This window comes from Streptomyces morookaense, from assembly GCF_013030945.1.
Taxonomy (GTDB): Bacteria; Actinomycetota; Actinomycetes; order Streptomycetales; family Streptomycetaceae; genus Streptomyces; species Streptomyces morookaensis.
The window spans coordinates 56,357-101,654 of sequence record NZ_JABBXF010000049.1 but is presented as its reverse complement, the minus strand read 5'-3'; the positions used below and the strand labels follow the sequence as shown (position 1 = coordinate 101,654).

Below are 45,298 nucleotides of genomic sequence, written 5' to 3'. Positions count from 1 at the left end.
CGAGGCGTAGGCGGCGCGCATGGCACGTTCCTGGCCCGCCGTGTCGGGGGCGACGAGTCCGCCGGCGCGGCCGTCGTTGCCGAGGCCGATGCCGCGCACGACGGCGAGCACCCGCCGGCCCTGTTCCAGGGCGTCGGTCAGCCGCATGAGTGCGAACAGGGCGGCTCCTTCGGCCGGGACGAGGCCGTCGGCCTCCCGGTGGAATGGCCTGCTGCGGCCGGTCGGGCTGAGGACGCCCAGCATCGCGAAGCCGCCGTGGATGAGCAGGGCGTCGGAGCCGTTCGCCGCACCCGCCAGCATCAGGTCCGCCGTCCCGTCGTGGAGCCGGTCGCAGGCAAGCTTGACCGCGTACAGCGAGGTGGCACAGGCGGCGTCCAGGGCGTGGGCGCCGCCCTCCAGCCCCAGCGCACGGGCGGCGAGCAGGGCCGGCAGCCCTGAGGAGAAGCGGTTGAAGGCGTGCGGGCGGGGCGGAAGCGAAGCCGACATGGCGTCGCGCACCGGTGGCTCCTGGGACGACAGCCACACGTGCTCGGCGTACCGGACGGCTGCGGTGGAGGGGTAGGAGAGATTCCCCAGCACCAGGCCCGAACGGGTGGGGGCGACGGCGGGGACGCCGGCCTCGGACAGGGCCTGGCGTCCGGCGTGCAGGACCCACTGGAAGAGGGGGTCCAGTCGCAGGATCACCTCGGGGCCCAGGCCGAATCCGGTGGCGTCGAAGGTGTCCGCGAAGTCGTGGACGAACCCGCCGATGCCGAAACCGGCGGCGGCGCTGTCCGGTGGCACACCCCAACGTTCCTGTGAGGCCTGCCGGATGCTGATCCGGCGGGCGAGGAGGTTGCGCCAGAACACGTCCGGGCTCAGTGCGTCCGGCAGGACGCACCCGCGTCCCACGACGGCGATGGGTTCGAAGGACATCTACGCCTCGCCTTCCTGTCCCCCGCCGGCCGCCGGCAGGTCGGGCCGCCGGACCAGTTCCACGTCGAGCAGATCGGCGAAGGGGCTGCCGTCCGCTCCGGTCAGCCGCAGGTGGCACCGGGCGCGGGCGCCCTGCGCCGCCACCGGCAGGACGCGACAGGTCACGGGGCCCGGGGCCGGGCCCCGGCAGTGGGGGACGAAGGTGCCGACGGCCATCGGGAGTGCGGCGTGTCCGAGGGCCTCCCGTGCCCAGAGCATGGCGAGTTGCAGGGCTCCGTCGAGTACGGCCGGGTCGGTCTGCCGTACCTCCTCGGGCCAGCCCAGCGCGGTGACGCCGGTGAGGATGCCCTGGACGCCGGACGGGCCCGCCGCCTCGACGGCGGTCACCGCGCGCATCATCGGGCCGTGGAAGAGGAGCTGACCGTCGTAGGGGTCGCCCCTTTCCCAGGGCGGGAGGTCGTCGTCCGCTGCCGCGAGGTGCGCTGTCGTCTCCCGCCCGGCGTCGCCGTTGCGGGCGCGCCCGGTGCAGTGCGGGTGTCCGGCCGTACCGCGCAGTTCCACGCAGAGCGTGCCCGCGTCGGCAGGGTCGGGCCTGCCCGTGATGACGAACTCCGCCGCGTCCCCGCCGGATTCGCCCCAGATGGCGGGCGTCACCACCCGCAGGTCGCACAGGGTCACGGCCTCGGCGCCGGAGTTCCAGTCGCGGACCGCTGCGAGGAACCACTCCAGGGTCTGGGCGAGGGGCAGGACCGCCCTGCCGCCGATGATGTGGTCGGCCAACTGGGGATGGGTGGCCCGGGAGACGCGCGCCAGGGCGGGCTGCGGGTGCCGGAGTCCGGTCGGGGGCAGTGCGCCCGAAGCGCTGCCTTCGGCCGGTACCGCCAAGAGGAGCACGCCGCTGGGCCCGTCGGCACGGGTCACCTCCTCGGCGAAGGCCCGGGCGCCCGCCTCGGCCGTCAGCAACGGCACGCCGGCCGCCGCGAAGTGCCCGGCCAGGGAGGGAGTGACCATGCCGCCTTGCCATGGGCCCCAGACCAGGGCCCGGACCCGGCACTCCGGGCGGGCCGCCGCCTCGACGGCGGCGACGTGGGTGAGGGTCTCGTTGGCCATGGCGTAGTCGCTCTGTCCGGGGTTGCCGAAGCGGCCCGCCACCGAGGAGAACAGCACGACGGTCCGCACAGGGTCGTCGGCCGTCGCCTCCAGGAGATTCCGCAGCCCCGTGGTCTTGGTGCGAAAGACCCGGTCGAACTGTTCGTCCGTCTTCTCCCCGATCCGCTTGTCGGCCAGCGCTCCGGCGCCGTGGACGATGCCGGTCACCGGCCCCCACTCGGCCCGGACGGCGTCCAGGGCGGTGCGCACGGCGGCCGGGTCGCGGACGTCGGCCCGCAGGTAGCGCACAGGTGCGCCGGCGCGCTCGATCGTGGCGAGCGTTGCCCGGATCTCGCGGACGGCCAGGATGTGGCGGGCCTGCCGGCCGAGGGCGGGCGGCGGGTCCGCGGACCGCTCGGCGAGGACCCGGACGAGAGCGGCCTCGTCCGCGTCGGTCGGCAGACCCTGGGGCTCGTCGTCCAGTTCGGTACGGCCCAGCAGCGCCAGGCGCGGCCGGCGGACCCGGGCCAGCTCGCCGAGGGCGGCGGCGGTGATGCCCCGCGCGCCGCCCGTGGCGACGAGGACGTCGCCGGGCCCCGGGGTGTCGGACGCGTCGCCTGTCGGAGCGGCCGGAACGGCCAGTGTCGTCACCCGGCCGCCGTCGGCGGGCAGTCCCGTCTCCAACAGGGGCCCTCCGCGCAGCAGTTCGCCGGCCAGCGCGTCGGCGACATCCTCGGGGGAACGGCCCGCGCGGGCGCAGTCGATGGCCTTGACCACCGCCTCGGGCCACTCCCCCGCGAGCGTACGGACCAGGGCCACCAGACCGCCCAGCCAGGCCCGTTCCCCGTGGTCGCCCCGGACGCCGAAGTCGCCGCCGGTGTCCTGCACCGTGACGAACACTCCCCCCTCCCGCGCGAACCGTGGGGCCACGATGCGGGCCGCCCGGAACGCGGCGCGCTGGACCTCGAGCATGGCCTCGGCTTCCGGATCCCCGGTCAGGCCGCCCAGCAGCAGCACCGCCCGGCTCTCCGGTGTCGGCTCCGCGACCGCTTCGGCGGGGACCCCCTGTTCGGCCAGGCGCCCGGCCACGAGCCCGGCGAGGCCGGAACCCCCGTCGATGACGTGGAGGACGTGCTGCCCGAGGCCGGGCATCGCCAGACCACCGGGCGGTGCCGGCACGGAGCGCACCGCGTAGCGCCCCAGGACAGCAGGTGCCGGTGCGGGACCGGGCGGGAGTTCCGGCGCCGGTGTGCCGACGGACGTCACCGGTCCGCCCGTCGCCTGCCGCATCCTGTCGACGACCTGCCGGATCGTGCGCAGGGACACCAGCTCCACCGGGTCGTCCTGGATCTCGGGCAGCTCACCCATCCGCTGCCGCAGGACGGAGAGGATCTCCACGCGTTTGATGGAGTCGATGCCCAGGTCGGCCTCCAGCTCCATGTCCGGATCGAGCATCTCGGGCGGGTATCCCGTGCGTTCGGCCACCACGGCCAGCAGCGTCTCCTCCAGTCGTGCGGGGTCGAACGCCGCTGTGTCCGCCGCTTCCCCCGCTGCGGGTCCGGCTTCGACGGCCGGTGACCTGGCAGGAGGCGGCACGACCGCCGGTGCGTCGGGCTCCTGAGCGGTCGTGCCGTCCGGAGCGGGAACAGTCGTTCCGGTGGTCGCTGCACGCCCGGCGTGCCACTCCGCAGGCGGAGCCACGGGCAACCCGGCCAGCGCTGCGAAGGACGTCTCGGACATGCGCAGAAAGGCCGTGTGCGCCTCGCTCATGGACCGCAGGAAGACGGCGTGGGCATCGGCCGTCCGGCCCTGGGCCTCCTCGATCAGGGCGGCCCGGGCATCGTCCTCCTCGGCCGGCACGAGGGGTGCCGCCGGGAGCGGTCCGGCGACCCGGGGCGGCATGGCCGGTGCCGGGATGCCGGGCAGCGCCGGGGCCGGGGGCATGGTGGCTGTGCCGGGCACGGTGGACGCGGAGGGCACGACGGGCGAAGGCCGTACGGGAGCAGCCGGCGCCGTCCCGGACGGCGGTGCCGGTGGGGCGGGGGCGGTTGCCCGGTCCTCTTTCTGTGGTGGATAGCGTCGTCCGTGGTTGCCTCCGTCGATCGGCACGGTCATCGTGGGCACGCTTTCCCCACCGGTGGGGAACGGCACGGCGTAGTGCTTCCAATACGGCGCGAAGTCCAGGGGCACGCCGTGGACGGCGAGCCGGGCCAGAGCGTCCTGGAAGGCGGTCACGCCGTGGGTCCCGCGCCGGTCGAGGGGTACGGCCAGGTGGGGCCGGTCGCCGAGGATCCCGTTCACGAGCACCGTGAGGGTCGTGCCCGGTCCCGCTTCGACGAACGTCCGTACCCCGGCCCGGTACATGGCCTCGATCTGGTCCGCGAAGCGCACGGGCGCGGTCAGATGGTCGACGAGGCGGGCGCGGATCTCGCCGGCCGCAGCCGGGTGGGGAGCGGCGTCGGTGTTGGAGAAGGCCTCCCGTTCCGGGGATGACACCGCGGCTGCCTCCAGGGCCTCGGCGTAGGGGGCGCGAGCGGCCGCGATCAGTGGGCTGTGGAAGGCGATGGGGACGGCGAGCGGCACGGTGCCGGTGCCGGCGGACCGCAGCCGCGCGGTCACCGCGGCGATCGCCTCGGGCGTGCCGGAGAGCACCGTCTGCTCCGGGCCGTTGTGATTGGCGACCCACACGTCCGGCACGCCGGCCGCGGTCAGCGCCTCCTGGACCTCGGTGAGGCCGGCGAGGACCACCAGCATCGCTCCGGGCACCGCCGCCGCGGCGTCGCGCATCGCCTCGCCCCGGGCGCGGGAGAGACGCATGAGGGTCGCGGCGTCGTACGCGCCCGCCGCGTGCAGGGCGATGAGCTCGCCGAGGCTGTGGCCGGCGACGCAGTCCGGCTTCAGGCCGAACTCGGCCAGCAGGGCGAGCAGGGCGAGGCTGTGCGCGGCGAGGGCGGGCTGCGCCCACTCGGTGGCCGTGAGCAGTTCCTGCTGCGCGCCCTGTTCGTCGTCCGGCCGGGGCGGGGGGAAGACCACACGGTGCAGGGGCATGTCCTGCGGGCCCGTGCCGCCGACCGCGTCCCAGACGGCGAGCGCCCCGGGGTGGTGGGCCGCCAGGTCGCCCCCCATGCCCACGTATTGGGCGCCCTGGCCGGGGAACAGCCAGGCCGTGCGGCCCGGCTCGCGCTGCCCGGCGCCCCAGTGCAGGGCGAACGGCCGGGGCGGGGTCCTGCCCGCGGCCATGGCCGTGCCGGCCTCGTCGAGCCGCTCGACGAGGGTGCCGATGCCGTCGGCCAGCACGGCGAGCCGCCGGGCGGCGCCGGGCCGGAAGCCCTCCTGACTGCGGCGGGCCAGGCCGGCGAGGCCGTGCGCCGGCCGCGTCGCGGCCTTCTCCGCGGCCCGCCGGAATCCGGCGACGCACTCGCGCAGTTCCTCGGTGGAGTCGCCGCAGAGCAGCAGGAGTTCGGTCGGCGCGGTGCGCAGGCGCGGCCGGGTGCCGCCGGCGGAGCGGTCCGGGGGCCGGTGTTCCGACAGCGTGGCGTGGAAGTTGCTGCCGCCGAAGCCGAAGCTGGAGACGGACGCGCGCCGGGGGGTCCCGTCCGTCCGGATCCACGGGCGGGTGCGGGTGTTGAGGTAGAACGGGCTGGTCTCCATCCGCAGGCCGGGATGCGGGCGCTCGGCGTTGATGGTCGGCGGCAGCACCTTGTGGTGCAGGGCGAGGACCGCCTTCAGCAGGCCGACCGCGCCCGCCGCGCTCTTGGTGTGGCCGATCTGGGACTTCACCGACCCCAGGGCGCACCATTGCGGGTCGGTACGGCCCGACGCTGCGAAGACCTCGCGCAGAGCGGCGAATTCGACCTGGTCGCCCGCCTTGGTACCGGTGCCGTGGGCCTCGACGAGTTCCACCGTGCCGGGTTCGTAGCCCGCTTCCGCGTAGGCCCGGCGCAGGGCGAGGGCCTGGCCCTGCGCCCTGGGCGCGTAGATGGCCGAGCCGCGCCCGTCGGACGAGCTGCCCAGGCCCTGGATGACGGCGTACACCCCGTCCCCGTCGCGTTCGGCGTCGGCCAGCCGTTTGAGCGCGAACATCACCACGGCCTCGCCGAGCATGGTGCCGTCGGCGTTCTCCGCGAAGGGCCGGCACTCCTGTGTCGGGGAGAGCGCCGGGGTGGTGGTGAAGCAGTAGAACATGCCGATGTCGTTCGTGACGTCGACGCCTCCGCTGATGGCCAGGTCGGCCCGGCCCAGGGAGAGTTCGTCCAGGGCGGTGGACAGGGCGGCGAACGATCCGGCGCACGCCGCGTCGGTGGTGTGGTTGGTGCCGTGCAGGTCGAAGCGGGCTGCGATGCGCCCGGCGACGACGTTGCTGAGCAGCCCGGGAAAGGTGTCCTCGGTCGGTTCGGGGTAGTGCGCGGCGATGCGGTCGCAGATCGCCCGGGCCTCTGCCTCGGGCAGGCCGTGCTCCCGCAGGGCCTTGAGCCATACCGGCCGTTGTGTCGGGGCGTTGGCTTCGGTGAGCAGTCCCAGCGCGGCCGTGCCGAGCACCACGCAGACGCGGTCGCCGGGTGGCCGGGCGGCGCCGCCTTCCTCGGCGTCCCGCAGAACGCCGTCGGCGACCAGCAGGGCGAGCAGTTGCGCGGTGTCCGTCGACGCCAGGCTCTGCGGCGGGATGCCGTAGGCCATGGGGTCGAAGTCGACGGTGGGCAGGAAGGCGCCTCGCCGTGTGTAGATTCTGCCGTGCGTGCCGGGGACGGGGTGGTAGTAGTCGTCGATCAGCCACCGGGTGGGCGGGACGTCCCGCATCGCGTTCCGGCGTCCGAGGATCAGCCGCCAGCTCTGCTCGATGTCGTGGGCGTCCGGCAGCAGGGCGGCGAGGCCGACGACGGCGACGGGTACCCGGCGCGGGAGCGGATCGTCCGGCATGGTGTGTCCTTGTGTCGCAGGAAGGTTCGGCGGGGCGGTTCGGCGGGACGTGGACGGGTTGTCGATCGGGCGCCTGCCGGTCCGGCGCTGCGGGGGTGGGCTAGGCGAGCCGCCGGGGCCGGAAGGCGAAGGCGGTGGCGGGCACGGCGACGCCGTGGCTGCGCAGTTGGTGGGCCCGTGTGACGACGGCGGCACCCTCCAGGAGGTTCAGAGCGATCTGGACCACGTCTCGGCGAGACGGCTCGGCGAGGAAGCTGTCCGCCGCCCAGCGGTTGAAGGCGCCCATGGCGGGGCCGCACCAGATCTGGTAGTCCGCCCGGCGCTCGGTGTGCCCCGCCACCGCCCAGCGGCTCGACATCCCCAGGTACCAGCGGAAGACCAGCGCCATCCGGTGCCGGGGGTCCCGCTCGGCTCGCCGGACCTGGGCCGGATCCCGCTGCTGCCAGAAGCGCAGGGTTTCGGCCCAGACCGTGCCGAACGACGTTTGCAGGACCTCCTGTTCGACGCGGTCCCGCTGCCGGGGCGGGATGTCCTCCCAGCTCTCGTGGTCGCGGTAGAGCTCGTAGAGCCGGGTGGCCCGGGCGGCGAAGAGCGTTCCTCTGCGCAGCACTTGGAGCTTCACGCCGAGCTCGAACATGTCGGCCGCCGGCGCCATGGTCACGTCGGTCATGTCGGCCCGGGCCAGCATCTCCTTCGCGTCGTCCGAGAGGCCCGCTTCGCAGGTGGCCTGGTTGACGGAACCGGTGAGGACGTACGCGGCGCCCAGGGCGAAGGCGCCGGCCACGGCCGTGGGCGTGCCCAGGCCGCCCGCCGCCCCTATCCTGATGCCGCGGTCGTAGCCGTGGGCGGCGGTGAGTTCGTCCCGCAGGGCCAGCATGGCCGGCAGCAGGACCGTGAGCGGCCTGTTGTCGGTGTGCCCGCCGCTGTCCGCCTCGACGGTGACGTCCTCCGCGACCGGCACCCGGGCGGCCAGTTCGGCCTCGGACCCGGTCAGCTGCCCCCGGTCCACGAGAGCGCGCAGCAGCGCACCGGGGGCGGGAGCCATGAAGAGTCCCGCGACCTCCGGCCGGGACACCTTGGCGAACAGCCGTGTGCCGCGCAGAATGCGCCCCTGTGCCCCTCGGCGCAGTCCGTGGGCGGCGATCCTGATCACCGCTGGGGTGAGCGACATGAACGCGGAGGCGGAGACGGCGGGCACGCGGTGGCGCAGGACGATCCCGGCGATCCGGTCCTCCAACGCGGGCTCCCCCGGGGAATGGATGAGGTTGACGCCCCAGTTCGGTCTCCCCCCGAGGCCGACGGCCAGCTCGGCCGTCGCCCGTTCGACGCGCTCCGGATCCAGCCCGGCGGCGCCGAAGAAACCGAGCATGCCCGCCCGGGCCATGGCGGAGACCATGGCCACGGTCGCGATGCCGCCCGCCATCTCCCCGGCGACATAGGGGAAGCGGGCGCCGTGCGCCTCGCCGAAGGAACGGTCCCCGAGCCACTCCGGGTACAGCGGCGGCAGGGTGCCCACCAGGGGCAGTCCCCGTCGGCCGGGGACCGTCAGGGACATGGAGCCGCCGAGGGCGACGCCGATGCCCGTGCCGTCGGGGGCGGCCACGAGGTGAAGGGTTTCCCTGATACTGGCCGCCGCGCTCTGGATATCCGCCGGGGCGAAGCCGGCCGGACGGTCGTCCGGGTACCACAGGACGGGCGGGGCGGCGGCCGGTCTGTCGTGTCGTTGTCCCGACGGGGAACGAGCCATGTGTCGCACTCCTTCCGGGCGCGCGTGCGGCATCAGGTGCGTGAAGAGGGCCGGCTCCCTGACGCCCTCCCGTCGGCTGGGCGACGGGCGACGGGCGACGGACGGGACGATATTTCTAGTTAAATCCTGGACGTTCGCTGAATCCATCACTCGGAGGGGTGACTGCCCTGAGCCGCAGCGAAGTGTGGTCGGCGGTGCGGGGCAGAAGCCGTCCGGGGCCGAGCCGGTGCGCCGACGTCACCAGCCAGTCGCGGTCGAGCAGTTCGGCGAGCAACGTGGCACTGGTGAGCAGGACGATGTCCCTGCCGGGGCAGCCGGCGGGCCCCCGGCTGAACGGCGCGATCGACCACTCCGCCTCGGCCCGCCCGTCGAGCCACACCTCGGGCTCGAAGCGGTCGGCGTAGGAGAGACGCCGGGCGTCGCGGTGGAAGTACGAGCAGGGGATGATCACCGCCGTGCCCGCAGGCAGCACCCAGCCGCCCGGCCAGTGCGTCTCGGCGGTGGTGTCGCGCACGATGGCCACGGTCGTGGGCCACAATCGCTGGGACTCCAGCACGCAGGCCCGCAGGTATGCGTCGTCGGCGCGGGCCCGGGCCGCCTGTTCCGGGTGACAGGCGAGGAGGCCGAGCGTGAGGTAGGCGGCGATGGGGGCGGCATCGAAGGCGAAGAACCAGTGCTGTACCTGGGCCACCGGCTTGACGTCGGCCGTGGCGGCAGTGGCGCGCACCGCGCGGGCCAGGCCGCCCGGCTCGGCCAGGTCGATGTAGCGCTGGGCGCGGGCAAACAACTCCGCTCGCAGGCGGTGGCGTTTGCGGTGCAGCATGAACCAGTTGCCGTCGCCGCGGAGCTTGTCCCGCAGCTCGGTTAAGCGCTCGTCGTCACGGGCGGCGTCACCGAAGACGATCCTGCGCACGATGCGCTGATAGGCGGCGTGGAACCGCTTCCAGGTGAGCTCGTGCCCGGGAGTCAGGGGCCCTGCTTCCTCCCGGACCGCTGCACGGCAGGCCTCGTGGAACCACGGCTCGGCCGCGTGATGCTCCAGCACGGTCTCGTTGAACCGGCGCCGCTCCGCCCTGGCGGCACCCTGGGTGATCAGCACACCGTCCGGCTCGAAGTGGGACAGGGCGGCTGTCTTCTCGCGGTTGGCGGTCGTGAACGAGATGCCGGTCTCGTCCAGCACGCGGCGGGCGTCGTCGGCCGAGAGGAGGACAAGCCCCTTTCTGCCGGGAAAGGTCACGAGCACGGGCCCCGGACCGCGACGTTCGCGCAAGTCGTCCAGGACCCGGCAGCCCCAGGCGTTGGTGTCCAGCGCGGCCGCCAGCCCGACCACGAGGGGCCGGCGGATCACCACCCCTTGGGCGAGGGTGGGGAGCAGTCCGAGGACGGACAACCGTACGGCATCCAGCCAGCTGGCCCGGGTGGGTCCTGAGGTCACGGCGGCGCCTCCTCCCGTCCGGCGAAATCCGGTCAGCTCTTGCTGAAGGCTGCCCCGCACGCCCACCCTTATCCGCGGGCGGTACGAGATCAGCCGTTCGGGGGGCGCACGCACGCTGCTGGCCCCGACCGCACGAGCGCTGCCGGTTCACACGAGGCAGTCAGTCGTCCGGGAATCCGCCGGCGCCGCCGGCGGGGGTGTTCGGGTCCGGGTCCAGGAGGCGACCAGCAGGTCGCCGGAGGCGTCGATGAGCCGGAATGGCGAGTTCGAAGTCCAGAGGCTCGTGTCCGGTCTTCACCTCACCGACCGGAAGCCCGGGCTGGGCGTGCGCCATGGCCGTGACGTTGTTCAGCGGCTCCGTCATGTCGACTACAAGCGGCCCCGGGAGGCCGGGTTGCGCGGTTGTATGAGGGGTGGTGACGGGGCGAAGTGGGCTCTGTCAGCGATCACGGGGAGCCGTCACGGTCGGTCGCTGAAGCAGGATCATCTTCCTGAGCAGATCGAACTCCGCTCGACCGAATAGTTGCCTCTTGATCTTCTTGATTCTGTTCACGGCGCCCTCCGTGATGCCCGAGCTCCAGCGGAGCGTGAGTCCGGCGGTCACGGCGTCGAGGTCGTTTGCGAGGCCGCGGGCGAAGCCCGCCAGGCCGGGCAGGTCTGCCGTGATGGCCTCGTCGATCCAGGCGGGCAGGAGCAGGCCAGTCTGCTGGGTGGGCATGTCGCCGAAGTCGCGGACGAGTTGGTGTGTAGTGGCCAGCTCGGGACAGTGCTCCAGGACCGCCTTGAGCTGCTGGTGCTCGTCCTCGGTCAGCGAGGACGGCCGTCGGGTGAGCCAGCCTGTGACCTGCCGGATACTCGGCGGCGCCGGGGGCGGCTGCGGGGTTTGGCGTGGGTGAGGAAGGCGCTGGACGGCCCAGGCGCGCAGCGTGGAGCAGCTGCCGTGCCACCCTCGTTCGGCCAGTTCACGATGGAGGGCGACCAGCGAGACGCGGGCCCGGATCTCGGCAACGCGCCGGCTCAGGTAAGCGTGGTGGACGTCCAGGCTGCTGCCGCGGCGGTGGCGTCCCGGGGAGACTTGGTGCCAGTGCTCGGCGCGGGCGTATCGCTGCACGGTGTGACGGCCCCAGTCACGACGTCCCCGTCACACACAATCTTCACCAACCGGGGCCGCCTGAAGTCAATATGCCGGGGCCACTGAACAACGTCACGGCCATCCAAGTCCGAGGTATCCCGGATCCGTTCGGGCCTGGACAGTGAACTGGACGCGTTCCGCAAGCGCCCGCTGGACCACACCGTCTTCCCCTACGTCTTCCTCGACGCCATCTACTGCAAGGCCAGGGTGGACCATCGGATCGCCTGCCAGGCGGTGGTGATCGCCACGGGCATCTCGGCCACCGGACAACGCGAGATCCTCGGCGTCGCCGTCGGCGACAGCGAGTCCAAGGCGTACTGGACAGGGTTTCTGCGCCCGCTGCGTGAGCGCGGCCTGGACCGTGTGCAGCTCGTGGTCTCCGACGCCTACACCGGCATGGTGGCCGCCGTCCGCTTCAGAAGTGACACCACTACAGGGGACGTGACCCCGCGCGCAGCAGCAACCGATCGCAGCGCCAAGGCTCTGCCGCAGTAAATGCCGGATCTACCGCGGCAGAGCCTCTACAGATGACCACCTCACCCCTGCGGGGGTATCCGCGAGTCTGTGGGTCGGCTCCATCGCCGGCACCCGACTTTCGCCAGCTTGGTGGTCTTGGGTGGGGTCCATGCGCCGGCTGCTTGCCAGGTGTGGGTGACCGCTTGGATGTCCGTGTCGCTGGGCCGCCCTGGTCCGTGAGTACGGGAACCGCCGTGCGCAACGCCGTCCACGAGCGCGAGAAGTGATCCACGGCGGCAAGGCAGCAGCGCCCCGGTACCACCGGCGACCGCTCCTCAGGCCGGTGCTGCGAGGAGGAGCGCCATGTCCCAACCGCTGGCCGGCGGGCGGCCGGTTGCGTAAGTGTGCAGAGCCAGGGCGTTGCCCGCTGCGCCGAGGAGAAAGCCGGGTTCGTCCTGGCGGCCGTGGGGGAGGCCGAGGTCGGTGCGGAAGCCGAAAGGGGCGGCAGGGTCGTACTGGTCCAGGAGGCGTTCGGCGAGAGTGGTGGCCAGGGTGGATAGTTCGGGGTCCGGGCTGCCCGGGGTGCCGGTGCGCAGGACGATCTGGAGGAGTCCGGACCAGCCGTGGCACAGGTGGGGTTCCGTCACGCGTGCGAGGTCGTTGGTGTTGCGGAAGGCGTCGAGGAGTACGGCCCGGGCGCGGTCGGCCCAGTCGTCGCGGCCGAGGGCCCGGGCTGCCCGGTGGAGGGCGGCGGCGACGCTGGCGCTGCCGTAGCACCAGCCCAGCAGGGTTGCCGGGGCGGTGGGGGCCGCCCGCCCCGTGGCGTCGATCTCGAGCAGGCGGGGCCAGGCAGGGCGGCCCTGGCCGTCGTCCCTGAGCTGGGTGAGGCACCATTCGGCCAGCCCCTCCACGGCCCGGTTCAGTCCTGAGTGCTGCACACCGTGGAGAAGTGCGGTGGACATCAGGGCCAGCGGGCCGGCCACGCCGTGGGCGAGGCCCAGGCTCACATAGCCGTGCGGGGATGCGGGCGTTCTCCGGCCCACGGTCCAGGCGGGGACGGGGATGCCGTCGACGTCGCGGGTGCCGTCGAAGTGCTGCAGGGTGTCGAGGACGGAGCGGAGGACGGTGTCGTCGGCAGCGCCGGATTTGGATATGGATTCGACGAGGAGGTACGTGCCCACCCCGGTGAGCCCGTAGAGCAGGTCGTAGTCGAGCATCTGGAGACCGCCTGCACCGCGCAGGCGGTCGCGGACGGTCGCGCTCAGCCGCAGGGCCGTCGGATCCACGGCTGCGCGGACCTTGTCACGCAGGACGGCGTGTTCGGTGCCGCCTCCACCGGTGGCCACGGCGTCGCAGGCGAAACCAAGGCCTGCGAGTCCGCTGAACAGGCCCACCCGGGCCGCCGAACCCTTCATGCCGCGGGCGCAGGCGGCCAGGTGGGCGTCGGCCGCCTGCCTCAGCCGTCCGTCGTCGTGCGACAGTTCCGCAAAGAGCAGAGCCACTCCCGCGTGGCCGCCGGCGAGGAGAGTGCCCATCAGGCCCGGAGGGACGGGGGTGGTGTGTTCGGCGACGTAGCGGGGGTCGGCCAGGCGCTCGGCCACGTCCTGGACGACACTGCGGGCGCGGGTGCGTGTCTGGCTCGTCTGATCGGAGTTCACAGGTCCACCTTGCCGGGAGAGGGAATGGACGCCTGTCGGACGGAAGTTGATGCCCTGCCATGCTGATGGCGAAGGTGTCTCCGATGGAGGGGCCGGCAGTCAACTATCGGCCGTAGCAGGTAGCTCACCGGGTTGATGTGCTCGTTGCAGGAGCGCGGCAGGCCGCCTCCGCCGGGATCCGGCCGACATGCCGGGGTCCGGGCGCTTCACTTTCTGCAACTCACATGAAAGGCAGGCTCGTTATGAGCACCGAGGACCTGATGTCCGGCTTCTCCTTCCACGTGGACGCCGAGGAATTCGCGGCGGACGCCTGGGCAGCACAGGACATGGCCAGCGGTAACCCGCTGACCACCACCTTCTGCTGCTCCGTGCAGTGCGGCTGACGCCTCGCGCGTAGAAGCCGAGCGATTCCCCTTGTGGGCCCTCCGGTTGCGGTGGGCCCACAACCCTTGCGGCCCCGGGAGGAACCCCGTGCACACTTCCGTCCTTGATCCGGCTCCCGACGGCGCTCCGCAGGCCGACGCGCTGCTGGTCCGACTCGGCCTCGGGGAGTTCGTCCCCGGAAGCATCCGGGCCCGTCCGGGGCGGAACGCGAGCTGGTCCGGGCCCACCCGGTCCGGCAGGCATGTCTTCGTCAAACAGCTCCAGGGGCCTGCCGAGGACAGCCTGCAACGCTTCCGCCGGGCCCTCGCCTTCGAGGACACCGTCTCACAGGCCCGGGAACCGCAGCTGTGCTCGCCGCCCCTGCTCGGGCACAGCGAGCCCGGACGGTTTCTGGTCCATGCCTGCCTGGACGCGCGCTCCGGCGCCGAACTGCTGGCCGACCATGCCTGGGACGAGGCCCTTTCGCAGGCGCTCGGCCGGACCGTGGCAGCCGTGCACATGCTGCCTCCGCGGCCGGACACCGCCGAGGAGACCCCGCCACCGCTGCTGCCCCCGCTCCACCTCCTCGACGCACTGCCCGAGCAGGGATATCTCATGGCCACTCAGGGTGAGCTGGAGCTGTGGAGACTGCTCCAGCGTGACACCGAACTCATCGACAGCCTGCACCGGTTGCGAGAGAGCGAGCAGCAGGCGCCCGGGCGCCCGTCCCACTGCGATCTGCGGCTCGACCAGGTGCTCGTGCACGGCGGAACGCCCGCCCTGGTGGACTGGGAGGAGTTCCGCTGCGCCGACCCGGCGCGGGACATCGGCAGTGTCGTCGGAGAGCTGCTGTGGACCGCCGTGACCCGTATCCCCGCTGCACATGACGACACGTCATCCGCATCCGGGCCCGTCTCCCCGCACGACATCGCGGCCGCGGGCACCCGTGAGTGGCAGCGGCTGCGGCCGCTCGCCACAGCCTTCTGGCACGGATACCGGGACGCGGACAAGAGCCGCCGCCCGGAACCGGACCCCCTCCTCGCCGCACGCGCCTGCGGGTTCGCCGGCTGGCACCTGCTCGACCGTGTCCTGGCCCATGCCGGCGAACAGGCCCGCCTTCCGGCCACCGGACTGGCCGCCGTCGGCATCGGCCGCCGCATCCTGACCGCACCGCACCACACCACCGCCGTCCTCGGCCTCACGGAAACCTCATGACATCACCGGCAGCAGCCCCTCTCCTGCCCGGCGAACTGGCCGACGCCCTGGCCGACGTCCGCCTCGACCTCCCCACGCTGCGCGCACGGGTCGGACAGGAGGACGTGAGCGCACAGAGCCCCGAAGACCTGCGGAGCAAGCTGGCCTCCGCCCTCTACCGCACCCTGCACACCGGTGCTCCACCGAGGGACGAGAACCCCGGCCTCCGTACTCGGCGCGACCCGGACCTCGAACTCCGATTCCGTGCCGGCATGCCGCACCGGCGCACGGTCAGCCCCGTACGCCTCCTGGAGCGTCGGCCGGCGGACGGGACCGTGCTGGTGGAGCTCGACGGAATCCGCGTCCGACTGCCGGAGGAGCGCCTGATGGCCGCAGGCCCGCGCGATCTGGCCGCGCACGATGCAGCACGGCCTGCCCTGTCCCCCGGCTTCTTCTTCGCACACGGCTCGCAGGGGCGAGGAGCGCCGCAGGAACCGGTCCTCCGGCTGTACGTCCATCTGCGGCACCCCGACGCCGCTGTCGCCACGTGGACGGCCGCCCTGCGGGTTCTGGAACGGCAGGCCCTGCCCTACCAGGCGAAGGTGCTCTCCGCCCCGCAGCACTATCCCCGGCGCGACGCCCTCGTCCTGTACCTCACGGCCGCCCACCGCACCGTCGCCGACGAGGTGGCGACCGCCGTCTCCGACGTCGAAGGGCTCGGCACGAGCACCTCCCTCCTCGCCCAACGGCTCGCACCCGGCGTCGCCGTCGCCTGGGAGCCGGCCGATGATCGCCCCGGCATGCAGCGCCTCAGCTTCGGTCAGCACCGTGCCCACGCCATCGCCGAAGGACTCCTCGCCCACGCCCGCCACCCACTGACACCGCGGCAGACGGCGATTGCACAGGCCATGCGGGCCGCGTCGGTCGACCCTGCGGCTCCGCACCGGAACCTCCCGTCTTCTTAGTGCTCGATTCCTCAAAGGCGGTACTCAAAACGTCGTCGGAGCCGGCGCGTTGGCGGTGCGGGGCGGCCCCGGATCCAGGGTTTGGCGCGTGCGTTGAGCTGGGCGGTTGCGACTTTGGTGGCGTGGTCGATCTCGTCGGGGTCGGCGAAGGACTGGCCGGCCAGGGCGGTCTTGCGGAAGGAGGCGCCACCAGCCTTCCTGGAGGTTGAGCCAGCACGCGCCGACCGGGATGAACACGTGGTGGATCCGCGGATGGTCCTCCAGCCAATCGCGGGTGGCCTTGCTGTTGTGGGAGGACAGGTTGTCGGTGACGACCATGATGTCCCCGGTGGGGTTGGCCTCTTCCAGGAGCCGGAGGAACTGCTGGTAGTTGGCGCTGTTCCGGGAGCCGGCGGTCATAGCGATCTCGTGGCCGTCGGCGGGTCGGAGGCCGCCGTAGACTCAGGTCTTCTCCGGCCGGCGGGCGTAGTCCAGCTCGGCCTTGATGCGGTGGCCGTCCGGTGACCAGCCCGGGGCGGGCGGGAACGTGTGCGGGATCACCGGGCCGAGCTCGTCCGCGCAGATCACCGTGGCGCCCTCCGGCGGGTCCGTGTGCAGGCCGACAATCCGCGTCCTTTTGGGGAGAACTCCGGATCACGGCTGGTGATCCAGGACCGGGTACGGCGCCAGCGCACGCCCTCGGCCAGCAGGATCCTGCGGACCTGCGACCTTTGGATGTCGATGCCCTGACGCCGGGCAGCCTCGGTGAGAGTGTCCCGAGTCCACTCGCCGGGGGCCGACTCCTCCTCGGCTGCCAGGTCACCCCACGGCTCCCGGACCAGGCGGCCCGGTGGATCGCAGCGGACCAGCTCGATGATGCGTGAGCGTTCGTCCTCGGTGACCCGCCGCTTGCGGCCGCATCCCGGACGGTGCCCAAGCCCGTCCATTCCCTGGGCGTTGAACCGGTGCAGCCACTTGCGCACCGTCTTCTGGTGGCACCCCAGCCGGTCGCCCCCGAGAAGCCCGAACCAGCACCCCCACACCCCTGCAACTACCCCGCCAAAGCGGAATCGAGCACTAGGGCGTGTCCGATGGGCCTCCCGATCCTACGAATGACCGGGATGGGACCCGTCCAAGAAGGTAAGGAACGCTATGGGATTCGCCGAAGGTCAGAAGGTGCGCTGTTGGCCGGGGACGAGTCGCCAGTGGCCGGGGTACTTGGCGTCGCAGTCCTCGCAGCGGGCCCGGTAGAGGACGGCGGCGGCTGCTGCGGTTACCCGTTCGTCGTGTTCGCGCAGCATCCGCATGACGGTCGCGGGCGAGGGGCGCTGTCCCTTCTTCGTGCTGGTGGTGATGACGAACCGCTTGGCGATGCCGCGCAGGCTCATCTCCTGGCTGCGCAGGCGAACACCTATGAAACGTTGGTCTTGTCGTTCCTTGCTCGCTGTCTCCGCACAGGTGGCGGGCGAGGTGGTTCGTCGTGATCATGTGGTGTTCTGGACGCGGCCGAACGTGGTCATGCCGAGCATGCCGGGGCCTCCTTCGTAGGCAGTGAGCCCGCCATCCACGGTCAGAGTCTGTCCTGTGACGAAGCGTGAGGCATCGGAGGCCAGGTAGATCGCGGTGCCGACGAGGTCGTCGACTTCGCCCCAGCGTTGGGCGGGCACCGCCTGGGTCAGGATGCCGGAGAGCTCTGTGTTGCCGGAGACCTGGGCTGTCATCTTCGTCCTGGTCCAGCCGGGGCACACGGCGTTGACCCGGACTCCCCCCTGGGCCCATTCTGCGGCCAGGGAACGCGACAGTGAGATGAGCGCTGCCTTGGTTGCGGCGTAGTGGGACAGCGACGGTACTCCTCGGACCCCGGCGACGGAGGACATGTTGATGACCGAGCCCCTGCCGCGTTCCAGCAGGTGGGGGCCGACCAGTCGGCAAAAACGTACGGTGGAGAGGAAGTTGGTCTCCAGGATGGTGTTCCAGTCGTCCTCGGGAAGGTCGAGGAAGGGGCCGAAGCTGGGGATGACGCCGGCGGCGTTGACCAGGATATCGATGTGGCCGAGTCCGGTGAGAGCATCCTGCACGCAGGCGGTGATCTGGTCGAGGTTGGTCGCGTCGCAGGTCAGCGCAAGCGCGCGGTGCCCTTGAGCGGCGATGTCCTCGGCCAGGGCGTCAAGGGCCGTGGTGTTGCGGGCAGTGATCGCCACGTCGGCCCCGGCCTCTGCCAGCGCCAGGGCGATGGCGCGGCCGATTCCTCGGGAGGCTCCGGTCACCAGGGCGTGGGTGCCGTCGAGCCGGAAGGTGGGATGGGTATGCATGGTGGTTCTCCAGTTCTGGCCTGGGCGGGCTCGGCCTCGCTGCTTCGTCAGGTACCGGACCTGCCTGCAGGGTCGGCGTTGTCATCGTGTTCGAGGAGTTGCTGCGATGTGTTCACGGGTGCTGTTGCTCGTGGATGTCGAGGTCGATGTGGGTCGTGGTAATGGTCTTGCCATCGATCTGTGCAGTTCCGCGGCGGCCAGGGAGTCCAGGCCGATCTCGGCGAGCGTGGCATCCCCCTTCGCGCTGGCCGGTGAGATCTCGAACTTGTCGGTGAGCAGAGGCACGAGGTACTCGTGGGCGGTCGTCATAGCGGCGTGCTCCTTGTGCCGGGCACCGTTCCGTCGGGCGGCGCGGGGATGTTCTGGCGGGCGGGCGGATGTTGCGGGGGCAGGTGCACGGGGAGTGCGTCCGGCCAGCTGAGAGCGACTGATCCCCAGGTCAGCCCGCCGCCGAAGGCCATGAGGATGGTGCGCGCGCCGGGCCGGACGAGGCGGCGTGCCGTAGTGTCGGCCATCGCCAGCGGAATGGAGGCCGCCGCGGTGTTGCCGACCTCGGCGATGTTCCCGAACCGGTAGTTGGTCTCGACGCCGAGGCGGTCGCTCACCGCGTCAAGGATGCGCTGGTTGGCCTGGTGGCCGATGAAGGCCCGGATCGACTGGTTGGACCAGCCGGCCCGGGCCAGCACTGTGCGCACGGATGTGGCCATCCGCCGCACCGCCTGCCCATAGACTTCACGGCCTCGCATCCGGAAGTACCGCTGTTCGCATGACAGTGCACCACCGGTGCGGGGGCAGCGAGAACCTCCCGCAGCGATCTCGATCAGACCGCTGCCCGCACCGTCGCTGCCCAAGTCGAGTGCATGGATCGCCCCCGGCTCGGTGCTGTCTCCCTCATGCAGCAGGACCGCCCCGGCGCCATCGCCGAAGATCACGGCGGTGTCCCGGTCGAGCTGGTTGACGATCGACGTGTAGGTCTCGGCACCGATCACCAGCGGTCGGCTGCAGGCCCCGGAGGCCACAAGAGCCCGGGCCAAGGCCAGGGCGTAGCCGAACCCCGAGCACACCGCCGACACATCCAGCACCGGCACCCCCTCCAGCCCGAGACGGTGCGCCACTTGTGGCGCGGTCGCCGGACACGGCTGGTCCGGTGTCGTCGCCAGCAGTACAAAGTCAGCGCTCGACCCGGCCGACGACAGTGCGGCCCGGCCCGCGGCCACCGCCAGATCTCCCGTACTCGTACCCGGCTCGACCATCCGCCGCCGCACGATCCCCGTACGCGACCGGATCCATGCGTCGGAAGTGTCCAGGGAGGCAGCCAGATCCTCATTCGAGACCACACGCTCGGGCAGACTCGCCCCAAGGCCTGAAATCACCGCTGCTATCGAAACCATTCGGCTCTCCCCACCCACACGCCGCAAGGAGTGGGCCCCGGCAAGGCACCGGGACACGCCTGTCCACCGACCCACCCACAGCAGAGGCCGGATCACAGCTCATGGGCCAAAGCACAGCGTGTACGCGCCTGCCGCCGCCCGAGAACCAGTGTCTGCCAGACGGCACATCGAACTAATAACTCAACCCGGCACATCTACGGGCGACAAGGCCACACGAACGGCGCACGAAGTGCAGCGGAAGCACCGACTCCAGCAGCGGCGTGCACAAAAGAGCCCCCCTCCCGGCATTTCGCGCCAGGCTGATTGCTCTAAAATCCGACCCCGTTGCCGATTCCCGCCTTGCCACATAAAGACCAGCCAACGCCCGCTAGTGTGATGCTCCCGAAAACGAGGGCTTAACAACACCTACTGATCTTTAAAGGCTGATGTCGTGGCGGTCAGGTCGTGTTTCGGGTCAGTCCGGTGCCGGTGAGGCAGCCATCGATGAGGTCGCTGCGGTACTGGATAGCGCGTAAGCCTGTCCGGAGGGTCCGGGCGAGGTGGTCGGGGTTGGTGAAGGCGGTGTTGGCCAGTGGGCCGCGCCGCAGGAGGGACCAGATGCCCTCGACCGGGTTGAGGTCGGGTGCGTAGGGCGGCAGCTGGTAGACATGAAGCCAGTCCCGTTCGGCAGTGAACTTCCGTATGCCTACGGGCAGATGGGTGTTGAGGTTGTCCCAGATCAGGACGATCGGTCCGCCGAGCTGCTGGTGGGCGGCGGTCAGCAGGTCGCGGTAGTCGGTCCAGGCGAAGCTCTTGCGCCGGCGCCGGTCACCGTCGTCGTAGCGGGCCCGGTAGATCAGCCGGCTGCGATGGCCGGGCCGGTAACAGGCGAGGGCTGCAATGGAGATGCGTCTACGGGACCTGCCCCGGACACGGATGACCGGGGTGATCCCGCGCCGGGACCAGGTGCGGGCTTTCGGCGGCGTCATCGAGATCCCGGCTTCGTCTTCGAACACCAGCCAGGCCCCGAGCGCCGCCGCGGTCATTCCGCCTGCGGCCAGGTCCCCTTCACCCAGCCCGCAACCGCATCCTCGTCATGTTCCACCGCCCGCCGCGCAGGCATCCGGCAGCTCCACCCGTGCCGTCTGAGCAGGTAGTACACGCCCTGGACGGTGTAGCTCTTGTGGAAGCGGCGCCCGATCACCGACCTGATCCGCTCCAGTGTCCACTTCTGGTCCGGCCACCCATGCGCGGCCGGACCCCTGGCCAGCTCCTGCTCCAGGACGGCGAACAACTCGTCGCTCAGACGCGGCAGAGCCGCCGGACCCTTCGACCGCAGTGCACGGGGACCGCCGTCGGCCCATGCCTTGCGCCACCGCTGAACCGAACGCTCGCTGATCCGCAGCTCTTTCGCAATCTCCGCGCTGGACCGCCCCTGCCCAAACAGATCGGCCGCCCGCATCCGCAGACCTTCCCGGAATGCTCTCCGTTCGGCGGTCAGGCCGCCACCTTGGGCATACCTCACGGGGACGGCGTACCGCAGGGATCAAGGTCCGTCAGCCCCTCCGACACCACTCTTTAAAGATCAATAACGCTGCTGGCCGAGCACCGGCGGGGGCACGGCGCGTTGTACGACGCACTCAACCAGGGCCGTATCGACGCAGCCGGGCTACGTGGTGCGCTCGCGGTGCTGCCGCAGCCCAAAGCCGCCGACGGGCGCCTGGTCCTGGCCGTCGATGTCTGACGCTCGGAGAGCGCAGGCTGGGGCCCACAGCGGGGCTGACTGGGGGTGCGCCGGAGCACGTGATGAGCCAAGGCATGCACCTGTGCTTCCGAGTACGCCAAAGCGCCTGCTCTGCGGGGATTGCTGCACTGGTGCGCGCGGAGCATGTTCAAGGGAGCGCCTACCTCCGGGCGGAGGGCGGTTGACGGTGCTTTGCGGACGGGAGGCCTGGATGGACGGGTCTGCCGAGATACCTGTGGCTCCGGAGAGACGCGCGGGTGAAATCCTCGAATGGGCCGGTGCGCTGGTGACTCCGTCGCTGCGGACGGCGGTGGAACGACTGCCGGACCGGATCCGGCATCTGGCCGGATGCCATTTCGGCTGGCGGGACATGGACGGCACCCCTCAGGCGGGCCCGCAGGGCAAGGGCCTGCGGCCGGCACTGGCACTCCTGTCGTGCCAGGCGGTCGGCGGGGAGCCTTCCGCGGCGCTGCCTGCGGCGGTGGCGGTGGAGCTGGTGCACAACGCTTCGCTGCTGCACGACGACATCATCGACGGCGACCACATGCGCCGGGGCCGTCCCGCACTGTGGGCGTCCTTCGGAGTGCCGGCCGGGATCCTGGCCGGGGACGCCCTGTTCTTCCTGGCCGTCCAGGTCCTCCTCGAGGCCCCTCCGCCCCTTGGCGGCGCGGGAGTGGGGCAGCTGACCGGTGCAGTGCAGGAGCTGATCGACGGCGAGTACACCGACACGGTGCTGGAGGACCGCCCCACTGTACTGGTCGCCGAATGCGAGGCGATGGCGTCCGCCAAGACCGGGGCCCTGTTCGCCGCTGCCTGCGGCCTGGGCGCCCTGGCAGCCGGTGCGGCAGCGGACCGCAGGGACCATCTGCGGGCGTTCGGCACCCATCTCGGCATGGCCTTCCAGCTGGTGGACGACGTGCTGGGGATCTGGGGCGATGGCCAGTACACCGGCAAGCCCGCCCGGTCGGACCTGGCCGCACGGAAGAAGACCCTGCCTGTCACGGCGGCGCTGGCCACCGACGGGGCACCCGGGCGGGAACTGGCTCACCTCTACTGCCGCGACACCCCCTTGTCGCCGGCGGAAGTGGAGCGGGCCGCCCGCCTGGTGGACGAAGCGGGCGGCCGCTCCTGGGCGCTTACGGAAGCACAGCGGCACACCACTAGAGCCTTGGGCCATCTGACAGCGGTCCGCCCTGTGCCGCAAGGGGCCGCAGATCTCGCGGCGCTGGCCCAGGTGATCACCTGCCGGGATCGCTGACAGCCGCCGCCATACCCGCAGGAAGGGGAGCGCAGACCACGAGCTGTCCCTCCGCAGTTTGTGTCCGGCCGTCCCGACATGCCTGACCGGCGCCACCTTCGGCCCAGGAGGCCCACCCATGCAGCCGATCTTCTCCTACCGCGTCCCTGACCTGGTCGCCGGCATCGCACCGCCACGCCCGCACCGGCTGGCCCAGAGCATCAGTGACTTCGTCTCAGCCTGGGTGAAGGAGGCGGTAGCTGATGTCGTCCCAGCCGAGCGGGCGGAGCGGTTCGCCCAGGAGGGCAACGAGTGGCTCACCATCTGGACGTGGCCCGATGCCCGGGAGGACCGTGTCCACGCCATGGCGGCCCTCAACGCGTTCGCGTTCTTCGCGGACGACGTCGCCTCCGGACAGCACGCCGACGTCCTGAGCCCGGACGGCGTCAGGCACTGGGCAGGCCAGTACATCGCCTCGGTTGCGGGCGAGCGAGAGCGGGTCTCGGACCGGTGGGCGCTGTCCCACGCCGACCTGTGGGACCGCGTGATGAGCTGCACGCCGCTCCAGGCAGCCCAGCGCATGCGGCAGGACTGGATCCGCTGGATAGTGACCTTCACAGCCAAACGGCCGGCCGCCTTCGACGAGGACGACCGGTACGAGAACGCCGGCGGGCCGGTCACCCTTCCCATCACCGCCTTCTGCGCCGGGCTGGACGCAACCGAACCACTCGCCGATCCCCAGATGCGGTCTGCCGCGTACGACGCGGTACTGCAGTCCATCCTGACCAACGACATCATCACCTATGGGGCGGAGTTCCTGAACAAGGACGACGCGGACAACCCGATCCCTCTCTTCATGGCGGAACACGAAGAACCCCTGCAGCACGCAGCCGACCGTCTCTGCGCTCGCATCCTCGACCTGCGAGAAAGTTTCCTGCGCCGCCGGGAGAACATCATGAAGTCCCCAACTGCCCTCGTGCCCGGTGCCGTCGACTACCTCGGCGCCCTGGAAGCACTCATCGCCGGAGTCATCCGCCACCATGCCACGGCGGGGCGCTACCGGATCCGGCCGGACTCCACCTGGCTGGGGGCAGGCCCCGCCCTCATCGAAGTCTTCTCCGACGGTATCCGCTGCACCCCGGTGTGAAGGAAGCCTCGGCCTTGCTGACCGGGGGAACCATGCCTTCGCCAACCGGGGCGTGCTGACGCTAGCCACCGGCAGCGTAACCGGTCAGATGATCGGACCGTTGAGGTTTGTGGTCCGACCGGCAGGTGATCAACGGGACTCTGCACCGGGTGCGAACCGGGGTGCAGTGGCGTGATCTCCCGGAGCGGTTCGGGCCGTGGAAGACGGTGCATGAGCGTCATCGACTGTGGTCGGCGGACGGTACCTGGGAACGGTTGTTGCAGCAGGTGCAGCGCCTACGTCCCGGGGCTCGGAACCGGGAATTGTGCACGTCTCGGATACCGGCCCTCTACCAGTGGGTGCGCTCGACGACGGAGGCGATCGTGGGCGGCGTCTCCCCTTCCCTCGCCCGTCCGCAGAACCGTGCTCCTCGGCCGCCTCGACGGCGACGGGCGGCTGCTCTACGTCGGCCGCACGACCACGCTCAGCACCGTGCAGTCGCGCGTCCTCGCCGACGCCCTCACGCCCACCGCCCGGACACCCCTGGACAGGACGGCGCTTCACCGCCTCATGGGGCAGCCGGGAGACGCTGGCCGACGCCCTGGCCTCGCCCGAACTGGTCGCCGAGATCAGCGCCGATGCCGCGGTCGGCCGCGGAAGGTGGCGGCACCCGGTGAGTTGGATCCGCCTGCGCGCCGACCTCGCCCCCGCCGACGTCGCGCGTTTCGGCCAGGGCAACCAGCCCGCCGCCGGCTAAGCTTGTTCTTTAAGGTCTATGGCGTCACAGGCCGCCTGGTTAAGGCTGCGACGTGCCCGTGCGTCGTCGGACGCCGGTCATCAGTTTCTCCAGCAACTTGATGAGTGAGTTGCGTTCGTGCGCCGTCAAATCGATGACGAGTGCAGCCTCGCGGCCGAGGACGGCATCGACGGATCGCTCGATGAGCGCATGGCCGTCTGTCGTCAGTGACACCTCCACAGTCCGGCGGCCGGTGGTCCCTGGTGTTCGCCGGACAAGGCCGTCTCGTTCCGCCCGGGCTACGCGCTGCGAGATCGCTCCGGCGGTCACCAGCGTCCGCTGGGCGATTTCACGGGTGCTGAGGGTGTAGGGCGGCCCGGAGCGGCGGATGACCGAGAGCAGGTCGAGGGTGGCCGCGTCGATCCCCGCTTCGCGCAATACCCGGCTGCGATCGTCAGCGAACAGCTTCGCCAGCCACCAGATGGGCGTGACGACCTCGATCGACTCGGTCGGGGTGCCGGGCCGTTCCCGCTGCCAGGCCGCAGCGATCTCGGCGGCGGGATAAGGGGTTCGGAGTCCCTCTGATGCGGCGGTGCTGTCAGCCACGGTGTGATCCCCTTGTCGGCGCCAGATATGTTTAGGTCTAAACGTAGCAGTGAGTAGGAGGACCACTTGACCCGCACCGTGCTCATCACCGGAGGAACCAGCGGCATCGGCCGCGCCATCGCCACACGGTTCGCCGCCGACCAGGAGAAAGTCTTCATCACTGGACGCCATGCCGACACCGTCGAACAGGCCGCCAAGCAGCTGGGCGTGCACGGCGTTGCCTGCGATGCGACCGACCCCGGGCAGGTTGCGGCACTTGCCGCTCGGTTCAGCGAACTGGATGTCCTGGTCAACGCAGCCGGCGGCCTACCCCAGTCGGCACCTGGTGACGTACCCGCTCTGGAAGCGGTGCTGGCCCAGTGGCACGCCAACCTGGCTGAGAACCTCCTGGGCGCGGTCCTGACCACCGCCTCAGTCCAGGACAAGCTCACCAGCGGCAGCTCAATCATCAGCATCGGCTCGATCGGCGCCGAGCGCCGAGGCGGCTCCTACGGCGCGGCCAAGGCCGCACTGGCCGCCTGGAATGCCTCGCTCTCCGGCGAACTCGGCCCCCGCGGCATCACCAGCAACGTCATCTCGGCCGGCTACATCGCCGGCACCAACTTCTTCCGCGGCCAGATGACCGACGAGCGCCACAACTCTCTCGTCGAGGAGACGCACAACAAGCGCCCGGGCACGGTCGAGGACATCGCCGAGACGGCATACTTCCTTGCATCCCCGGGCGCCCAGCACATCACCGGCCAGACCATTCACGTCAACGGCGGAGCCTTCACCACGCGGTGATGCCTCTCGACCTTGAACGGCCGTCTCGAACTTGATCACTCGTAACAGTAACCACCAGACGAAATCGCGTCCTTCGCGTGATCATGTGCTCCGATCAAGGACGCACGCGATCACACGAAGGCCGTCACGGCCGTATCGATGCCACCCGGCTGCGGCAGACGCTGGCCGCGCTCCCGCAGCCCAAGGCCGCCGACGGCCGGCTGGTCCTGGCCGTCGACGTGAGCAACTGGCTGCGGCCGGACGCCGAGTGCAGCGCGGAGAGGCTGTTCTGTCACACTTACGGCCGCGGCAGGGACCAGCATCTGATGATCCCCGGCTGGCCCTACTCGGTCGTCGCCGCGCTGGAGGCCGGCCGGACTTCGTGGACCGCGACCGTGGACGCCGTGCGGCTGGCACCCGGTGCCGATGTCGCCGCCGCCACTACCCCGATGTCGCCCAGATCGAACTGGGCCCAAGTGACCTGCTTGACCAGCTCGTTCGCCTTCGCGACGAGCTCCTCGAAACGCTCCAGCGTCACGTTCCCGATCCGCTCCGACACGAGTGATCACCACCTCGCCCGGACACCGAGCCCACCACCGGCCGTGGTGGGCAAATCGGATTACCCGGCACCGGTTCCCGGCCAGAGTGAACCCGCGCGCCACCACGAGCCTTCTACGCGGCGAAGCCGACGTTGGTGACGTACTCGTACTGGCCCCACTGCGAGCCCAGGTCGACGATCGTGTCGTCCCAGGCCGCTTCGAGGCCCTGATGGTCGCCCGTCGCCCAGGCGCCGACGATGCGGTCCCAGCGGCGCACGTTCAGCGACCGGTATTCCACCACCCGCTGCAACGGCCGCGGCACCTGGGACTGGTCGAGAGGGTGGATCTCCACCCGGGTCCCGCGTCCCTCGCGGTTCAGGCGCTTGAGGAGGTGACGGGCGACGTTCTGACGCCGCACCACCCGGTACGCGGCGTCGATGCGTTCCAGGTTGGCCTTCGACGGCGCCCTTTTGCCCTCCAGCCACGCCTTCAGTGTCCGGTCGGTCACCGTCAGCCCGGCATTCCGGGCAGCCGTGCGCGCATGATCCGTACGGGTGAGGTAGTGCAGGCGCGCTATCCAGCCGCGCCTGACGGTCACCGGGGTGGCGATGCCGCCGGCGAGCTCGTCGAGCTTGCGCGCCACGGCGTCACTGCCCTTGATGCCCCGGGCGCCGAACTTCCCGAAATCAATGTTCTTCTGCGGCACTACTCCTGTTCCTCCCCCGTGCTGTCGTCAATGTCGGTTCCGGCGGTGTAGGTGTCCTTGACCTTGACTTCGGTAACGCCCCGGCCTTCGGGGAAGACACGGTGCCAGTCGCCGATGACGTGGAGTTCGTCGGTGCCCATCGCGCGGACGACCGTGAGTCCCTCGTCATGGGCTTTGAGGGCCTTGAGCCACAGGTTGGAGAACGCCTGGGAGCGGATGATGTGCATCCAGTCCGGGCGGTACAGCTCCCGGTTGTAGTTCGACTCCCCCATCGTCGAGACGAATTTGGAGTACATCGCCTTCACGTACTCCAGCGTCACCTCGTCGCCCTCGGCGATAGCGGCGTCGCGGGCGTCCTTCAGCGCGATACGGAACTTCTCCAGGAGGTTCTCCGTGGCACCGGAGGTGTAGGACTCGTGGATCTCCGGCGGCGCGCACAGTCCGTACTTCGGGCCGGACAGGCGCAGCAGGAGGCGCAGGGTCGGCTCGGTCACCCATAGGGGGCCGGGTTCGTCCCGGTTCCCGATCGGGTTGGGCAGCACATCCTCGTGCTCCCAGGCGGGCGGGGTGATGAGGTGGACGCCGGCGCGGCGGCGGTCGTGCGGGAGGCCGGTGGAGTGCTCGAGCTGTCCGAGAGGGAGGTGGGTTTTGAGGGCGGAGAGGTAGGCGCCGTTGATGTCGAGGGCCGTCACCTCGTGCTTCCCGGGCGGCAGTTCGTGGCGTGTCCACTTGGGACGGGCCTCCCAGATCTGGTCGGCGCCGCGGGACGTCTGCTTCTTGAGGATGTCGGGGATCCAGGGGTGGGCGATCACGTCGTAGCGGGCGCCCTTGCGGGTTTCGTCCAGCAGGCGCATCGCGTCCGGGATCGCCCTCTTCAGCAGCACGGCTGTCGCCGCTTCGACGTCGCCGTGGTGTTCGGCGAGGGCGGCCTTGACCGCCTGGCCGATCAAGTCTCCGGGACCGGACGGCTCCTGGAATGCACGCCGGGCCGGGCCGTGGGAACGCTCGGGGGGACGCGTCGTCGTAGGCGATGTGCGAGCCGCCGTCGGCTTCGTGGCCTGCACGGGCTTCACGGCGGGCGGGGCGGGCACAGCCGCCGGGTTCCCGGCCGTCGCGGGCCGGCAGTCGGCCGGGGCCAGGTGCTGGACGAAGCCTGCTACCCGCTGTCCGGCCGGATGCCCGCACAGGACACACGGCTCGGGCGCAGCGAGGGCCTCCACCTCGTCGTCATCACCGTCTTCTTCGGGTTCTTCGGGCATCGGGGAAGACGGAAGAGCTGGAGGAGTGTCAGTAGTTGCCGGGGTCGGCGCCACGGCCGGCTCGACGGCCGACGGCGTCGCCGAGGCGGTGCCCGTGGCGAACTTGGCGGCCAGCCCGTCCAGCAGGTACGCGTACTTGGTGCGGATCTCGCCGGCCGGGTCCCGGCCGGACTCCCAAGCCGCGACCGTGGACGGGCTCACCCCCAGCGCCCGGGCCACCTGCGCCTTGGACAACCGGGCCCGCTCCCGCAGCTCCTGGCGGATCTGAGGAGAGGGGAGCTCGGCTTCCGGACCGACAGCGGCGAGCAGCGAGTCGATCGCGTCGAAGTCACTCACCGGGCCACTCCCTTCTCGGCGTTGGCGGTGCGGCGCCGGGCGGCGGGCAGCGTCTCGCACGCCCGGGTCGGACCGGCCAGCAGATCCAGCGCAGCGATCTCGTAGTGCTCGGCCAGGACATCTACGTCGCGCAAGGTCCACGAGGTGGCCCCGGACTGCCGGCGCGAGATCTGCGTCTGCGTCAGCCCGAGCACCGCAGCGATCGCCCGCTGCGAGTCACCCGTTGCCTGCATCAACGCGGCCACCGTCAGTCGGAGTGATTCCTCCAGACTCAATCCCATGGCCCTATGGTACTCGAAGATGATGCAAATAATGCATCACGACTGGCCATTGGAGGTCAAGAATGCGCTTAGCACCTGACTTCGAGGCGGGGGGCGACACCGGGCTCCTGGCGGGGCCCATATCCCGCCCGTGCACAGGCCGACGGGCCGCGCGCCGCACCGGTACCGAGGATGCGATGCACTCGATGTGCACCGGATGCCGGTCGAGAAGGCGGCGCATCGCCCGTGCACATCGGCGTGCACTCAGGGCGCCGCACCGTCGACACCGGGTTCGCGCCGGGCATCAATGCCGTGCACCGGATACCCCAGCCGGGACAGAGGGCGGCAGTGAAGGCCATCACCATCGGGTAGTGGGGGCGCACGCCGGCTCGGGTAACTCTCCTTAATTCGGGACAGGTTCCGCCCGCCTCCGGCGCATTCCGGTTATTTGATTGACCTAGCTCGACAACAGCAGGCGATCGGCATGGACTGGTTCACGGCCCTTACCGAACTCAAGGCCAAACAGCCGGAATGAGCGCATATCACTACCAAACCGGCAGTCTCGCAGTCACCTTGGGACGGGAAGTTGCCGATGATCCGCCATTCGAACGCCGAGGGCGCAGCAGTGGGACCGGCTACTGTCCTGGAAAGAATCTCGACGGCGGAAGCTACCGTGCCTACCGCTGTGAGGCCGACGATTGCGGCGCTGACGACTAACACAGACTTGATTCAGCGCATTTGCCACCCTCCTTACCTAGCTCCTGAGTAGTTATGCGATGAGTGGCGGCGGAGGCCGGTCTGGATAGGGCACCTGACGAGGAGATTGCTTGCTTGCCATTGACCAAGCCGTCAGGCGGGCAGGCCAGTAAGGCCAGCCCGGATCCAGTACCAGCTGGACTGTCCTGGCGCTGTTACTTCAGCATGCCAGGACGGATGAAATTACCTTGAAATCCCCTGCGCGTGGAGCACGATTTCCCACACGGGCCGTTGTCGGTGCGCTCGGCGCAGCGGCAGGCTACAGGAGCCATTACCGGCAAAGTCGCCTCCATCCCCGAGGATGGGCGTGCCGCCGGTGGTCAGAGCGACCTGGGAGCAGGCGTTGCCGCCGCCTGCGCAGGACGAAGGCCGCCTCGGCATCCGGCGAAGACCCCGGTATGTGGCCCGGTTCGAGACGCATTTCGACGACGAGATCCAGTATTTGTTCCTGTCTTGTCGTGGGCCGTGCTCCAGGCCGTCCGCCGGTGCCCTCGGATCCCTCGCCTTTGGCGGCTCATCGCTGGTCCTGGCTCAACGGTCCTGGCGGTGGCGCCACACGTCGTGCAGCGGCCAGTAGTACGGCGATATCCGGTCGACGGTGCCGTCGAGGGCGTCCAGCAGTGCGTCCCCGCGATGGTCGTCGCGCAGAGCCAGTTGCACCGCGGCCGTGATCCGTACGGCCTCCTCGGGGTCGGAGAGGCACGCCGCCAAGGCATCGCAGGGGGCGGGATCGTCCGCCCGGGCCCGAAGCAGAGCCCGGCAGGCCGCTTCCCGGACCTGGGCGTCCGCATCCCGGGTGCACGCCAGGACGGCGGCCAGGGCGTCGGGGTTCGCCTGTTGGACCTGCCACTGCAGGCCGCCGACTGCCCAGGACCGGACTTGGGCGTCGGGGTAGCGGGTGAGGGCGGGCAGCGGCCTCTCGGCGCGGGGGTCCATCGCGTCGGCCAGGCCGGCGGTCAGGGGCCACATCACGCGAGGGTCCTCCTCCTGCTCCACCCAGGGGAGGAAGAGGTCTACGAGCGGGGTGTCGAAAGGGGACTCCTCGTCTTCGCCGCTTTCGTCGCAGAGGTTGATGCAGCGCAGCACGTCCGCGCCGAAGTAGCGTGCCAGCGGATCGGAGTGGTGCCGAAGAGCAGCTGCCGCGTCCCAGCAGGACGTCAGTGCCGGGCCGTTGCGCCCAGCGGCCGCGACGACGGCCGCTCCCCACACCGGGTGGTCGACTTCGGGCTCGGCCATGGCGCGGTCCAGCAGTTCGGCGAACGGCGTGACAATTCCGCAGCACCGCTCCAGGTGGGTGAGGATCGCGGTGTGGCCGTCGCGGACAGTCTGCCCGCCGATCACCGCCTCACGGCAGATGTCGCCGTTACCGTCGCGAACGGTCCGCCGGTATACCCCCGCTCCAGTGCCGGTCGTGTGCCGGTGGCGGGCCAGCGCGAGGGCGTCGCGGCCCTCGCCGTCCACGACCCGGGGGTCGGCCCCGGCGAAGTGCAGGGCGGTGGCGATGTCGTGGGCGCCGCGGTCGACAGCACGCAGCAGGAGCGTGCGGCCGTCTGCGTCGTTGCCGTCCAGGTCCAGCGCGTCGGGATCGGCCAGCTTCAGCAGGGCATCGAGGACCCGGTGATCGAGGGCATCCACGGCCAGGCGCAGGGCGGCTGCGACGTGCGGGCCGCGCGCGTGAGTGGTGCCGTACTCCTCCTGGAGCAGGGCGGCCACTGCCTTGGCGTCACCGTTACGGACGGCCGTGAGGAGCGGGTCTTCGGGGGAGAGCATACGCACAGGGGGTGAAGAGGCCTCTCGGAGACGGGAGATGGAGTACGGCTGTGCTCGCAGCAGCAGGTCACGGAGGCGGCAAGGTCGCCGTCATGGATCAGGCCAAGGCCGCCGCGCCAAGCCGACCCTGCCGGAACGCGGGCACAGTTGGGCAGGGGCCGGGCCGTGCAGCCCCGGGATCCCGTACTGCGACCTGCCCGGCTGTACCCCTGACCAGGCTCCTTATCCCCTCCCGGCCGGGAGGGGAGACCGATTGTCAGTGGTGGGTGAGACGGTAGGACCAACGAACCGGAAGGACCGGAACGAGGGGGAGCCGCCATGTCCGGACACCAGAACTACATCAATCACGTTGCCCTTGTCTTGGACGCCAGTTCGTCCATGTCGCACCTGAGCCGCAAGGTCGTCGATGTCGCCGACCAGCAGATCGCCTACCTCGCCCGGCGGTCCAGGGAACTGGATCAGGAGACCCGCGTCACGGTGTACGTGTTCGCGGACAAGGCGGAGTGCGTCATCTACGACAAGGACGTGCTGCGCATGCCGTCCCTGCAGCAGCTGTACCGTGCCGGCGGAATGACGGCCTTGCTGGCAGCCGCGCTGAAATCACAGCGGGAGCTGGCACAGACGGCTCAACTGTACGGCGACCACAGCTTCTTGACGTTCATACTCACCGACGGACAGGAGAACGCGAGCCACCGCTGCCCGGATGCCCCCGCCGCGGATCCTCGGGAACTGGTCGAGGCCGTGGCCAAGATGATCGCGACGCAGCAGGACAACTGGACGCTGGCCGTCCTCGTCCCGGACCAGATGGGCAAGCGCGAGGCCATGCAGTGCGGCTTCCCGAAAGACAACATCGCCATCTGGGACGCCACCAGTACACAAGGCCTGGAAGAGGCCGGACAGGTCATCCAGCAGGCCACCGAAAAATTCATGGTGGGTCGCACCCAGGGCATCCGCGGATCGCGGACGGTCTTCTCGACGGGCGCACAGGCCGTCAACAAGGACACGATCGAAGCAGCCGGTCTCACCCCTGTGGACCCCTCGGAGTACCAGCTGATCCCCGTGACGCGTGAGGCAGCGATCCGGGAGTGGGTCATCGAATGCGGACACACCTACCGCACCGGCAGCGCGTTCTACCAGCTGAACAAGTCCGAGAAAATCCAGGCTAAGAAACAGATCGCAGTGCTGGAGAAGAAGACCGACCGGGTGTACACGGGACCCGAGGCGCGAGCCCTGCTCGGTCTGCCGGACACAGAAGTCCGCGTCACCCCGGACCACAACGACGACTTCACCATCTTCGTGCAGAGCACCAGTGTGAACCGCAAGCTCATACCCAACACACGAGTGCTGCTCATGCTCTGACACACAGGAAACCCTGCCGGGGGCATGGCCCAGCAGCACCGCCGGGCCCCCGCCATGCTCGCACAGGACAAGTGGGGGCGGGGGCCAGGGCAGTTGACCATGCACCGCATCCAGTGGAGCGGCGGGGGGGGGGCGCGCTATCATGCGACCAGGAGTCGCCGGCCGCCTTCTTCGAGAACATCGACCACACCGACCACCTCTTCGCCCCGGCCGCCTCCTACCAGGTCGGCCCCATGCGGGAGTTGACCGACAGCCAGGCAGCCAGTCCCTTCGTATCGAAGTTCTGGGGGCAGTACCACGCCGTCAAACTCGCGGCTGCGAAACTGGCGGCCAACGCCTCCATCGTGCTGATGTCCGGCGCCGCTGGCGTCCGTCTCCCGGGCCGCCCCCCGCCTACGTGGCCCGCAACGCCGCGATCGAGGGACTCGGGCGCGGCCTCGCAGCCGAAGGGCAACGGCTCCTGAGATCCGCGTCATGCGTGAATCCTTCATGGCAGATGGGCGGAAGCTGTCGTATCTGGATTTCGGTGGCCCGGGGAGGCCGCTGATGGCCCTGCACGGGCATTACAGCGAAGCGGCGGTGTTCACCTCGCTGGCGCAGGCGCTGACGCCGCGGTGGCGGGTGATCGCGCTCGATCAGCGCGGTCATGGAGAGTCCGACCGTGCCACCCGTTACGAGCGGGACGACTACATAGCCGATGTCGTCGCCTTCCACCGGCATCTGGGGCTCGGCCCCGTGCCGGTGCTGGGTCACTCACTGGGCGGGGTGAACGCCTACCAGTTCGCCGCCCGGCACCCGGACAAGGTCAGCGAGCTGATCGTGGAGGACATCGGCGCGGTGGTCGACTGCGACTGGTCGTTCACCACGCGTCTTCCCTCTCCCGCGCCGTCCCGACAGCCGCTGGTCGCGGCTCTGGGCGCGACGGCGCCCTACCTGGAATGCTCGTTCCGGTCCGGGAGCCAGGGGTGGGGGTTCTCCTTCGGCATCGATGACACCGTGATGTCCCAGAAGGCGCTCAACGGCGATCACTGGGACGACTGGACATCGCTGTCCTGCCCCACCCTGCTCGTCCGTGGAACCCGCAGCGACGAGCTGGCGGCCGATCATGCCCGGGAGATGGTCGACCGGCACGGTGGTCAGGCCGGCCTGGTCGAACTGGCCGCCGGCCACGTCGTGCACCACGATGCACCGCAGCAGTTCGCCGCCGTGGTCACCGCCTTTCTCGCACAGGCCCGTTGAGTCGCGGAGTTCACGCTGTCCGTGCCGCCGGTTCAGCGCCGTGCCCCGGTGGGCAAGGTGGCCTCGGCCGCGGGCTCCGTCCGGGGCCGGCCCGTGGCCACCGCTCCCACCAGCAGGACCAGCGCCCCGCAGACCGCCACCACCCACCAGCCCGGCCGGAAGGCCGCCACCTGGCCCGCTCCCGAGTGCTGGGCCTGGGCGTAGACCGCGCCGATCACCGCCACCCCGAGGGCCTGCCCGACCTGTCGGCTGGTCGAGGCCACCGCCGCCGCCACGCCGGCCTGGGCGCGCGGCATCCCGGAGACCGCTGCGTTCGTCACCGGCACGTTGACCAGCCCGAAGCCGATGCCGAACAGGACGAACCCGGCGAACAGCGAGACCGCCCCGGCATGTACCGGCCGCAGTGCCGACAGCAGCCCGCAGGCCAGCACCGCCGTACCGGAGAGCAGCAGCGGAATGCGCGGTCCCCGACTGCCCACCAGCCGCCCCGACAGCGGCGGGCAGACGATCGTCATCACGGCCATCGGCAGCAGGTATACGCCGGTGCGCAGGGCGGAGAAGCCGCGTGCGTCCTGGAGGTAGAGCGCGGTGAGGAAGAGGAAGCCGCCCAGCGCGGCGAAGGCGCCGATCGCCGCGACCACCGCCCCGGCGAACTGCGGCTGGCGGAACAGCCGCGGGTCGATCAGCGGTTCCCGGTGCCGGGCCTCGTACCAGACCAGCAGTACCAACGCGGCGGCCGCAACCGTCGCGCAGCCCAGGATCCCCGGTGAGGTCGGTCCGGCGGTCGGGGCCTCGATGATGGCGTACACCAGCGTCCCGAGCAGCGCGATGACCAGCAGTTGGCCCACCGGGTCCACCCGGCGCGGGTGTTCCGCCCGGGATTCCGGCACGAACCGCGCGGCCAGCAGCAGCGCGGAGATCCCGATCGGCACGTTGATGTAGAAGATGGACCGCCAGCCCGCGGCGTCCACGAGCAGGCCGCCGATCGCCGGTCCGGCCGCCATGCTCACGCCCTGTACCGTGCTCCACACCCCGATGGCCCGGGCCCGGTCCCGTTGCTCGGTGAAGACGTTGGTGATGATGGACATCGCCACCGGGTTGAGCATCGAACCGCCGACCGCCTGCACGATCCGGAAGGCCACCAGCCAGCCCTGGTCCGGGGCGGCGGCGCAGAGCAGTGAGCCGGCGGTGAACAGGCCGAGGCCGATCTGGAAGACCCGGCGGCGGCCGAACCGGTCGGCCAGGGAGCCGGACAGCATCAGCAGTGCGGCCAGCACGATCAGGTAGGCGTCGATGGTCCATTGCAGGGACGGCACGGAGGCGTGCAGGTCCCGTTTCATGTCGGGCAGGGCGACGTTGAGGACGGTGTTGTCGAGGCTGACCATCAGCAGGCTGCAGCAGCAGATGCCGAGTATGAGGTGGCGGCGGTGGGGAGCGGAGGGGGGCGGGGTCGGGGTGGGCACGCGGTGGTCTCCGGGACGGGGTTCGGGCGGGCCGGGCGGGCGGGGCTCCTTGCGGTGTGCGGCGTGCGGTGCGTCGGGTCCGGTGGGGAGTCCGGGGCGGGGGCGGCGGCCCGGCGTTCCGCCGCCCCCCGGTCGGCTTACCGGTGGCCGTAGAACTCCGCGACCAGCCCGGCGACATGCTCGGCCTCGGCGGCGCTCTGTGGAAGCGGGATCTCCAGGCTGCGTGCGGCCACGTCCTCGGCGTTGGGGAAGTCGCCCCGGGCGTAGCCGAGTTCGCGGAAGCCCGGCTGGAGGTGGATCGGCACCGGCCACCAGGGCCGGGCCTTGACGGTGCGGCTGTTGAGCTGGCGGGCCAGTTCGTCCCGCTGCTCGGCGAGCACCACCAGGCGGGTGACCTCCTGGCGGTTGGCCGGGACGGTCAGCTCGGTGACGCCCGCCGAGGCGAGTGCGTCCAGGAACGCCTTGCCGACCAGGGCCCGTTGCCGGGCTTCGGCGGCCCGGAACTCCAGCTTGTGCAGGAGGATCGCGGCGTGCAGCGTGTCCATGTGGAAGTTGCCCGCGGTGATCCCGGTGAAGACCTCCGAGCAGCCGGTCTCGCGGCGGATCTCGCGCAGCCGGCTCGCGGTGGCATCGTCGTCGGTGAGGATCAGGCCGGCGTCGCCGTACGCGCCGAGCGAGGTCTTCTCGCGCAGGTCGGCGGTGCCGATCGTGCCGAAGGTGCCGACTCGCTTTCCGTCGATGGCGGCGCCGAGCGAGTAGCTGGCCACCTCCATGATCGGGGTGTCCTCGGCGGCCTTCAGGATCGCCGGCATGTCGGCCGCGGCGCCGAACAGATGGTGCACGACGATGGCCTGCACCTCGCGGGCCGCGCCTTGTACTCCGTCCGCGGCCAGGTGCACATCGCCCGGGGCGACGTCGGCGAGTTTGACGGTGGCGGCGCGGCGCAGCACCGCTCCGGCGAAGCTGGCCGGGGAGAAGGCGCTGACCAGTACCGTGTCACCGGGCAGTGGCCCGATGCCGAGGGCCAGCAGGGACAGCAGGTGCGCGCCGAAGCCGGAGTTGCACCCGACGGCGTGCCGGGTGCCGAAATCCTTGGCCAGGTGGCCTTCGAGCAGATCGACTTCGGGGCCGAGCACATAGTTGGCGTGCTTGAGGATGTCCTCGCCTCCGCGGCGAATCGCGTAGAGCTCGCGCTCCGCCTGGTCAATGGCGAAGGTTCCCATGGTGTTCCTCTTTCTCGTTCTCGGATCGCTCTCTGGTGGGGCTGATCTGAGGTGCTGAGGTGCTGAGGCAGGGGGGAGCGGTTGGTCGGGTCGGCGGGTGGTCGTCAGCGCGGTCTCGCCGACGTCGTCAGATGGTCTGCCCGGGACGTGCCTCGACGACGGTGACGTCGGAGGCCACCAGCGCGCGCAGTTGGTGCGGGCGGCCGGTGTGCATCTCCCGGGTGCCGTAGTGCTGCGGCACCACGGTCTTCACCCCGAGCAGCTCCACGGCCTTTGCCGCGCGCCGCGGGCCCATGGTGTAGAAGTCGCCGATCGGGATGAACGCCACGTCCGGGGCCTCGAGTTCGCGGATCAGCGCCATGTCGCCGAAGACGTCGGTGTCGCCGGAGAAGTAGGCGCGGAAGCCGTTCTCGAAGGTGATCACGTACCCGACCGGGTTGCCGGTGTAGGTCCCGTCGGGGGTCGAGGAGGAGTGCTCGGCGTGGACCATGGTGAAGGTGATCCCGTGCCGCTGCACGGTGCCGCCCTTGTTGAACCCGACGACGGAGTCCTCGTCCACGCCCTGTCTCACCAGCCACTTGCCGAGCTCCATCGGGCAGAGCACGGTGGGCCGGTGCGCGGTGGCGAGGTCCGCGGCGTCGCTGACGTGGTCCACGTGGCCGTGGGTGATGGCCATCAGGTCGATTCGGTCGATGGTTTTGACGTGCTCGGGCGCGGCCGGATTCCCGGTCACCCAGGGGTCGATCAGCAGCCGCTTTCCGGTCGCGGTGCGGATCAGCCAGGTTCCGTGCCCGATCCAGGTGAAGGCGAGTTCGTCATTGATGCGGTATTGCGGTGTCGGTGTGGTGTCCAACGTGTCTGCACGCCCCCGGTTCGTAGGAAGCGCACCCGGGCAACGGCATCACCGTTTTCAACAAACTGTTGATCTCGGGTGCGGGACCAACCCTCGCATCTGTCACAACGGTGCGTCAACGATTGGCAAATGAATGGGCGGGCCTTGGTTCGGGTCTGTCGTGAAGTCGACGGATGGCCGAATCCGGCCCCCAGGTGGTTCGGCCGCCGTGTCCGACGGCCGTCCGCCGCACCGCCGTTGACACCTCTCGGGCTGCTGCCTACGTTGCAGTCCGCGCAAGTTCAACAAACAGTTGACGTTCTCGGCCTGGCGAAAGGTCTCGCATGCCCGCGGTCCACCACCTCTCCCCCGAACCCGGAACCGTGCACGGCCAGTTCGACCGCTCCCTGCCGCCGGTGCTGGAGATCGATCCCGGGGACACTGTCATCTTCCGTACACTGGACGGCAGTTGGGGAGAGAACGGGGAGCGGCTGTTCGGTCTCCCGGGGTTCGCTCCTCGGCCGAAGCCCTGGATCGGGCACGCCCTGTGCGGGCCGGTGCGCGTCCGCGGGGCGCACCCGGGGAACGTCCTGGAGGTCGAGATCAACACCGTCCGGCCGGGCAGTTGGGGGTGGACCGCGGCCGGCCCGCGCGAGCAGCGGCTGCGCCGCGGGCTCAACGCCGGGCGCGAGGTGCTGATCGGCTGGCGGCTCGACACGGCTGCCGGGCTGGCCCGCGATGCGCACGGGCTGGGGCTCACGCTCCCGCTGCGCCCCTTCATGGGAGTGCTGGGCAACGCCCCGGCCGCGCCCGGTCCGCACGAGACCCGCCATCCGCGCCGGGTGGGCGGCAACCTGGACTGCCGGGAGCTCGTGCCCGGCTCCCGGCTGCGGCTGCCGGTCGAGGTGGACGGAGCGCTCTTCTCGGTCGGCGACGGCCATGCGGTGCAGGGCGACGGCGAGTTGGCCTCCACCGCGCTGGAATGCCCGATGGACGAGGTATCGCTGACCTTCCGGCTGCTCCCCGGCCCGGCCCCGGCGCGCCCGCAGGCCAGCACCCCGGCGGGCGAGATCTTCCTCGGCCTGGGCCAGGGGCTGGACGAGGCCGTCCAGGACGCCGCCGACCAGGCGGTGGACTTCCTGGCCCGGCGGCTCGGCATCGGAACCCCGGAGGCGATCGTGGTCGCCGGCCTCGCCGTCCAGCTGCGGGTCACCCAGGTCGCCAACGGCACGGTCGGCGCTCATGCGTTGATCACGCCGGATGTCCTGGTTCACCTCGGCTGATTGTGCGGCGGGGGGCCTGGTACGGCGGTTCCGTCCGTTACGCACACAGGCCTCCGCTGGAGTGTGCCACCTCGCAGGACGCGGGAGTTGGGGCGCCACCCTCAGCAAAGGCCTGACATCATGTTCGAGAGCGCCTCCGTGCAGCCTGGGCGGTGGCAGGTCGGCACTTCAGCGCATCGCATTCACTGAAGCAATTTGCTATTTTTTGCATCCGCACGTGCAGATGCGAGTGGAATCGACATTCCATTCCCTCGTTTCATCACCCGCCAGAGTGAATTTCCTCAGACCCTCACCATTCGGTTGACCCTTTGACTGAAGTGTGATCCGGCAGCGAATTTCAACCATGCGCGCAAGTCCGCTCTCCAGACGGTCTGTTGCCCCGCTCAAACCTGTCAGAATCCGTCTCACTTCAATCGAAAGTTAACACCCCTTGTCCTGGTGGGCGCATACCGCTTGACTGCCACGTCAACCTGTGAACGCAGCACTTGCACGGGTTTCCTGTTTGCATGAAGAGAGTGATCTTCATGCCCGCCCGAAGAGGCGCAACCACTCAGCAACGAAGCGCTATTGTCGTGGGTCGGCAGCGAAAACTGACCTGCCAGCCGTAAACAAAGCGACCCCGGGTGGGCACCCCGGGGTCGCTTCTCGATGGCCAACACCTCCAACGAAAGGATCATTTATGGCCATGCGAAAGAACCGGGGGCGCATCACCGCGTCCTCGGTCCCCTTCAAGTCAAGCATGCCTCGCCCTGCCGATGCGAAACACCCAACGGCACGGACGTGGCACATCTCCCTGTACCCGCAGCCCGTTGTAGGGATGGCCCTCGCCATCTCGTGGCTCGTCAGCGGGATCCCGCACCCGGAGTATGTGCTCCACCTGCTGGGGACAGCCTCGATGCCGTCGGGTGACACCGCGGTCCCGCTGCTGCGCATCAGCCGGGGGTGACTTCGCGCGTGGGCGGCAGCGCATGCTGCCGCCCACCTTGGTCCTCACCACACGTATTCCGCTGCACGGGAAGCACCCGCCCCTCCCCCGCCCTGGGGATTTTTCGGAGGTTCCGGATGACTGCGCTGAGCCGGTCGCGCGCCTGCGGGTTCTGCGGGAAGGGCATCGGACTCGAGCGCGCAGCCGGACGACCGCGGGAGTACTGCAATGCACAGTGCAGACAACGTGCCCAACGTGACCGGGACCGCAGCCGACGTCAGGGCGCTGCCCCTGACGTGTTGCCCTCCGGGTTCCTGGTAGCCCGCAGGCTGCGCCTTCTGGTGCAGCATCTGGAAGTTGCCGAGGATCGCCTCGAGCCCCTGACGACTCGCCTTGCACTCGCCGAGCAGATCACGTGCGCCATTCGCTGGTATGCCGGTGCCGCAGTACACGGAGCCCGACTTGCCGGTGCGTCGTGGCAGGACATCAGCGTCGCAACCGGAACGAGCGAGGCCTCGGCCCGGGCGCGCTGGAACGCTCCCCGGCTCACTCGGGACCTTGCCGAGTTCCGGGCGTCCGCCCAGGACGAACTCACCGTAGGGGAACGGACAGACGCAGGCGAGACGGTGCGCCGGCCAACTCCCCAGGCGCTGATACGGCCTCGGGCCCTCGGGGAGGCATTCGCGGTCCTGCGGGAGCGGTCGGGAGTCACCGTGCACGACACCGCACGGCAGGCCGACCTCGCCCTCGATGAACTGTGCCGGATCCTCGACGGCGACTTCGCGCCTTCGTGGCCGGTCACTCACATGCTCACCACCATCCTGGGCGGCAACCCGGAGGAGACACGGATCGTCTGGGAAGCCGTGCACGGCATGAGACGTGCATCGCGGCTGTCCTCCCGCGATGCCGGGACGAAACTGCAACAGGCGCTGCGCGGCCTGCACCTGGCGGCCGGCTGCCCTCCGCCGGAGGCGTTGGGCCGTTCCTCCGGACTGCCGGCCGTTGTTGTCACCGACATCCTGTCCGGGGCCCATCTGCCCGACTGGCGCACAACTGCCTCATTGGTATCGGGACTCGCAGCGGACCCAGAAGTTGTCCGGGGGCTGTGGGAAGACCTGGACTACGCCCGCATCGCCAGCTCTTCGGATGCCGACGTGGATTCCGGACCGGCCTGCTGAATCGGGGGGCTGGTGGCCGTAGGGCACCTTGGGCCGTCGTCCATGCCGCAGTTGGCCCCCCACCGGGACTCCTCCTGGCCGTCCGCCGTGTCGGCCAACGCCACTGCTCGTCTCGTGCGCCTCTGCACGCTTCTGGTTTTCTCCGCGGTGCCGAGGGAATTCACTACGCGTTCTGCGGCCCCTCGATCGGGCGACTCCACAGGCCGACGGGCGCTCCCTACCATGGGAACTTCCGCTGGAGCGAGGCCGACTGCAGCCAGAGAGGAACGGGATGGTTCGCGGAGAGAAAAGCCAAACTCAACCCATTGATGTGCATACGCCAAGTGTTGCACGCATGTACGACTGGTTATTAGGTGGAGTGGAGAACTACATCTCGGACAGACGAGCCTGCGCCAGGCTGCTGGACATCGCGCCCAACTCGCAGGTTGTCGCCCGGAACAACCGCGCCTTTCTCGGGCGCATGGTCAGGGTGCTGGCCGAAGGGTACGGGGTGGAACAGTTCATCGATCATGGGGCCGGCCTGCCCGCCGGGGACAATGTGCACCAAATTGCCCAGCGCGTCAACGCGGACTGCCGTGTCGTCTACATCGACAACGATCCCGTTGTTGCGGCGTACGGCCGTACTACGCTGGAGGAGAACGCGAACACTGCCGTCATCGAAGCCGATGTCCGTGACACCGAGGCCGTCTTCGAACACGCACAGGCGCGTCGGCTCATCCGACGCGGTCGGCCCACCGCAGCGCTTTTCGTCTCCGTTCTGGACTGCCTCGGTGACAACGACGGCCGGGGCGGTCCCGCAGGCCTCGTCCGACGGGTGGCCGCACGGCTGATGACGCTGGGGCCGGGCAACTTCGTGGTCATCTGCCAGCTTGTCAGTGATGATCCCGAGGTCAGGCGGGAGGTCACGGAGCTGATGAACCACAGTACGGGCGGCGCCTGGGGGCGCGTCCGCGAACGCAGCGAGGTCCGGTCCTTCTTCGACGGCCTGCGGATCCTGGAGCCGGGGCTCGTCGATGTCGTCGACTGGCGTCCGGACTCCTCTCCCCCGCCGCACGCGCGGCGGGGCGCCGGCCCGGTCGGGTGGGGCGGGCTCGCCAGACTGTAGGAATCGGGCCCCTCAGGAAAGACGCTCGCCGAACCGGTCGATCGCCTCGGAGAGGAGGCGAATGCTGTCCTCTCTGGGAGCGGCGACGCGGCTCAACTCGTTGAGTACGCTGCGATACTGGTCGATCTCTTTCGGCCGCGTCAGGTATGTGGCGTTGTTGAGGTGCTCCACGTAGACGAGCTCCGACGGCCCGCCGTCGTCGAAGTACAGGTGCGTGATCGGGAAGCCGGGGGCGACGTGGCCTCCGCGGTCGAACTCGACGATGCGGATGTTGATGTGATCGAGGCCGGCGACGTTCCGAAGGTAGACAAGCTGTTCGTACATGACTTCGGGCCCGCCGACCGGTCGGCGGAGAACGTGCTCGTCGAGAAGAGCGACCACTGCAGGGCGCGGGTTCTTGAGCATGCACTGCCGTCCGATCCGCAACCGCACGCGTTTGTCGATGACGTCGGCCGATGCGCCGGGCATGGCGGCCGCGACCAGGACACGCGCGTACGCCTCGGTCTGCAGGAGGCCGGGGACGACATGCGTCTCGTAGGCGTAGATTCTTGCGGCTGATCCTTCGAGGCGGATCAGCCGCTTGAGGAAGTCGGGGGTGACGTCGGCATATTGCTGCCACCACTCCTCGTTGCGCGTCTGCTGGACCAGGCCCTCGATCTCTCGCTCGAGTTCGCCCGAGACGCCGTAGTACCGCAGAAGGTCCTGGACGTCGCGGTCCTTGGGCGGGCTTTCGCCCCGCTCGAGCCTGCTCATCTTGGACACTGATCCGCGGATGACCTGCGCCACCTCCTTCAGACCCAGGCCACGTTCCTGGCGGAGGGACCTGAGCCGGTCACCCAGCAGGCGTGCTGCCGCGGCCTGTTTGGGGTCGCGTTTCATCGCGATCACCGGAGCAGGTGCCGGCTCTTCCGGCTGTCGAACGGCGGGCATCCAGACTCCTGTTGAGGCCGACGCAGACTACAGCCGTCAGCATGCAGTCCGGATGCCCTCCGGACCAACCTTTGGCCTGAGCCTAGGGCGTCAGGACATCAAGTGGTCGAACTCGTTCTTCTTGGCCCCGTCGAGGAAGGCTGCCACCTCCTCGCGGGTGTACACCAGGGCCGGCCCCTCGGGGTGGCGTGAATTACGCATAGCCACAGCCCCGTTGGGGAGCTTGGCAAGCTCCACGCAGTTGCCGCCCCCCATACTGGCCCTGCTCTTGATCCACTCAACTCCCGAGATGCCGGCGGCGGGCACGCCGTTGTCAAACACCATGCACTGACCTCGCTTCCTCTCCCTGGATGCATGTCTCGTGGCCGGCCTGGATGAGCCGATGGCATCCAGACCTTGATCACCGATTCCCATATGCAATTGCACGAGCCGGTGATTGGTGAGAATGCTAGCCAGGTGCCGCGGGCAGTGCTGTCCCTCGAAAGTGTGTGGTTACTGATCTTCAGGGCGTACCTCGCGGTGACTTGTCGAGGTCCGCTTCAGTGCCGGTCAGGAACACTGCCCCTGACGGGAGTCCTTGACCACGAGGCCAGGAATTCGAGGCCGGCACGGCTGTCGGCGTCCTCCGGCGGTGGTGTGTAGACGATGAGGGTCTGCTTCGGGGCCATGGCTACCTGAAGGGCCTGCCAGTCCAGGGTCAGGAGTCCGGCGAGCGGGTGTACGAAGTGATTGCGGCCGTACGTGATCGAGCGGACGTCATGGCGGGCCCAATACCGGCGGAAGTCGTCGTCGCGTGCGCCGAGTTCGTCGACGAGCGCGATGAGGCGCGGGGCGCGGGGCTCGTGGGCGGCTTCCATCCGCAGCCGGGCGACGCATTTGCCGGCCGTGTGCTCCCAGTCGCGGTACAGCTTCCGCACCTGGTGGTCGAGGAACACCAGGCGCAGGTGGTTGCGGTGCTGCGCGGGCACCGAGCCGAAGTCGAGGAACAGGGCGGCTGCCAGGGGGTTCCACGCCAGGATGTCCATGCTCCGGTCGAGCAGGACGGCCGGGCTGCCTGTGAGGCTGTCGAGCAGCTCCCTCGTGCGGGGTGCACCAGCGTGGGCGTCACGTCCGGGGACGATGCCGGTCCGCCGCCTTCGCTGCGGTGCTGCGGTTACTGCGGCTGCTGCGGGTACTGCCGAGTCGGTGCACATAGGCCGTCTCGTCGGCGTCGAGGCGCAGCGCGCGGGCCACAGCGGCAAGGACGGCGGGCGAGGCGCCGGAGACCCGGCCCTGTTCCGGTTCCAAGCGGGTGTAGTACTCGACGCTCACCTCGGCAAGCAGGGCGACCTCCTCGCGGCGCAGGCCGGGCACCCGGCAGGGGCTGCCCACAGCGGGCAGCCCCACCTCGTGCGGTGCCACGGCCGCTCGCCGTGCTGCGAGGAACATGCCCAGGGTGGTGTGCGGTGTCGGTCGTGCCATGGCCCCCGAGTATCGCATCGCCCGCCCGCTTTGTTACTGGTACAGCCGTTACCAGGAACAAGGCCGGCCTTCCTCGGCCGGCGGGTTGGCGCACAGGCTGGGCCCGAGCGGTCCCGTGGGCCGTTCGACGAGACCGCATTGCCGACCGCATGCGGAGCTGTCTATGACCGCACATTCCTCTCCGTCCGCTTTCCCCGCCGCCGAGCCGGCCGTCGAAGGGCCGTTGCGCGTGTTGTTCCGACTGGGGGTCACCCAGACCTATTTCGACGCCTCTGAGGACGAGCGGTCGGCTGTGCACCCCGCGATTCTGCGGGCCTTCGACGACCTGGGTGAGCGCTTCGGCGTGCGCGTCCTCGGCACCCTGGACGATGACCGGCTGCAGACCGGTGCGGCCGGGGAGTGGATCAGCTATATCCTCGCGGACGCCCCGGACTTGGCCGCAGCCGTGCGTGTCGTCGACCTGTTGCGCGAGACGCGGATCGGCTCGCACCGGCTCTGGCGGTATCTGCGGATCGATGCCCGGGTCGGCCGCCCGCTGATGTTCGGCAACTGCTGATGCGCGGGGACACAGGTGCCGTCGCCCCGGCCGCGTACCGCGGACAACTGGCCGGGCGCACCGCCCTGGTCACCGGTGGCGCCCAAGGACTTGGGGCCACCGTGGTGCGGGTCATGTACGACGCGGGCGTGCGGGTGCTGTCGTGGGATGTGGACGAGGCGCGCAACCGCGCGACGGCCGCGGAGATCGACCCCGGCGACGCCCTGGTCCTGCCCGTCCATGTCGACCTGACCGACCTGGAGGCGGTGGAGTGCGCGTACCGGTGCGGGCGGGAGCGGTTCGGGCCCGCGGACATCCTGGTCAACAACGCCGCGCGGGCCCTGCCGAAGTCCTTGTGGGAGACCACGGCGGCCGAGTGGGACCAGGTCTTCGAGG

At 70.1% G+C, this 45,298-nt stretch carries 43 protein-coding genes and 4 pseudogenes (1 of these 47 only partly in view); 19 read left to right on the top strand and 28 right to left on the bottom strand.

All coding sequences use genetic code 11. The annotated features are described in order from the left end of the window. The 6 genes from HG542_RS21905 to HG542_RS21880 form a co-directional block, all read right to left on the bottom strand. A partial coding sequence (locus HG542_RS21905) for a beta-ketoacyl [acyl carrier protein] synthase domain-containing protein (protein ID WP_171084039.1) occupies positions 1-915 on the bottom strand: 915 nt, incomplete at its 3' end. Further along, positions 916-6,921, bottom strand: coding sequence for a type I polyketide synthase (locus HG542_RS21900; RefSeq protein ID WP_171084037.1), 6,006 nt, complete (start codon positions 6,919-6,921; stop codon positions 916-918). It abuts the gene before it with no gap. Between the two features lie 100 nt (positions 6,922-7,021). Next, entirely contained in the window at positions 7,022-8,668 is a 1,647-nt protein-coding gene (locus tag HG542_RS21895) for a PfaD family polyunsaturated fatty acid/polyketide biosynthesis protein (protein ID WP_171084035.1), read from the bottom strand. A gap of 115 nt (positions 8,669-8,783) precedes the next feature. After that, positions 8,784-10,103 (bottom strand): cytochrome P450, encoded by a 1,320-nt coding sequence (locus tag HG542_RS35980; RefSeq protein ID WP_218039069.1) that lies wholly within the window; start codon positions 10,101-10,103, stop codon positions 8,784-8,786. A gap of 160 nt (positions 10,104-10,263) precedes the next feature. Next, positions 10,264-10,467, bottom strand: coding sequence for a hypothetical protein (locus HG542_RS21885; protein ID WP_171084033.1), 204 nt, complete (start codon positions 10,465-10,467; stop codon positions 10,264-10,266). Between the two features lie 75 nt (positions 10,468-10,542). Then, entirely contained in the window at positions 10,543-11,214 is a 672-nt protein-coding gene (locus HG542_RS21880) for a transposase (RefSeq protein ID WP_171084031.1), read from the bottom strand. Between the two features lie 102 nt (positions 11,215-11,316). On the opposite strand from HG542_RS21880, the pseudogene HG542_RS21875 reads away from it, so the two are divergent. Next, positions 11,317-11,646 (top strand): annotated as a pseudogene (locus HG542_RS21875) (transposase); the annotation flags it as partial. Positions 11,647-12,026: 380 nt separating this feature from the next. Here the strand turns inward: HG542_RS21875 and HG542_RS21870 are convergent. After that, positions 12,027-13,349, bottom strand: coding sequence for a lanthionine synthetase C family protein (locus HG542_RS21870; RefSeq protein ID WP_171084029.1), 1,323 nt, complete (start codon positions 13,347-13,349; stop codon positions 12,027-12,029). A gap of 242 nt (positions 13,350-13,591) precedes the next feature. On the opposite strand from HG542_RS21870, the gene HG542_RS21865 reads away from it, so the two are divergent. The 3 genes from HG542_RS21865 to HG542_RS21855 all read left to right on the top strand — a co-directional run bounded on the left by HG542_RS21865 (position 13,592) and on the right by HG542_RS21855 (position 15,871). Continuing rightward, the gene (locus HG542_RS21865) at positions 13,592-13,732 is read left to right on the top strand and encodes a hypothetical protein (protein ID WP_171084027.1); all 141 of its coding nucleotides are present in this window, start codon (positions 13,592-13,594) and stop codon (positions 13,730-13,732) included. An 88-nt stretch (positions 13,733-13,820) separates the two neighbouring features. Continuing rightward, complete coding sequence (lxmK, locus tag HG542_RS21860; protein WP_171084025.1) at positions 13,821-14,927, top strand: class V lanthionine synthetase subunit LxmK; 1,107 nt, start codon at positions 13,821-13,823, stop codon at positions 14,925-14,927. After that, the gene (locus HG542_RS21855; protein ID WP_171084023.1) at positions 14,924-15,871 is read left to right on the top strand and encodes a T3SS effector HopA1 family protein; all 948 of its coding nucleotides are present in this window, start codon (positions 14,924-14,926) and stop codon (positions 15,869-15,871) included. The genes lxmK and HG542_RS21855 overlap by 4 nt, the downstream gene beginning before the upstream one ends. 24 nt (positions 15,872-15,895) lie before the next feature. Here the strand turns inward: HG542_RS21855 and HG542_RS35335 are convergent, their stop codons facing one another. From HG542_RS35335 to HG542_RS36300, 8 genes are all read right to left on the bottom strand, one after another. Beyond that, complete coding sequence (locus tag HG542_RS35335; protein WP_229922783.1) at positions 15,896-16,270, bottom strand: transposase; 375 nt, start codon at positions 16,268-16,270, stop codon at positions 15,896-15,898. Between the two features lie 42 nt (positions 16,271-16,312). Further along, complete coding sequence (locus tag HG542_RS35330) at positions 16,313-16,438, bottom strand: hypothetical protein (protein ID WP_255316062.1); 126 nt, start codon at positions 16,436-16,438, stop codon at positions 16,313-16,315. Beyond that, positions 16,435-16,893, bottom strand: coding sequence for a helix-turn-helix domain-containing protein (locus HG542_RS21845; protein WP_171084021.1), 459 nt, complete (start codon positions 16,891-16,893; stop codon positions 16,435-16,437). The genes HG542_RS35330 and HG542_RS21845 overlap by 4 nt, the downstream gene beginning before the upstream one ends. Before the next feature lie 126 nt (positions 16,894-17,019). Continuing rightward, positions 17,020-17,238, bottom strand: a complete 219-nt coding sequence (locus tag HG542_RS34410) for a hypothetical protein (RefSeq protein WP_176606817.1) — start codon at positions 17,236-17,238, stop codon at positions 17,020-17,022. A gap of 96 nt (positions 17,239-17,334) precedes the next feature. Continuing rightward, positions 17,335-18,162 (bottom strand): SDR family NAD(P)-dependent oxidoreductase, encoded by an 828-nt coding sequence (locus HG542_RS21835; RefSeq protein WP_171084019.1) that lies wholly within the window; start codon positions 18,160-18,162, stop codon positions 17,335-17,337. 81 nt (positions 18,163-18,243) lie between these two features. Continuing rightward, positions 18,244-18,471 carry an acyl carrier protein gene (locus HG542_RS21830; protein WP_171084017.1) on the bottom strand — a complete coding sequence of 76 codons (228 nt, stop codon included), beginning with the start codon at positions 18,469-18,471 and terminating at the stop codon, positions 18,244-18,246. Then, on the bottom strand, positions 18,468-19,553 hold the full coding sequence (locus HG542_RS21825; protein ID WP_171084015.1) for a beta-ketoacyl-ACP synthase 3: 1,086 nt from the start codon (positions 19,551-19,553) through the stop codon (positions 18,468-18,470). The genes HG542_RS21830 and HG542_RS21825 overlap by 4 nt, the downstream gene beginning before the upstream one ends. A gap of 437 nt (positions 19,554-19,990) precedes the next feature. Further along, positions 19,991-21,057 (bottom strand): IS630 family transposase gene (locus HG542_RS36300; protein WP_438816702.1). Its coding sequence is split into 2 segments (ribosomal slippage): positions 19,991-20,608 and positions 20,611-21,057, totalling 1,065 coding nucleotides; the frame shifts between segments, so codons are not numbered across the junction. 63 nt (positions 21,058-21,120) lie between these two features. Here HG542_RS36300 and HG542_RS21810 point away from each other — a divergent pair. The 4 genes and pseudogenes from HG542_RS21810 to HG542_RS21795 form a co-directional block, all read left to right on the top strand. After that, a pseudogene (locus tag HG542_RS21810) lies at positions 21,121-21,273 on the top strand (transposase); the annotation flags it as partial. 214 nt (positions 21,274-21,487) lie between these two features. Then, entirely contained in the window at positions 21,488-22,534 is a 1,047-nt protein-coding gene (locus HG542_RS21805) for a polyprenyl synthetase family protein (RefSeq protein WP_171084008.1), read from the top strand. A 118-nt stretch (positions 22,535-22,652) separates the two neighbouring features. Then, the gene (locus HG542_RS21800) at positions 22,653-23,660 is read left to right on the top strand and encodes a terpene synthase family protein (RefSeq protein WP_171084007.1); all 1,008 of its coding nucleotides are present in this window, start codon (positions 22,653-22,655) and stop codon (positions 23,658-23,660) included. Positions 23,661-23,770: 110 nt separating this feature from the next. Then, a pseudogene (locus HG542_RS21795) lies at positions 23,771-23,932 on the top strand (transposase); the annotation flags it as partial. A 503-nt stretch (positions 23,933-24,435) separates the two neighbouring features. On the opposite strand, the gene HG542_RS21790 reads toward HG542_RS21795, so the two are convergent. Next, a complete protein-coding gene (locus tag HG542_RS21790) occupies positions 24,436-24,981 on the bottom strand; it encodes a MarR family winged helix-turn-helix transcriptional regulator (protein WP_171084005.1) in 546 nt (181 codons plus the stop codon). A gap of 66 nt (positions 24,982-25,047) precedes the next feature. Between HG542_RS21790 and HG542_RS21785 the strand changes: the two genes are divergently transcribed. After that, complete coding sequence (locus HG542_RS21785; protein WP_171084003.1) at positions 25,048-25,764, top strand: SDR family NAD(P)-dependent oxidoreductase; 717 nt, start codon at positions 25,048-25,050, stop codon at positions 25,762-25,764. 107 nt (positions 25,765-25,871) lie between these two features. Further along, a pseudogene (locus tag HG542_RS21780) lies at positions 25,872-26,186 on the top strand (transposase); the annotation flags it as partial. On the opposite strand, the gene HG542_RS21775 reads toward HG542_RS21780, so the two are convergent. From HG542_RS21775 to HG542_RS21755, 5 genes are all read right to left on the bottom strand, one after another. Continuing rightward, positions 26,087-26,302: a hypothetical protein gene (locus tag HG542_RS21775; protein WP_171083888.1), complete on the bottom strand. Its 216-nt coding sequence runs from the start codon at positions 26,300-26,302 to the stop codon at positions 26,087-26,089. The pseudogene HG542_RS21780 and the gene HG542_RS21775 overlap by 100 nt on opposite strands. Before the next feature lie 113 nt (positions 26,303-26,415). Beyond that, positions 26,416-26,988: a transcriptional regulator gene (locus HG542_RS21770; protein WP_171084001.1), complete on the bottom strand. Its 573-nt coding sequence runs from the start codon at positions 26,986-26,988 to the stop codon at positions 26,416-26,418. Further along, the gene (locus HG542_RS21765) at positions 26,988-28,583 is read right to left on the bottom strand and encodes a helix-turn-helix domain-containing protein (RefSeq protein WP_171083999.1); all 1,596 of its coding nucleotides are present in this window, start codon (positions 28,581-28,583) and stop codon (positions 26,988-26,990) included. The genes HG542_RS21770 and HG542_RS21765 overlap by 1 nt, the downstream gene beginning before the upstream one ends. Then, positions 28,580-28,864 carry a helix-turn-helix domain-containing protein gene (locus HG542_RS21760; RefSeq protein ID WP_171083997.1) on the bottom strand — a complete coding sequence of 95 codons (285 nt, stop codon included), beginning with the start codon at positions 28,862-28,864 and terminating at the stop codon, positions 28,580-28,582. The genes HG542_RS21765 and HG542_RS21760 overlap by 4 nt, the downstream gene beginning before the upstream one ends. A 1,266-nt stretch (positions 28,865-30,130) precedes the next feature. Then, positions 30,131-31,369, bottom strand: a complete 1,239-nt coding sequence (locus HG542_RS21755; protein ID WP_171083995.1) for a HEAT repeat domain-containing protein — start codon at positions 31,367-31,369, stop codon at positions 30,131-30,133. A gap of 318 nt (positions 31,370-31,687) precedes the next feature. Between HG542_RS21755 and HG542_RS21750 the strand changes: the two genes are divergently transcribed. The 3 genes from HG542_RS21750 (at position 31,688) to HG542_RS21740 (ending at position 33,967) form a co-directional block, all read left to right on the top strand. After that, positions 31,688-32,728, top strand: a complete 1,041-nt coding sequence (locus tag HG542_RS21750; protein ID WP_171083994.1) for a vWA domain-containing protein — start codon at positions 31,688-31,690, stop codon at positions 32,726-32,728. 113 nt (positions 32,729-32,841) lie between these two features. Then, positions 32,842-33,192: a Rossmann-fold NAD(P)-binding domain-containing protein gene (locus HG542_RS21745; RefSeq protein ID WP_218039068.1), complete on the top strand. Its 351-nt coding sequence runs from the start codon at positions 32,842-32,844 to the stop codon at positions 33,190-33,192. Positions 33,193-33,274: 82 nt separating this feature from the next. Then, positions 33,275-33,967, top strand: a complete 693-nt coding sequence (locus HG542_RS21740) for an alpha/beta fold hydrolase (RefSeq protein WP_229922785.1) — start codon at positions 33,275-33,277, stop codon at positions 33,965-33,967. Positions 33,968-33,999: 32 nt separating this feature from the next. On the opposite strand, the gene HG542_RS21735 is transcribed toward HG542_RS21740, so the two are convergent. From HG542_RS21735 to HG542_RS21725, 3 genes are all read right to left on the bottom strand, one after another. After that, positions 34,000-35,430, bottom strand: a complete 1,431-nt coding sequence (locus HG542_RS21735) for an MFS transporter (protein ID WP_268256428.1) — start codon at positions 35,428-35,430, stop codon at positions 34,000-34,002. Between the two features lie 137 nt (positions 35,431-35,567). Next, complete coding sequence (locus HG542_RS21730) at positions 35,568-36,653, bottom strand: DegT/DnrJ/EryC1/StrS family aminotransferase (RefSeq protein WP_171083990.1); 1,086 nt, start codon at positions 36,651-36,653, stop codon at positions 35,568-35,570. 127 nt (positions 36,654-36,780) lie between these two features. Then, positions 36,781-37,506, bottom strand: a complete 726-nt coding sequence (locus tag HG542_RS21725) for a metal-dependent hydrolase (protein WP_176606815.1) — start codon at positions 37,504-37,506, stop codon at positions 36,781-36,783. A 323-nt stretch (positions 37,507-37,829) separates the two neighbouring features. Between HG542_RS21725 and HG542_RS21720 the strand changes: the two genes are divergently transcribed. The 4 genes from HG542_RS21720 (at position 37,830) to HG542_RS21710 (ending at position 41,976) form a co-directional block, all read left to right on the top strand. Then, positions 37,830-38,768 carry an acetamidase/formamidase family protein gene (locus tag HG542_RS21720; RefSeq protein WP_171083988.1) on the top strand — a complete coding sequence of 313 codons (939 nt, stop codon included), beginning with the start codon at positions 37,830-37,832 and terminating at the stop codon, positions 38,766-38,768. 817 nt (positions 38,769-39,585) lie between these two features. Beyond that, positions 39,586-39,714 carry a hypothetical protein gene (locus HG542_RS35325; RefSeq protein ID WP_255316061.1) on the top strand — a complete coding sequence of 43 codons (129 nt, stop codon included), beginning with the start codon at positions 39,586-39,588 and terminating at the stop codon, positions 39,712-39,714. 320 nt (positions 39,715-40,034) lie between these two features. Continuing rightward, positions 40,035-40,871: a helix-turn-helix domain-containing protein gene (locus tag HG542_RS21715; RefSeq protein WP_171083986.1), complete on the top strand. Its 837-nt coding sequence runs from the start codon at positions 40,035-40,037 to the stop codon at positions 40,869-40,871. Positions 40,872-41,142: 271 nt separating this feature from the next. Beyond that, entirely contained in the window at positions 41,143-41,976 is an 834-nt protein-coding gene (locus HG542_RS21710) for an SAM-dependent methyltransferase (RefSeq protein ID WP_171083984.1), read from the top strand. A 12-nt stretch (positions 41,977-41,988) separates the two neighbouring features. Here HG542_RS21710 and HG542_RS21705 read toward each other — a convergent pair whose 3' ends face one another. The 4 genes from HG542_RS21705 to HG542_RS35320 all read right to left on the bottom strand — a co-directional run bounded on the left by HG542_RS21705 (position 41,989) and on the right by HG542_RS35320 (position 44,367). Then, entirely contained in the window at positions 41,989-42,906 is a 918-nt protein-coding gene (locus tag HG542_RS21705) for a helix-turn-helix domain-containing protein (RefSeq protein WP_171083982.1), read from the bottom strand. Between the two features lie 90 nt (positions 42,907-42,996). Beyond that, a complete protein-coding gene (locus HG542_RS21700) occupies positions 42,997-43,230 on the bottom strand; it encodes a DUF397 domain-containing protein (protein WP_171083980.1) in 234 nt (77 codons plus the stop codon). Between the two features lie 215 nt (positions 43,231-43,445). Beyond that, positions 43,446-44,099 (bottom strand): MmyB family transcriptional regulator, encoded by a 654-nt coding sequence (locus HG542_RS21695; protein WP_229922786.1) that lies wholly within the window; start codon positions 44,097-44,099, stop codon positions 43,446-43,448. Beyond that, positions 44,011-44,367 carry a helix-turn-helix domain-containing protein gene (locus HG542_RS35320; RefSeq protein WP_229922787.1) on the bottom strand — a complete coding sequence of 119 codons (357 nt, stop codon included), beginning with the start codon at positions 44,365-44,367 and terminating at the stop codon, positions 44,011-44,013. The genes HG542_RS21695 and HG542_RS35320 overlap by 89 nt, the downstream gene beginning before the upstream one ends. Before the next feature lie 229 nt (positions 44,368-44,596). Between HG542_RS35320 and HG542_RS21690 the strand changes: the two genes are divergently transcribed. Continuing rightward, on the top strand, positions 44,597-44,923 hold the full coding sequence (locus HG542_RS21690; protein WP_308699108.1) for a hypothetical protein: 327 nt from the start codon (positions 44,597-44,599) through the stop codon (positions 44,921-44,923). Next, positions 44,923-45,298, top strand: partial view of an SDR family NAD(P)-dependent oxidoreductase gene (locus HG542_RS21685; RefSeq protein WP_171083975.1) — the 5' end (the start) only. The gene runs 410 nt beyond the window's last position; only the first 376 of its 786 coding nucleotides appear in the window; its start codon is at positions 44,923-44,925; its stop codon lies off the right edge, out of view. The genes HG542_RS21690 and HG542_RS21685 overlap by 1 nt, the downstream gene beginning before the upstream one ends.

Bases quoted from the DNA above. Each gene is read 5' to 3' on its own strand.
- HG542_RS21900 (WP_171084037.1), bottom strand. From the start codon at position 6,921: ATGCCGGACGATCCGCTCCCGCGCCGGGTACCCGTCGCCGTCGTCGGC.
- HG542_RS21865 (WP_171084027.1), top strand. From the start codon at position 13,592: ATGAGCACCGAGGACCTGATGTCCGGCTTCTCCTTCCACGTGGACGCC.
- HG542_RS35325 (WP_255316061.1), top strand. From the start codon at position 39,586: ATGGCCCTCGCCATCTCGTGGCTCGTCAGCGGGATCCCGCACCCGGAG.
- HG542_RS21830 (WP_171084017.1), bottom strand. From the start codon at position 18,471: ATGACGACCGCCCACGAGTACCTCGTGCCTCTGCTCACCGACAAGTTC.
- HG542_RS21720 (WP_171083988.1), top strand. From the start codon at position 37,830: ATGCCCGCGGTCCACCACCTCTCCCCCGAACCCGGAACCGTGCACGGC.
- HG542_RS21760 (WP_171083997.1), bottom strand. From the start codon at position 28,864: ATGGGATTGAGTCTGGAGGAATCACTCCGACTGACGGTGGCCGCGTTG.
- HG542_RS21825 (WP_171084015.1), bottom strand. From the start codon at position 19,553: ATGGTTTCGATAGCAGCGGTGATTTCAGGCCTTGGGGCGAGTCTGCCC.
- HG542_RS21695 (WP_229922786.1), bottom strand. From the start codon at position 44,099: ATGTGCACCGACTCGGCAGTACCCGCAGCAGCCGCAGTAACCGCAGCA.
- HG542_RS21740 (WP_229922785.1), top strand. From the start codon at position 33,275: ATGGCCCTGCACGGGCATTACAGCGAAGCGGCGGTGTTCACCTCGCTG.
- HG542_RS35335 (WP_229922783.1), bottom strand. From the start codon at position 16,270: ATGACCGCCGGCTCCCGGAACAGCGCCAACTACCAGCAGTTCCTCCGG.
- HG542_RS35320 (WP_229922787.1), bottom strand. From the start codon at position 44,367: ATGGCACGACCGACACCGCACACCACCCTGGGCATGTTCCTCGCAGCA.
- HG542_RS21835 (WP_171084019.1), bottom strand. From the start codon at position 18,162: ATGCATACCCATCCCACCTTCCGGCTCGACGGCACCCACGCCCTGGTG.
- HG542_RS21885 (WP_171084033.1), bottom strand. From the start codon at position 10,467: ATGACGGAGCCGCTGAACAACGTCACGGCCATGGCGCACGCCCAGCCC.
- HG542_RS21805 (WP_171084008.1), top strand. From the start codon at position 21,488: ATGGACGGGTCTGCCGAGATACCTGTGGCTCCGGAGAGACGCGCGGGT.
- HG542_RS21700 (WP_171083980.1), bottom strand. From the start codon at position 43,230: ATGGTGTTTGACAACGGCGTGCCCGCCGCCGGCATCTCGGGAGTTGAG.
- HG542_RS21750 (WP_171083994.1), top strand. From the start codon at position 31,688: ATGTCCGGACACCAGAACTACATCAATCACGTTGCCCTTGTCTTGGAC.
- HG542_RS21710 (WP_171083984.1), top strand. From the start codon at position 41,143: ATGGTTCGCGGAGAGAAAAGCCAAACTCAACCCATTGATGTGCATACG.
- HG542_RS21855 (WP_171084023.1), top strand. From the start codon at position 14,924: ATGACATCACCGGCAGCAGCCCCTCTCCTGCCCGGCGAACTGGCCGAC.
- HG542_RS21800 (WP_171084007.1), top strand. From the start codon at position 22,653: ATGCAGCCGATCTTCTCCTACCGCGTCCCTGACCTGGTCGCCGGCATC.
- HG542_RS21705 (WP_171083982.1), bottom strand. From the start codon at position 42,906: ATGCCCGCCGTTCGACAGCCGGAAGAGCCGGCACCTGCTCCGGTGATC.
- HG542_RS34410 (WP_176606817.1), bottom strand. From the start codon at position 17,238: ATGAGCCTGCGCGGCATCGCCAAGCGGTTCGTCATCACCACCAGCACG.
- HG542_RS21730 (WP_171083990.1), bottom strand. From the start codon at position 36,653: ATGGGAACCTTCGCCATTGACCAGGCGGAGCGCGAGCTCTACGCGATT.
- HG542_RS21895 (WP_171084035.1), bottom strand. From the start codon at position 8,668: ATGGCTCGTTCCCCGTCGGGACAACGACACGACAGACCGGCCGCCGCC.
- HG542_RS21755 (WP_171083995.1), bottom strand. From the start codon at position 31,369: ATGCTCTCCCCCGAAGACCCGCTCCTCACGGCCGTCCGTAACGGTGAC.